This is a genomic window from Lentzea sp. NPDC003310 (assembly GCF_040610935.1).
Lineage (GTDB): Bacteria > Actinomycetota > Actinomycetes > Mycobacteriales > Pseudonocardiaceae > Lentzea.
The window spans coordinates 1-57,671 of sequence record NZ_JBEXNC010000004.1 but is presented as its reverse complement, the minus strand read 5'-3'; the positions used below and the strand labels follow the sequence as shown (position 1 = coordinate 57,671).

Below are 57,671 nucleotides of genomic sequence, written 5' to 3'. Positions count from 1 at the left end.
CGGCCGTCGAGGCCGCCGACCGGGTGATCGTCTCCGTTCCGGACGACCTCAACGCCTTCCTGATCACCAGGGCGGTGCGGCCGCTGAACCCCGACACCGTGATCGTGGCGATCATCCGCGAGGCCGAGAACCACACGATCTTCGAGTCCGACGGGACGGTCACCGTCCACATGGGACGACCCGGCGATCAGACGTGACAAACTCCGGGAACCGCCAGTACCGCGCGGTTCCCGGAGTCCCGGTACTGCTGCCCTGGAGATGTCAGGCGGGCATCAGGACCGAGTCGATGAGGTAGACGGTCGCGTTGGCGGTCTTCACGCCGCCGCAGATCACGTTGGCGTCGTTGACCTTGATGGCGTTGCCCGAGCCGGTGACCTTGACGGTGCCGGTCTGCACGGTCTTCTGGTCGCCGGCGATCTTGTCGGGCGCGATCTGGCCGGGGACGACGTGGTAGGTCAGGATCTTGGTCAGCAGCGCGTCGTCGGTCTTGAGCGTCTCGATCGTCGCCGGGTCGATCTTGGCGAACGCGGAGTCGACCGGCGCGAACACGGTGAACTCGGCGCCGTTGAGGGTCGAGACCAGGTTGACCTTCGGGTTGAGCTTGCCGGACACGGCGCTGACCAGCGTCGTGAGCAGCGGGTTGTTGCTCGCGGCGACGGCGACCGGGTCGGCGGCCATGCCCGCGACGGAACCGGCGCCGGACGGGACCTGCTTGGCGTAGTCGGCACAACCGGGGCCGACGAGGTTCGCGGCCGGGTCGGCCATCGCCGAGGACGAGGACGCGGTCGAGGTGGGGGCGGCGCTCGACGAGGTGCCGGTGCTGGCCATGTCACCCGAGCCGCACGCTGCGCCGAACAGGGCGAGCGAGGCGGCGCCGAGGGCGAGAACGGTGTTGCGGACGGTCTTGTTCATGACGAGACATCTCCAATGGGTGATCGAGCAGTTGCTACTCGTGATTCGCCGCCCCTCTGGAAGCGGATGGGTCTGGTTATCGACCCGTTACCAACAGATCCGCGAATCCCGCCTGACCAGCGGCGATACCTGGAGGTCCACAGTGGATGATCGAGAGCTCGGAGCAATCCGGGGTGTCCGCGGGTCCGAACACCGGGCATGAGACGAGGAGACCGCGCCCCCGACTTCACCCTGCCCGACGACAACGGCGATCCCCGCACCCTGTCCGAGTTCCTGGCCACCGGCCCGGTCGTGCTGTTCTTCTACCCGTCCGCGATGACCGGAGGCTGCACCGCCGAGAGCTGCCACTTCCGGGACCTGGCGGCGGAGTTCGGCGCGGTGGGCGCACACCGGATCGGGATCAGCCCCGACCGCGTGAGCAAGCAGCGCGCGTTCTCGGCCGCGAACGGCTTCGACTACCCGCTGCTGTCCGATGTGGAGGGTGAGGTCGCGAGGCAGTTCGGGGTCTGGCGGCGGTTCAGCCCGCTGCACGCGAAGCGGCGCACCTTCGTCATCGACACCGATCACGAGGTCATCTCCGTGATCAGGAGCGAGCTGAACTTCACCGTCCACGCCGACGAGGCCCTCGCGGTGCTGCGGGAACGCGCCGCCGCGTGACCGGCGCGCCCGGCCCGGGACGCCGGGCCGAGCGCGCCGGGGTTCCCCGCGCCTACTGCTGTCGTCGTGCGGTCCGCAGCGCGAACGCGCCCGTGCCCAGCAGGGCGGCCGCGCCCAGCCCCACCAGCGGCAGCACCGATCCGCTCTCGCCGGACTCCGGCCCGAAGCCCCCGGCCATGCCCTGCGCGGCGTACTCGGACCCGCCGCGCTTGTCCCCGTAGGCCTTCGCCACGGCCCGCTGGTAGTCGGCGACCGCGAGCCTCGACCCCGGCCCGCGCCCACTCGCACCGGGGTCGAGGACGGTCAACTGGGCGCCCTTGCTGGCGTACCAGGCGTTGACCTGCGGTTCGTGCAGCAGCACGGCACCGGCGGGCAGCGTCGCGGCCAGCCGCGTCTCCTGGTCGCCGGAGGCGAGGTTGCCCACCGTCCACCGGCCGTCCTCGCCGCGGACCGTCTGGATGGTCGAGGTCTGGCCGTCGCTGGACGAGGCCGGCACCGCGAGGTACGCGAGCCTGCCGGGCCGCGCGCCCCGCACGCCCGCCACGAACTCCGGCGACAGCGTGTAGACCGGCACCACGCCGTCCCGCACGGCGACCGTCGCCGCACCGAGCGAGTGGCCCTCGCGCAGGTCGCCCATGAAGTCCGTGACGGCGTCCACAGTGGACGGCGCGGTGGCGGCGGCACGCGCCTCCCGGAGGTCCGCCGCGGACACGGTGTCGTCGGCCAGCGCCGACGGCGTGGCGGCCAGGAGCACGACGGCCGACACCGCCGCGGCGGCCGTGAGGGTACGAGTGATCATGGCCGTCCTCATCGGTTGATGCCCGTCAGCGTGTGGGTCCAGCTGAACGAGGAGTTGGAGCGGTACGCGGTGTAGGTGGAGCGGTTGTAGCGGGTGTTGCTGCCCCACGGGTCGGCCCAGTTCACCCACTGCCGGTTCGCGCTGTCGACCTCGTAGCCGTAGATCGCGTGCATGTGACCGCCGCCCGAGGACCACAGGATGCGGGTCTCGATCGGCTGCTCGCGGTCGATCTGGTCGCGGATCGAGGTGAACGTGATCGTGCTCGACAGGTAGCTGCCCGGTGAGGAGTAGCCGAGGTCGTAGAACGCCTCGCGGACCTCGCCGAGGTGGCCCTGGTTGTTGCGGCAGCCCGTGCCCGACTCGTCGTGGGCGAGCTGGCAGAACCGCGTCTGCGTGACCGAAGTGCCGTGGTAGCGGGCGATGCTGGTGCCGGCGGCGGCCCAGCACCACTGGGTCTGCTCCTGGGCCTGCATGGTGAAGGCGAGGCGGCCGGTGGCGGAGACGTCGGGCGCGGCAGTGGCGGCCGGCTGCACGAGCAGCCATCCCGCCGCCACCACCGCGGCCGCGGCAAGAGCTCGTGAACGCAGGGTGCTCACGGGCCCTCCTTTCGTGGCGTCGAAGGCGTGTCCCGGTGAGTCCCGGGCACAGCCGAACGATGGCCACGCGAGAGCCGGCCGCACAAGATCGGCGCCGCGGGCTCGCGACCGTTCACAGCGGACACGTGCGGCGGAGGTGGCCGCCGGTGAACATTTCCGGCAACGGCCCGGGCGTTCGGCCGGCGAACCCCCTAGCACCACTCCAGTGCGATGCCGGCGATCCCGCGGTGGGTCACCGGGAAGAACGCGCTCGCGACGAGCGCGCGGTCGCAGATCAGGTCGGTGGCCTCCACCGGCGGCTGGTGCTCGCGCGTCCCGAGCACGCGGCAACACCTGCTGGGCAACGCGTCCGCGGTCATCGCCACCTGCAGCAGGTACGGCCCGGCGCCGTCGCGGAACATCCGCGTGTAGCCGGGGCAGGGCGTGCCCGAGCGGTCGTTGACCGTGTAGCTGAGCACGGCGGTCTCCCCCGCGTCGAGACTGCGGTCGAACAGCAGCTCGAACACCATCGAGCGGTCGGCCCGGCGCACCCGCCCCACCCGGCAGCCGTCGCCCGCGACCACGCTCGCGAGGTCGATGTCGCAGTCCTTGTCGCCGTGGTAGATCGCGAGGTACCGGGTGACGCCCGGCCGGTCGGCGGTGAGGACGATCCGCGTGGTCACGTCCTGCTGCTGGCCGAGTCCGCCGAGGACGACCCGCTCCTGGGTGAGCGCGACCTCCAGACCCGCGTTGCAGCGGGACGGGTCGTCGAGCAGGCTCGCGAGCAGCTCCGTCGTGGTGGGCCCGAGCGGCGACAGCTCGATGAACGAGGTCGTCGGCACCCTGCCGGGGTGCTCCCGAGGCCCCACCAGGGTCGTCAGCGAGTCGGGTGCGAGCTCCAGCACGGCCTCGAGCCCGCGGACCAGCGCGAGCGCGCGCGGTCCCTCCGGGCGGCGCAGTCCCCGCTGCCAGTAGCTCAGCGTCGACTCCGCGACGGCCAGGTCCCTGCGCGCGAGGTGCGCCCGCAGGCGGGACAACGACAGGCCCCGGCGGTCGATCGCCACCCGCAGCGCGCGGTGGAACGGTCCGTACCTCAGCGCGTCGCCGAGTTCGTCCACTCCCATCAGAACCCCCAGCCTGCGTGGAAGCCGATGGTCGGCCACCGTAGTGGCTGGTGGCGCCACTGGGAAGAGCGCAGCTGTGAACGTTCACAGCCGCGGGGTGTCAGGGCAGGGTGCCGTTGCGGCGCAGCAGCTCCCGGGCGTGCTCGATGGCTTCGGGGGTGCCGGCGAACGTCCGCACCCCGCGGGTCTCCAGCTGGCGGCGGTGCTCCTCGCGCACGCCGGACAGCAGCACGGTCACTCCCCTGCGCTCCAGCCGGTCCACGACGTCGCGCAGCACCAGCGCCCCGGTTCCGTCCATCGTGGACACCCGCGACATGCGCAGGACGACCACGGAGACGGCGGCGATCTCGGTGAGCTCCAGCAGGAACCGGTGGGCGGCCGCGAAGAAGAGCGGTCCGTCGAGGCGGTAGGCGACGATGTGCTGGGCGAGCAGCTCGTGTTCCTCGAGGGTGTGGTCACCGGGTTCGAGCGGTTCCTCGTCGATCCGCGCCGACCGGGCGACGGCGCGCAGGGCGAGCGCTCCCGCCACGACGAGTCCGATGATCACGGCGGTCACCAGGTCCAGCGCCAGCGTCGCGACCGCGGTGAGCGCGAGCACCAGTGCGTCGGACCGGTCGGCGCGCAGCAGGACCCGCACCGATCCCACCTCGACCATCCGGACCGCGGTGGCGAGCAGCACGCCGGCCAGCACGGCCAGCGGGACGCGGCCGACCACGGGGGCCGCGGCCAGCATGATCACGGCGAGCGTCGCGGCGTGCACCAGTGCGGCGAGCCGTGAGCCCGCGCCGGAGCGGACGTTGACCGCGGTCCTGGCGATCGCCGCGGTCGCGGGCACGCCACCGAACAGCGGGGTGACGACGTTCGCGACGCCCTGCCCGAAGAGTTCGCGGTCCGGGTCGTGCCGCTGGTTCACGCTCATGCCGTCGGCGACCGTTGCGGACAGCAGGCTCTCCAGTGCGGCGAGCGCGGCCACGGCGACCGCGGACGGCAGGAGCGACCCCAGCGCGTTCAGGTCCAGGAAGGACAACGACGGCGCGGGCAGCAACGCGGGCAACGAGCCGATGCGCGGCACCGGCAGCGACCAGAGCTCCGCCGCCACCGTGCCCGCCACGACGGCCAGCAGCGAGAACGGGACGGCGGGCCTCCACCGTGCGCCGAGCAGCATCACCACGGCGACGCCGCCCGCCAGCGCGACCGCCGGCAGAGCCGGTCCGGCACCGAACGCGCGCAGGGCGTTCATCACCACGTTGTGGCCGTCCGGAGTGGGCACGCCGAGCGCCGCCGGCACCTGCTGCAGCGCGATGACCGCCGCGATGCCGATGGTGAAGCCCTCGATCACCGGCGCGGGCACGTACCGCATGTACCGTCCCGCCCTCGCCACGGCGAGGACGAGCAGCAGCACGCCCGCGAGCAGTCCGACGGTCAGCACGCCGCCCGGCCCGAACGTCGCGACGATCGGCACCAGCACCACGGTCATCGCGCCGGTGGGCCCGGACACCTGCAGGCTCGACCCGCCGAAGACCGCCGCGAGCGCCCCGGCGACGATCGCGGTCGCGAGCCCCGCGGCGGCGCCGAGCCCGGACGCCACGCCGAACCCCAGCGCCAGCGGCAGCGCGACGACGGCGACCGTGAGACCCGCCAGCAGGTCCCGGGGTGTCGCGGTCGCCCAGTCCGCCTTGGCCGGCAGGAACGTTCTCACGCGGAGTCCTCGCGCAGCTGCGCGAGCAGCTCGTTCTGCCCGACCAGCAGCTCCGTGAGGATCTTCCGGGCGGCCTTGAGCAGGTCGGCCACGTCCGCCCCCGCGAGCGCGTAGACCACGGTCGACCCCTCGCGGGTCGCCGTCACGATGCCCGACCGGCGCAGCACCGCCAGCTGCGCGGAGAGGTTGGACGCCTCGACCTCGATCTCGGCCAGCAGCTCGCGCACCGCCTTCGGCCCGTCCTGCAACAGCTCCAGCACCCTGATCCGCACGGGGTGTCCGAGCATCCGGAAGAACTCGGCCTTGGCCTGGTAGAGCGGAACGGGCACCGCTCAGCCCTCCTCTTCGGGCGCGTCGACCACGACACCGTGCTCCGCGGCCAGCCGCCGCAGGTTGGCCAGGTCCGCGCCGTGCACCTCGACGGCGTAGTCGTCCTGCCGCTCGGCCGCCAGCCGCACGGCCTCCCGCGCCTCGCCGACCCGGCGGCGCAGGCTCACCTCGAACTCGTCCACGGAACCACAACCTGTCGAATTGAAGAATTCTTCAATTCAACACTCTACCCCGACCGGTCGTCACGGTCTGACGAACTCCAGCCGAACGGTGTTGTCGTCGCGCAGCGCGATGACGATCCCCCGCTCCCGCGTCCACTCGTCCGACACCAGGAAGAACTTCCCGCCGGTGCTCTCCAGCAGCCGCAGCCCGGCGTAGCGGTAGGCGGAGTCCTCCGGCGGCAACGCCTCCTCGCGCACACCGGGAACGTCGATGTGCAACCGCGCCTTGCCGTGCACCACGACCCCGACCGATCCCCCGCACGTTCTCAGCGAACCGGTCCGCGAGCTGGTAGCCCTCGACCGCGGCGAGGTTCATCGTGGTCCAGAACAGGTTCAGCACCGCGGCCCCGAACCCGAACACCCTGGTTCCACGAGTGCGTGCCGCGCAGCTTCAAGGCGTAGAGCGACAGCAGGATCCCGCCGCCGATCGACACCGGGAACAGGTAGAAGCTCGACGTGGGCCACAGGTAGCCGAGCACCGCCGTCAGCGCGGGCAGCAGCAACCAGGAGAACGTGGTTACCAGCAGTACACCACGCCACGCGGGTGTGCGCCGCCGCGCCCGGATCCGCGGGTCGAGCCACAAGCAGACGAGTCCGGCCAGGAACACGAACGCGAGCGGCTGGAACACCGACCCCGCACTGCGCAGCACGTAGTCCTTTGTGGACATGCCGAGGACGTTGCCGTCGATCCCGAGCTCCGCCGCCTGCGTGTCACTGCGCTTCCAGCCGGAGAAGAACAGCAGACCGGTGACGACGGAGACGTTCGCCAGCACCTCGCCGATCCGCCGCACCGTCTCGGACGGCGCCGCCGGCTCGGTCGGTCTCGGCTTCATGACGTGGGGACGGGCGTCGTCGTGCCTTCGACGACGTCGGTGCGAGGGTCGTCCCTGGCGTTCGGATCCTGGGTGGGCCACGGCGGTGGCGTACCCGGTTCGCAGGCGATCCTGTCTGTGGCGACCTGGTCCACGACGCTGCGCACGGCGCGGTAGGCGAAGCAGTCCGCGGCGTCGGGGTCCGTCATCGCGAACCCGAATCTCCTGGTGCGGTCGAACATCTGCCGGCCGCGCTGCTCCTCGCCCCACGCTCGGGGCACTGATCACGTCTCTCCTGCTCGAAGCAGCTCCGCGTCCGCCCGTAGCCGAAGAGCAGGACGAACGATGACCGCCTTGTCATCGACGGCGCGCAGCCGAGCCGTGTCCTGCCTCGCCCGGTTGTGGGACGATCCCGAGTGGCGATCTTCGCAGCACGCCAGCGAGATCTCCGGCGCCCTGATGGTCGCGCTGACCGACGACGACGCGGCTACCCGCTTCTTCGCCGCCGAGGCCGCACCGTTGCTGGGCGGCGAAGCCGAATCCTCCATCGAGCTGATCAAAGGCAGATTGCTCGCCGAACGGCAACCGGACGTCGCCGCCGTGCTCGCCCGTCAACTCTTCAGGTTCCGCAACTCCTATCACGCCAAGATCGACGACGTCCTCGGCGAGATCGTCGCGTCGAACCACTGGACGGCGCTCGTCCAGACGAAGTCGGACGGAACCCGCGCACACGCCGTCGCAGCAGTCGCGGAACTCGCGTTGTACATCGCGATTCGCTGGCGAACACCCGTCGCGACCGCCCTGGTCGCAGACTGGTTCCGCCATCCGATCGACTCGGATGCCGCCTCGCACGCGATCTCCGCGATACGGCCGTGGCTGGCTCTTCCTGACGAACGTGCGGATGAGCGAGCCCGTGCGTTCGCGTTGACCAGATTGGCGGCGCTGGTGCGGAACGAACTCCGCGCCACCGACCCGGAGCAGAGCTCGTTCCGCCACGTCCATCGGCGAACCGGTTCCATCGTGGCTGACATCTACTACGCGTCCGGCGCACACACGAGCACCACGAATCTCGCTCACGAAGCAACCTCCGGGTTCGCCGAGGAAGCATTCGAAACCCTCGCCCTGCTGACGGAGTTCAGAACCCCGCGATCGTTCACCACGCGGTGAGAGTCCTCGCTCATCTGTCACCCGTTGATCCGACCAGAGCATTCCTCCTCGTCCACGCCTTCATCAAAACCGGAGACGCCTACACCTACGACTCACTCGCAGCGAACGCGGTCATCGCGCTCGTCGAGCGATACCTCGCTGAGTTCCGCGAGTTCGTGGTGTCTAAAGCGAGTTGCTCACTGCGGTTCACTCGGTCCTGAACGCCTTCGTGGTCGCAGGATGGCCGGCGGGCGTCGCACTGTCCTACCGCCTCGGCGATGCCTTTCGTTGACGGGCGTAGGTGCCCGCCGTGGCGCCGTTTCTGCCCGCAGCGGCGATCGATGCCAGATCGGCAGGACACCGGACGGCAACGGACTCCGCCGGCGACCGCATCGACCAGTGCTAGCAGTTGTGCCCGCGGCGCCACACGCTCATGCGGTTGCTGGGAAACATCCGCGTTGTCCAAGACCACAGCACGTTTGGTCAACTCACGAGTTCGGCCAACGCTGCCATCAGAACGGCGCAAGCGCCTGGGTGCCGGATGCAGGTGTCCCACCATCACCGGGTACAACGACGCCACCGGCCGTACTCTGCTCTAGCGGGCTCGTACGTCAGTCAGGCGAAGTCCATGGGGTCGTCGCCAGTCGAGCACACGTCAGCGGTTCACCGTCCCGCACGAGCACACAGTCGGTTTGCCGCCGACCACGGGGGCGAGCGGAACGATGTCGAACACCCGGCCTATCAGCCGCTCCAGCTCGTTGCCCCTCAGGCCCGGCATCTCGCTGTAGCTCACGGCGACCTGGTCGGTGACCGCGTCGCAGGTGCGGCAGGGCCTGTCGAGGTGCTCGCCCTGGTCGAGATTGAACACGTACCGGACGAGTTTCTCCGGCAGATCCGGAAGGAACGACGACACAGCTGTCTCCTCACTTGACGCGGGCGGTCTTGCGCAGCAGTTCTCGCACCCGATGCGAGAAGAACACGAAGTACATGAGAATCCCGACGGTCGCGCTCGCGGCGAACAGCACCGTGAAGTTGCGCATGGGCGCGTCGTAGAAGTAGCCGAACAGCGCGGTCGAGCTCGTCGCGGTCAGGAACATCGTGATGAGTCCCTGGATGCCGGTCCGCAGCTGGGTCGCCCGTTCCACCGCGAGCAGCACGGTGAACCCGACGAGCAACCCCAGCACGATCGGCAGCCACGCGACGCTCAAGCTGGTCAGTCCGGCGCGCTGCAGGACTCCCATGTCACCGGACATCATGAAGTAGATGATGAACGTCATGATCCCGATGCCGACTCCGGCGTAGGCGGAGATGCGGTGCGCCGAGTCGGCCCAGATCGCGATCGCGACCCCGACCAGGAGCATCACCGCCATGACGCCGGGCACGACCGCGTAGGTGAGCAGCCCTCGTACGAATTCGAGCATGCCTAGTCTCCATTCCTGATGTGCGAGAAGTAGAGCCCTCCGAGAATCAACGACCCACCGCTGCGGCACCGCCCGACGACAGACGGCCGCGTTCCGGGGGACTTCGTATACGTGATCCTCATGCCGCCGCGCTCCTCCCATGGCAGCCGGTTCGAGGTGACGGTGCCCTCTCCCGGTAAGCCGCCGAGCACGGTCCGGTGGCCGTTCAGCACGAATCGACCGAGCTCCACAGGCTCAACCCCCCTGCTGACGATCAGCGTGCCGTCCAGCACGTCCCTCCGCCGTCCTCGCACGAACCAGCCCAGCGCGCCCAGCACGAGCAGGAGAATTCCGAGCAGGGGGAGGAACAACAACGAACCCGCGGTCCGCTGGAGCACGACCGGCGCTGACCGGATCGTGAGCTCCCGGTCGACGGCGAGGTCGATTTCTGGCTTCAGGGCCGCGGTCCAGCTCGACCGCACTGTGGCGCTCAAGTTGACCGTCGCCTGTTCAGCGACTGTGCGCCGGACGAACAGATCGTTCTTCGGCTCGAGCTCGATCGCACCCACGACGTCGACGGACTTGCCGGGATCGATCCGGTGGTGTCCCCCTTGCACCGTCACTCGCATCGCACCGGCGCTCAACCGGATGTCCGACACGTCGAGCGGCACGTGTTTCGTCGTCGAGGTCAACGTCACCACGACCTGCGCGCCGTTGTCGGTCGGCGTCACCTTCCACGTGGACTCGAGTGTTCTGCCGATGTCTCCGCTGAGGACCGTGCGCGCCTTTTCCACCTCCACGCGCGCCTTCGACCGGTTGAGGTACTCGCGCAGGTTCTGCACGTCGCCGGGCGCCAACACGATCGTGCCGTCGAACACCGACTTCACCGTGGCCGCACCGGATGAACCGTCACCGAGCGGTACCGCGTAGACGGACAGCAGCGTCGACTCGGCCTTCTGCTTCGCCTGCTGTCGCAACCCTTCCCATGCAGCATCACCGGTGTAGGGCGAGCCGGGCGCGGGATCGTGGGCACCATCGGTGACGACCACGACGTTCGCCACCTTCGCTGCACCATCTCGCTGCAGCTCCTGCAAAGCCACGGCAAGCGCCTTGCCAAGATCGGTCGCTCCGCCGAGATCGGGCGTGGCCGGCAACTTGCCGAGGATCTCCGCTGCGGGCCGGCTCGGCCCCTGGTACTCCGGATTCGGCGCACTGTCGAACGTGTAGAGAGCCACCCGGTCCTCCGCCGACAACGCCTCGAACAACCCGCCGAGAGCCGCAACCGCTGTGGCATAACGGTTCCCCTGTGCCATGGAACCCGAGGTGTCGAGCAGCACCACGTAGTCGGCAGGCACCACGCCCGAGCCGAGCGCAGCGAGGATCTCCACTCGACTCGGCTCGTCGGCCTGCGCCGCCGCAGGTGAGGACGACAGCGCCACGAACAGTGCCGCCACCGCTGTTGTCACGAGCCGAGTCATCGGTTCTCCTCCGAATCCGTTTCACCGCGGCTGAGCCACGTGTAGCGCGCGAGCTGTTCGTTCATGTGCCTGACGAAGGCTTCAGCGGCCGTGCCGGCGTCGGCGAGCAGGTGGTCGCGCACCTTCGACGCGACGTGCTCACCGTGCCGACCTTGGTGGCGAATTCTCCACAGCAAGTTCTCCGTGACCACGGGGGTGATACGTTCGGTGTACCCGCACAAGATCCTCACGACCTCGGTTGCCGCCGAGGGCTCGTGGAGGGCACCGGCGACGTGTTCGAACACGTCGCCGTTGTCGGCAGCGATCCGTTGCAGCTCCAGCAACGACAGGTACCACTCGAGTCCCGGCCGAGTCCCCAGATCCCGGCGCCACTCCGCAGGCAGGTCGAGTGCGTGCACCTTCTGCACTTCTCCCTCGTCCAGACGCCGAGCCAGTGTGTCGAGGTACTGGTCCGTGATCCCGATGCCCAGTTCCGCGTCGAGTCTCCGCACCACCTCGGGCCGCACTTCACCGAACCTGCTGTGCAGGTGATCCACGAGGTTCCTGGTCACCTCCGCCCTGAGGTCGCAGCTCAGCGTCGACAACGTGAGCCGCAGCTCGGCGAGGTAATCGGGGGACATCGTTTCCAGCAGTTCCTGCCGTGGCTGCACGCGGCACAACAGGCTGAGCACGTCCGCCCGTGCGTGTTGGGACGCGGACGGTTCGTCGCGCTTCCTGCTCGGCACGGACAACACCCTCCGCCCGAGCTCGCGTGCGTCCTCGGCTTTGGCGCCGCTGAGCAGGCAGACGACGGCGGGCCAGCAGAGTTCGATGACGTCGTGTGCGCCGAGCCTCGTGTCCAGCAGGTCGAGGAAGCAGGAGAGCGCCTGGCATCCCAGCTCCGCCAGCGCTTCCACCTCAGCCGGACGGATGCTGCCCACGCGTGCGTGCGGAGCGAACAGGACAGGCCTCAGCCACATGGGCGTTTCGCCCTCGCGCCTCAGCATGTTCAACCACGCGTTGAGGTTGGGTTTGAATCGAGCTGCGAGAGTCCTCGCCTTGCTCCGCGCGCCTGTCTTGCCGTCTGGCCCGAGCAGCGCGGACAACGCCTGGATCAACACGTGGGGCTGCTCGACGAGGACCCGGTGCGCTTTCGGGCCAACAGGTTTCGTCACCAACAGGAAGTGGGCGGTCAAGTTGACCAGAACCGATGAAGACCGCACGACAGGAGGTGCCAGCGCGTGTTCGATGAACGCCAGCGCAGCTCCCTCGTGCTTCTTGCCGGCTTCCCTGCTCAGCCGCAGCAACCTGATCTCCTGATCAGCGATGAGCCGGCCGTTCCTGCACTGCTCGCCCAGCACCGCTGCGAACATCGGGTCCCATTCGGCCACGATGGCCTTGCGCGCCGAGTCCGCCTCCGTGCGGTCCGCAGAACAGGCGCTGTTCGCGAGGAACTGCACGAAGGCTCTCGTCTGGTCTTCCTTGACACCCGGCTCGCGGAGCGCACGGCGGACGTCGGCCACGTTCCCGCCGCCACCCATGATCTCGTCGTACACCGCTGATGCGAACCGGATGTCCCGGAGTGAGTCGACGGACACCTCGTCGATGTGCCGCAAGGGTTGTGTCTTGGTTGCGAGGTGATCGACGACCTTCGTGATGGTGTGTCCCTCGCCTACGATCGTCCTGAGCTCGCTCAGGTAGTCCTGTCCGCGGACGCTCTGCGGTTCCGGCACGTGGCCGTCGTGCCAGGACGCGAGGAGCTGGCCGGGTTGTACGCCGTCGGAGAACGCGAGGACCGCGTGCTGGGCTGTTCGGTAGCTCGCCCAGGTCGCGGCCGTGACGCAGTTCCGCGCTCCGAACGGCAGGAGCGCGAGCACGGCGTCCAGAAAGCACACCCGTTCCAAGGTGGTCACCGAGTCGCTGCGCTGGAGGACGATCGCGACCCGACTGCCTTCGATCACGTGCGCAGCGATTCGTGCGGTGAAGTCGAAGTCGTTCCGGATGATCTCGGCAGCAGCCCGGTGCGGAGCCGGCCGCCGCACTGCTATCGGCGTGAGGAAGCCATCAGCGCCTGCTGGACCGCCGTCAACGTTCGGCCAGCGGAGAGACGAAGCCGCACTCCACATCGAGTGGTAGTCCGCTCCGGCCTCGGTGGCCTCCTTCCACGGCAACCAGATCGCGCGAGCGGGAAGGATCGGTTGTCTGGTGCCATCCCGTTCTTCCGACCACTCCATCGACGTGAGCGCGATCATGGCGTCGTTCAGCGAACCACCGCCGGTGAAGGTGAACCACGGCAGTTCGTCCGAGTACCCGGCGCGCTTTCCTTGCGGGGTGCCCATGCCTTCGGTCTTCGCGAACAGGCGGCCGGCGATCTGGGCGTGCTCAGGTGCGGACATCACCAGATTTCCCTGGGCCCGGCCCGGCGTCTTGCTCGAGATCGCCCAGGTCGCCTCAAGCCCACGTGAAGTGCTCATACGACGCCCGAGTTGCCGCGAACCCGGCGGTGCAAGGAGATGACCGGTTCGAGCACGTTGATCGGCTGGGCCGCGCTGCGGAAGTGCAGGCCGTCGGAGGTGACGTTCGAAAAGTCCTGGGGGTCGAACCGGCCGTTCTTCAGCCGAAAACCGACCGATGACGTGGCGAAGTACTGCACCCGACCAGGAACGAACTCCTGCTCGAGCAGGTCGCAGACGTAGTTGGAGCCGTCGTCGTGGCAGAGCTTGCGCAGGAACTCCCCAGCAATGCTCGCGGGCACCACGGGCATTGAGTCCTCATGCTCCTGGCTGACGATCCCTTCCTCCATCGCGGCGTGGAAGACCTTGGGGTCGTCGAACTTCGTCACGCAGACGGCGACGAAGTGCGGCAACCGGCTTCCTGACAACCGGCCCGACTCACGCATCCCCCGCTTGAGGCGCGACAAGGTCTCGAAGAAGAAGTCGAAGGTTTTCGTGTCGGCTTCCTCGTTCAGCAGCGGATCGAACACGTACACGATCGCATCGGCTTTCATGAGGTGCCTCATCACGCCCTCGTGGTACTCCTCAGCGGCACGCTCTCCGAAAATCTCACCGGCGGCGTCCTGCATCTCCAGCACGAACTCGAGATCGATGTCGCTGCTGTTGCCCGACAGAATTCGCCCGAGCTTGCCGAGCTTGCCGCTGTGGTCGCGGTGGCGAGTTCCCTCGAACTTCCAGGACAAGGTCCCGTACCCACGGGTGGGTTTGGGAAAGTCCTTGTCCCGCACAAACCTCTTGACGCTCTCGTCGAGGAAGACCGATGATGCCCGGTCAGTGCCGGAAATGCTCCACCGGTGACCCATCACCGGCTCCTTCGTCGCGATGCTCAGTGCGCTGAGATAGGTCGTCTTTCCCGAACGCGGCGCTCCCCAGAGCCCGATTCGCACATCGGGTTCGGGCGCGGCAGGCGTTGGCACCACCCCCAGCGCAGCCCGCGCAGGATCCGTTTTCGGCGCGCTCGGCCAGGTCGGCGCCGGAGGACTGGAGCCAGCCGGCACAGGCCTCGCTCGACCAGCCGGCAGTGGCGTTTCTTCTAGGTCATCATCTTCTGGCCAGTCCTCTTCCGCGGCCTCCGTTGCCCGCACAACGCCAGGGAGGTAGTCGATATCATCGTCTGGCGTGGCTGATTCTGACATCTACACCCTCCGCGCAGCCGCATTAGGGCGCGCTTCACCGCACCGCGACGCCATTTGCCGCGGAGCACGACTTCGGAGCGCACTCACCAATGCCTTGGCATTTCTACGGCGCTCATCGAACGCCATTGAAGGCGTGTTACCGACCGGTGCGACTTGAGGCCGTACGGGTGACGCACGAGCAACGTGCTGCTCACAGACGGACACACGCGGTCAATTCGTTACGGAAGTATTCCAAATCGTCCGGAAATTCCTGGTCGCAGCATATCGCGGCGAGTGATCGACAGGTCCGGTGCTCGTGGTGCCCCCAGTAGTCGTGCAGCACGAGCCGCAGGCAGGCGTGCCTCCAGACCAGGCCCTGCGATCCACATGAAGCGCAGAAGCAGCCGCAGAAGCCTGGGTGTGCGGTGACACCAGGGATGCGCACACGCCTGCTGGCTTTGACAGGAGTCGACCAGGTGGCGGTTCTGGGATGGGACCAGAACCGACGCCGGCGGCCTTGACGATCTCCCTCGATCGAGACGGCGATCGCGATGCCAGGAACGCGAGTTCACCCTGGCTGCGTCGACGTCCCCGCGAAGGGTTCTCGGTTGCCAGAAGCAGGACGGGGTGACGCTTCGAAGCACACGACCGCTGCCCGCTGGCGTGGACTTCCGCGCCTGAACTCGCCCAGCACCTGCGCGACGAGCCCGCCGTTGGGCAACCGTGGCCCCCAGCCGAGCGACCACTTCCGGCGCCCCGTAATCGACTGCCACGGCCATGTGACGAAAAGGTCCTGCACGAACGCATGCCGCTGTTCAAGCCGCTCGCCCTTCGCACCCCTCCAACCCGGGATGCAGGCCACCACGCACAAAGCGCCTGTCAACACGGTTTCTCGCGAGACTCAAGAAACTCCGCTTCCGCAATTTCACCGTCCACACAACAAGAAGCATTTAGGTACGCAAGAGGCCAGCGCACGAGCACCCGCTATCGAATCATTGCGCAATGATCGAACGAGCATCCCACGCAACCGCCGCCCGACAGCGAGGATGCCGCCGATACAACCCAGTGCCTCGAACAGCCCATCGCCGCCGGAGCATCGGCGACCGAGTCGAGCACTCCCTGCGCGCGGCAAGGTACGTTGCTGGCCACCAGCACATGGGCCGACGAATCCGCCGCATCGGTTCGCGACCAGCGGAGCCTTCCAGGTCGGGCCAGTTGATGATCAAGGAAGTCGGCTGGCGCGCACACATCTCGTGTCGCCCAGCTGGGAGTCCAGGTCGCGTGGCATGAATTCTCGTCACACCACAGGTAACGGCGCGCACGGGTACCGCGATGTGAACTGAACGGATTCAACTCTTCTGGATTTGGTGGATGGTGGCTGATCCATGCGCGAACTGCTCGCCAAGATGGTGCGGAGTCGCAGGACAACCGGTGTTGTTCTGGCCACCACACTGACCATCGTCTCGGGAGTGGTCATCTGGGGCGCGCATTCAGCGAAGAGCGAGAAGAATTTTCAGACGTTTGCTGGATGGGCGAACGTCCTCGCGCTTGCTGTGGCCGCAATCGCGGTCGCAGTCGTCGTGGCCTCGAACGGCCTGCCTCGAGAGCCCGGCAGAGGATGGACCGCTCAGCACGTCTCGAAAGTGCTCGCTGTTCTCGGCGCGCTGGCCGTGTCCTTCGTTCTCATCTGGAACGCCGCCTTCTCCGGAAGCGACACCGAGTTCAGCCGGACGGTCGGCTGGGCGAACGTCTTCGCCCTCGCAGTGAGTTCACTCGGCGTCGTGATCAGCGTCGTCGACAGCGCGCAGCAGAACGCACGATTCAGCACCCAACGTCTGATGGACGCTCGCCGCGAGGTGGCCGCAGTCGTCCTGGAACGGGGCCGACTTCAACGAGCACGACTGCTCGGAATCGACCGGCCGGACACCCGTTCGATCGACCTGGGCTATTTCCGCGACATGGTTCACTTCCGGCACGCAGGCGGCGATGACGTCGGCACTCTCGAATCCATCGAAAGGTACTACTCGGAGCTCAAGCCAGCGAGACTGGTGATCCAGGGCGAGGCCGGCTCAGGAAAGACGGTCCTTTCGACTCATCTCGCGGTGCAACTCCTGGAGCGCGCACTTGAGGTTCCCACCGCACCAGTTCCCGTGATGTTCAACTGCACGGCGATCAACTTCGACAAGCCGCTCGACGTGTGGATGGCAGAAGAACTGGTCAACCTCTGCTCCATCTCCGGGGAGGATGCGAAGCGCCTGGTTCGAGACCGAATGGTACTGCCGGTCCTGGACGGCCTCGACGAGCTGGACAACGCCAACACGAGTTCCGGACGCGGCGCGATCCTCATCGAGCGACTCAACTCGCTGATTGACGGCGGCGAACTCTCGGGCTGCGTCCTGACCTGCCGGGAAGAGAGGTACTCGATACTTCCGACGACACTGATCGACGCAACTCACGTGAAGATCAAACCTCTTGAGGCACCCCAGATTCACGCGTATCTGATGGCACAGCTGCACACCCAGCAAGATCGCGACGCCTGGCGACCCGTGCTCGACGCGTTGTCGACGTGGCGAGGAGCCGTGGTGTTCGACGCCATCGTCAGCGGGCTCAGCACGCCTTGGCGGCTCACCCTGGCCGTCACGGCCTGCAGGGACGGCGCCAATCCAGCAGAGCTCATGGGACGAGCGCTCGAGGACTGGAGACGTGGCTTCACGGCGAGCGACCCGAGAAGCTACCTGGGCGACCTGCTGCTCTCCCGATTCGTACTCGCCGCGACGCGCCTCCGCGGAGACTCCAGGTATTCCGAGCAGAACGCGAGGAAATGGCTCTCGGAAATCGCGGCCGAGCTGCACGAACTGCGCGACGAGGGCACGGAAACCGAAATCGACGTCCACCGGTGGTGGATTTTCAGCTCACGATTCAACCGATACTTCTTCGGAATATTTGCAGCGATTGCCACAACAGGTCTGATGGCGTCGAGCGGACTAATAGAAGGCTATCTCGGGACGCCGCTGTGGAGAATTGCGAGCAAAGAGGGAGATTCCCTCTACCTGCTGGCCCTGATCTTTCTTTCGATCGTGTTGGTCGGCGTGTTCACCATGGCCCTGTGGCCAGGAAGGCGTAGCAGGAAAGGAAAGCTCGGCAGTCAACTACCCATTGGCCTGTTCGTAGCATCGTTGACCACGCTGGGAGCAGTCCAAGTACTACCACAAGCCAGGCCAGAACTACTGGCGACGATTGGAATGTGCTTCGTCACCGCTGGCTTTCAGTGTGCCATGGCCGCCAACCTGCTGGCACGCGGATTCGGAGGACTTTTAGCCCTTCTACTGTTCTCCGAATCCATCGGATTATTCCTCTCGACAACATTCCCCGAGTTCACCTACGGATTCATCGCATTTGCCTTCGTTGCATTTCCTGTGACGTACGCGACACCGACCTGGCATCCCTTTCCCGCTATAATACCCACGGCGCTGATCGGAATCTTGGCTGGGTTCATCTTTTGTTCCGTCAGCATGGCCATTCGCGATCACATCGGATCAGACTATCTAATATTCACGAATTTCATCAACATTGCCACGCCTGTGATCGTCCTCTCGGCGTGGAGCGGGACGAGCATCTCCTGGTTGACCTCGCAAAGCCAGTCGAACTGGATTCCGAGAGTCACCAGGAACAGCATCGGAAAAGGCCTCTTCATCGCCGCATTCCTACTTCCTCTGCTGAACACGTGGCATCCCCTTCTCGTTTCCACATTCGCTGTGACGTTGTTCCTCTCTGCCTTCATCGCCGGCCACACCGCCGTGATTCGACATGCTGTCAGCGTGCTGGGCGCGTGGAGCTCAGGCAAGTCACCCTTGCGGGTCTACCGGTTTCTGAACTGGGCGGAGACCGCAGGCCTGCTCCGAAAATCCGGGCGCGTCTATCAATTCCGACACAAGGAGCTCGAAGACTACCTGGCCAGGGCTTTGACCCCGACACGCTGAGCAGGTCGATCCGACCGATGGCGATGATGCAGAGGCTGTGGCAACGAGAGGAATCACATGGATGAAACCGGATTCACCTCGGAACAGGTCGACGAAGCAATCGACTACGTGATCCAGAACGGCGCCTGCAACAACGGGTCGACCACTACTTACAGTCTGGTGTTCGCCGCCGCTGGTCTCGCTGCGCCGCAGGAGCTGCACAACGGCGGTGACTCCCACGTGGTCAGCAAGTTCATGGAGGCGTTCCACCACCGGTGTGTCGGGCGCGGTCTGCCGCCGCTGGACGCGCTGGTCGTGCACGTCGTAGGCGCTCGGAAGGGGCAACCCGGAGGCGGGTACTTCCGGATCAACGGCCTGCCGGACCCCTTCGCCCAGCGCACCCCACCTGAACAGGTCGTCAGAGCAGTGCACTTCTGGGAGAACCAGAAGCTGAGCTGCGCGAACTGGGGCACCTGACAACGGCGCGGCCGCCCGGGCGTCGGCGACGAGTGCGGCGGCGATCGACCGCCGTAGCCGATCCGCTCGTCAGCACTGTCGCTGACCTGGTCGAGCTGGTGCGGAGCTTGCTCGGGATGTCAGAGCCGGTCACAGGGTTCTCACTGACAACCAACCCTTCGTCGTGGCGATCGCACGGGCCCAGCGCACGCCGCCGCCTGAAAGATCATGGCCGCCTCCGCGAAGCAGCGAACGAACCCCTGCCGTGCTGATGGGGCCGGGCAGAGCCGGTTGAGCGACGGTCTGCTCGCTTCCGGCCTGGGCGACCGCGTGTCTTTCGCGATCATGGCACGGATCCCCTTTCCCACGGCGGGCCAGCCGGGACACCGCACCCGGCACGCCGTGGGATTACATCGCAGAATCCCCCGCCGGGCAGCCCAGGTCGCCGCCGACGCGCGGACCGGGTTTTCGCGTTACCCCCGTCACAACGGGTGGAAGTTGACACCGGTGTCATCGAATAGCTTCGAGCCCGGAACCGACGGCGGAAGAACGGACGATCATGGGCAAAGTGTTGGGGTACAAGGCGTTTGGCGGCGTCGAGGTGCAGGAGTTCTTCGAGCGGCCGGACCCCGTGCCCGGTCCGTCCGAGGTGCTCGTGCGCGTCGCGGCCGCCGGGGTCAACCCGCTCGACCACAAGCTGCGGTCCGGTCACGGCACCGCGTTGAACGGCCACCTGCCGTTCCCCCAGGTCCTCGGCATGGAGGCAGCCGGCACAGTGCTGGCCGTCGGCGCCGACGTCACCGGACTGGCCGTCGGCGACCGGGTCACCGGGTTCGCCCTGACCGGCGCGGGCACGTACGCGGAGACCACGCTGCTGCTCGGCGAGTCCACCGCGCGCATCCCGGACGCGCTGCCGGAGGTCTGGGCGGCGACCATCCCTGTCGCCGGGACGACCGCGCTGGACGTGCTCGACCAGCTCGACCTGCCGGCCGGCGCGTCGCTGCTGGTGAACGGCATCGGCGGCGGGGTGGGCATCGCGCTGGCCCAGCTGGCGCGGCACCGGGGGCTGGAGGTGACCGGCACGGCGGGTCCCGCCAAGCGGGAGCTGGTGACGGCGACCGGCGCGACGTTCGTCGACTACACGGGCGGCGACGTGGTGGGCCGGCTCCGCGCGCTCGCCCCGTCGGGCTTCGCGGCGGTGGCCGACACCGTCGGCGGGGAGTCGCTGCGAGCGGTCGCCGCGCTGGCCGCGACGCCGGGCGCGGTCGTCTCCGTCGGGGACCCGGACGTGACCGGGCTGGGTGGCGAGATGGTGCGGCGGCGGCTGGACCGGGCGAACCTCGCGCGCGTCGCCGAGCTGATGGCCGCCGGTCACCTGGACCCGCACGTCACGGCGACCTACCCGCTCGCACGGGCGGACGAGGCGCTGGCACTCGTCGAGTCCGGTCACGCCTCCGGCAAGGTCGTGCTCGACCTGGGCCTCTGAGAAACGGTCAGGCGGCGCCGATGCGGCGCCGGTACCGCGTGTTGATCTCGACCGGCTCGTCGAGGGAGGACCTGGCCTCGACGAGCCGGTCGATGTCGGCGGTCAGCCGGTCGCGTTCCCGGACCATCGTGGTGAACGCGTCCACCGCGACCTCGGTGTCGCCGTCGTCGACGCAGGGCAGCAGCCGGGCGATCACCTTGCTGCTCAGCCCGGCCTCGAACAGCCGCCGGATCATCTCGACCCGCGCGAGCTCCGCCGACCCGTAGTGGCGCTGCCCGCCGGTCGACCGCGTGCTGTGCAGCAGCCCCTGCTGCTCGTAGTACCGCAGCGAGCGGGCGCTGACCCCGGTGTGGCGGGCCAGCTCGCCGATCTTCATGGTCGCGGGGGCGGAGGTCGTGGTCACGACTCCAGCGTACGGAAGATCGTGCCCGGGCCGAGTCGTCGCCGTGACCGCGGCACCGCAGGCTGACCTGATGCGAGCTGGGGTTCTCCTGCGCTGGGTGGCGCATCCGCTGACCGTGGCGGCGACCGCCGTCCTGCTGCTCAACGACCACGTGTTCAAGCAGGCGTGGCCGGGCTTCGTCACCGGCAAGCTCAGCGACGTCGCCGGGCTGGTGGTGGCCCCGGCGCTGCTGGGGTTGCTGCTCGGCGTGGTCCGCGGCGGCGCCGCGGTGGCGGTGCTGCTGACGGGCGCCGGCTTCACGTGGGTGAAGCTCACCGCCACCGGAGCGGACGTGGCGTCGGCGGCGTGGTCCGTCGTCAACGGACCGTCGGTCGTCCTCGCCGACCCGACCGACCTGGTCGCGCTGCCCGCTCTGGGCCTCGCCTGGTTCGCCTGGCGGCGGGCGGCGGCCGCCCCGACCCCGCCGGACCACCTCGTCCACCGGGCGCGCGTGGTGCTCGCGGTGCCGTTCGCGGTGCTGGCCGTCGCCGCGACCTCCGCGCCCGGCGACACGATCCCGTCGGTGGACGCCATCGACATCTCGGGTGACCAGGTGGTCATCGCGGCTTACCGGCAGTACTACAGCTCCGGATCCGGTACCGGTGAGTGGACGCTGCTGCCGGAGGAGCCGCCCGGGAATCTGCGCGAACAACGGCAGGCCGAAGCCTGCGCGCCCGACGACGCCACGCACTGCTACCGGGTGCACGGCGTCGGCGAACTCGACTTCCAGGGACCGCTGCCCCACGGCGGCCGGCTGCTCGGCGTCGACGAGACGACCGACGGTGGACGGACCTGGCGCACCGCTTGGGAGGTGCCCGCCGCCCGGTGGCCGTTCGTCGCCCGGCAGCACCGCTCCGCCGTCAGTTCGGGCCGGTTGTCCGAGGTGGCGAGCGTGGACATCGCGGTCCGCGCCGTCCCCGGTGGGCACGAGGTGTTCGTGGCCAACAGCGCCGAGGGCCTCACCGTGCGCGACGCCGGGGGCACGTGGCGGCAGCTGCCGTTCGTCGTCCCGGCGACCAACCTGAACATCCGTCCCGCTCCGCTCACCGGGTTCGGCCAGGTGATCGGGGGCGACGTGCTCGACGCCGCGCTGGTCGCGCTGGCCGCCCTGCTGCTCGGGATGTCGGTCGCGGTCCGGCGCACCCGGCTCGAGCACATCCTCGTCGTGGTGCTGCCGCTCGGCTTCCTCCTCCTGGCGGCCTTCCCGATCATCGGCGTGGCGGGGTTGGTCATCTCCGAGCTCACCAACTCGACCGCCTCGGGGCTGGTGCTCGCGCTGCCCCTGACCGGCGCCGGGTTCGGTCTCGCGATGGCTCAGCGAGCGGTGCCGCGGTCCCGTGCGGCGGTGGTCGGTGCCGTCGCCGTGCTGACCGGACTCGCGTACCTCGTGCCCTTCCTCGGCTGGACGCTGGGCGTGCCGGCCGCCCGCGAGCCCGCGGGACCGATCGGCCTGGCCCTCGCGGGGGTGTCCGCGGTCCTGGTCGTCGCGACCGGCTGGTGGGCCGGCCGCGAGCCGAGGGACTCAGCTCTGCGGTAGCGCGGACGCGCGCAGGGCGTCGGCCAGCCACACGAACGGGAACCGGTCGAGCGCGGTGCCGTTCACGGCGGTGACGAGCTCCATGTACCGGTCGTACGGGCTCTCCGGGTTCGGCGGCGTGGCCTCCCACTCGGCGCCGGCCAGCATGTGGTCGGCCGTCTGGAGGCGGAACTCCCGCAGGTCCGGGATCGCCGGTCCGTCCACTGTGGAGAGCAGGCCGCTCAGCCAGCCGATCCACCGGTCGGCGATCTCCCGCGCCCGCGGCGAGTCGGGTGGCACCTGCTCGCGGGCCGCGTCCATCGCCGCCTGGCCGATGGGCTCGGCCTCCGCAAACGCGTCCAGCATCGGCGACGACGACATCATCGGACCGGCCCCGGTGGTGCACACCTCGTGCAGCTCCCGGCGCACGGCTTGGCGGACCTCGCCGTCGCTGAGCAGCTCGGCCAGTGCGATCCACGCCTCCAGTTGGGCCGCGCTCGGGTGGTCGGGCAGCACCGGGCGCGCGGCCCGCCACCACTCGACCATGCGTTCCGGCGCGTCCCAGCCGGTGGTGACCTCGGTCCAGAACTCGTCGATCAGCCGGTCGCGCTCGTCGTCCGACATGCCCACCAGCCTGTGCATCAACGTGACCTGCTCGGCCGTCGAGTCCTGCCGCAGGATGACCGACAGCACCGCGCGGCGCGTGCGCAGCCGTGCCTCCTGCTGCGCCAGCAGGGCCATGTGCGTGGTCGCCAGCTCGCGCAACGTCGCCTCGCCGGCCAGCACCCGCTTGATCTCCTCCAGGCCCGCGTCGAGCTCGCGCAGCGTCCTGACCAGCTCCAGCCGGGCGATCGCGGACACGTCGTAGAGGCGGTGGCCCGCCCCGGTGGTCGCGGCGGGCGTGACGACACCGGCGTCCGCGTAGTACCGGACGGCACTCACGCTCAGGCCGGTCCGCCTGGCCACGTCTCCGATGCCGTACAGCTCGTCCCTGTCCATGAGGTCCACTATGGGATCTCAAGTGGGTTGAGATGCAAACGCCGCTGTGGAGGCCGAGGCGAGCGCCGTGTCGGCGATCCGTTTTCTCATGGTCACCTCCCTTTTGGCCGTCTCCCGATCACCGGACCCACCGAAATCCGTCGACACGACGGACTGCGGATTCACGGTGATGAACCGAACCGAAATCCAATCCGTTCACGAGTGTGACCGAGCCGGTTTTTTCTGCTCACGACGCAGATCTGTTCGACGTGCGACGACCTGCTCATTCGATTGATTCGAACACCGAAAATCGACGCGGACCGCGAATTCTCGCCGTTGACCTCGCGTCGAGAACGCTCCTAGCATCCCGTCCGAAACCCGCCGCGCTCCCGACCGGGAAACCTTTTCTCTCAACGTCGAGTGGAGTCTCCATGGGCATTTCGGAACAGCCCGCGCACCTGGCGCGACGACGCCGCGTCCGCGCCGGAGTGGCATCGGGCGGTGCCGTCGTCGCACTGGTCACCGTGCTCGCGGCGTGGCCCGGCCTCGCCGCGACCGCCAACGCCGCGGGCACCTACGTGCTCAAGAACGCCGGCAGCGGCCAGTGCCTCGACGCGGGCACGAGCCCGGCGGCCGGGACGCAGCTGCGGCAGCAGGCCTGTGCCGGGCAGGAGTGGGTGCTGACCGACGTCAGCGGCGGGGTCCGGATCACCGCGGGCGGCCTGTGCGTCGGCGTGCGGGACGCGTCGACCAGCGCGGGCAAGCCGGTCCAGTTGGAGACGTGCACCGGTGCGACGAGCCAGGTGTGGGCCCTGACGGCCAGCGGCGGGAACCACCGCCTCGTCAACGCCAACGGCGGCAAGTGCCTCAACGTCAAGGACAACGCCACGACCGCCGGGGCGTTGATCCAGACGAACTCGTGCGACAGCGCCGCCACCAAGCAGTGGACGCTCACCCCGCCCGGCGGCGGCCCGACCAGCACGACGACCACCACCACGACGACCACGACCACCACCGACCCGACGACCACCACCAGCACGCCGCCCGCGAACGCGCTGTACGTGTCACCGTCCGGCCGCGACGGTGCGAGCGGGACGATCTCCGACCCCACCACGCTGACCTCGGCCCTGCCGCGCGTGGCCGCGGGCGGCACGATCTTCCTGCGCGGCGGCACCTACAGCTTCGCGCAGACGGTGACCATCCCGCCCACCAACAACGGCACGGCGTCGGCCCGCAAGAAGCTCGCCGCCTACCAGGGCGAGAAGCCGGTGCTGAACTTCTCGGCGCAGTCCGAGGACCCGGCCAACCGGGGTCTCGCCGTGACCGGTTCCTACTGGCACGTCCAGGGCGTCATCGTCGAACGGGCCGGGGACAACGGCATCTTCGTCGGCGGCAGCCACAACATCTTCGAGCGCACGGTCACGCGGTTCAACCGCGACACCGGCCTGCAGCTCTCCCGCACGCTGTCCAGCACGCCGAAGGACCAGTGGCCGTCGTACAACCTGATCCTCGGCGCCGAGTCGCACGACAACGCGGACTCCGACGGCGAGGACGCCGACGGGTTCGCCGCCAAGCTCACCTCCGGGCCCGGCAACGTGTTCCGCTACTCCGTGGCGCACAACAACATCGACGACGGCTGGGACCTCTACACCAAGTCGGACACCGGTGCGATCGGCGCCGTCGCCATCGAGGACTCGCTGGCCTACGAGAACGGCACCCTGAGCAACGGCGGCCAGGCGGGCAACGGCGACCGCAACGGGTTCAAGCTCGGCGGCGAGGACATCGGCGTCAACCACACGATCACCCGCACGATCGCCTACGACAACGGCAAGCACGGCTTCACCTACAACCGCAACCCCGGCTCCATGACCGTGTCGAGCAACCTGAGCATCGACAACGGCGAGCGCAACTTCACCTTCGACGCGGGCAGCTCGGTGTTCCGCAGCAACACGTCCTGCCGCAGCGGCAGCGGGAGCAACGACAAGGTCGTCGGCAACTCCGACTCCTCCAACCAGTTCTGGTCCGGCTCCAACGGGTCCCGGTGCGCGAACCACACCGGAGCCCTCGGCTGGTCGTTCGCCTCCGACGGCAGGCTCGTCGTCACCCTCGGCGGGAAGACCGTCACCTTCTGACCACCGTCGCCACCCGGACAGGCCGGGTCGGTGCGTCAGCCGCGCCGGCCCGGCCTGCGGCACGAGTTGTCGAACCGGGCGTCGAACACGACGTCGAACGCCTATTCGACCGCCACGGCCATGCATAGTGTTAACGCTCACATCCCGGAGCCTTCCCCTGCACGAGGAGCCGGTCCATGCGTCATCCCCTGCCGCGCGCCGTTCGTCCGGCGCGCAGGCTCGCGCTGCTCATCGCCACCCTGGCCGTCCTGTCCTCCAGTCCGGTGGCCTCCGCCGCCGGACCGGTGCCGCACTACGTGATGACCGCGTTCACGAACAGCAGCGAGTCCAACATGCACGTCTACGACTCGGCGAACGCGACGACGTTCAGCCAGGTGCGGGCCAACGCCTACACGCCGCCGTCGGGACTGATCCGCGATCCCAGCGTGCTGCGGCACACCGACGGCTACTACTACATCGTCCACACCACGAACTGGACGGGCGACACGATCGGCTTCGCCCGCAGCGCGGACTACGTGAACTGGACGTTCCTGCGCACCGTCCGGGTCGGGCTGAACGGTGCCACCGGCAGCACGTGGGCACCGGAGTGGTTCCGGGACAGCGACGGCAGCGTGCACGTGGTCTTCTCGGCGTCCACCACCGGCACGGCGGGCCAGTTCCGCCCGTACCGGATCACCGCGACCAGCGCGGACCTGTCGACGTGGAGCAGCCCGGTCGCGCTCGGCATCCCGGCCAACTTCATCGACAGCTTCCTGGTCAAGGTCGGCGGCACCTACCACAACTTCCTCAAGAACGAGACCACGAAGTACATCGAGCACGCGACCGCCACGTCGTTGAGCGGCCCGTGGACGTTCGTCGGCACGGGTGACTGGGCGGGCTGGGGTGCCGGGCTCGAAGGACCCGCGCTCGTGCGGCTGCCGGACGGCCGCTGGCGGATCTACTTCGACCAGTACGGGCAGCGGCGCTACTTCTACGCCGACAGCGCGAACCTGAGCAGCTTCGGCGCGAAGACCGAACTGAGCGGCCTTTCCGGCACCGCGCGGCACTTCACCGTGCTGCGCGAGGACTCCGGCGACGGCACGGCGGTGCCGACGGGTGCCCGGTCACTGCGGTCGGTGAACCTCCCCGACCGCCACGTTCGCCACCGCGACAACCTCGGGTACGTCGAGCCGGTCGGCGATCTGCAGGCGCGCCGGGACGCGACGTTCACGGTCGTGCCCGGTCTGGCGAACGCGGCGTGCGTCTCGCTGCGGTCGGTGAACTTCCCGGACCGCTACCTGCGGCACTACGCCTTCCGCGTGCGGCTGGACACCGGCACCGGTGACGCGGCCTTCGCCCGCGACGCCACGTTCTGCGCCAGGGCCGGGCTCGCCGGCGGCATGTCGTTCGAGTCCTACTCCCACCCCGGCCGGTTCCTGCGTCACCAGAACCACGAGCTGCGGGTCGACTGGCGCACCTCCGACGCGGTGTTCGCGGGCGACGCCTCGTTCACCGTCACCGCGCCACTGGCCTGAAAGGACAGTCGATGAAGACAACGTTCCTGCGCCTGGCCCTGCTGGTGCTCGTCGTCGCGGCGGGGCTCCCCGTGCCGCAGGCCGCTGCGGCACCGGCGGTGCGCTACACCAACCCGATCGCCGAACGGCGGGCCGACCCGCACATCTTCAAGCACACCGACGGCTTCTACTACTTCACGGCGACGGTGCCCGAGTACGACCGGATCGTCCTGCGCCGCGCGACCACGATCCAGGGCCTCGCGTCCGCACCGGAGACGGTCATCTGGCGCAAGCACTCCAGCGGCGAGATGGCCGCGCACATCTGGGCACCGGAGATCCACTTCGTCAACGGCAGGTGGTACGTCTACTTCGCCGCGGGCCGCAGCGACGACATCTGGCGCATCCGGATGTACGTGCTGGAGAGCTCCAGCGCCAACCCGCTGAGCGGGACGTGGACCGAACGCGGCCGCATCACGACCCCTTGGGACACCTTCTCCCTGGACGCGTCCACGTTCGTGCACAACGGCACCCGCTACCTGACCTGGGCCCAGCAGGAACCCGGCATCGCCACGAATTCCAACGTCTACCTGGCCCGCATGGGCTCGACGCCGTGGACGATCACCGGCGCGGTGACGCGGCTGACCGTGCCGACGCTCGCCTGGGAGACCCGCGGGTACAAGGTGGCCGAGGGGCCGTCGGTGTTGCAGCGCAACGGGAGGATCTTCCTCACCTACTCCGCCAGCGCCACGGACGCGAACTACTGCCTCGGGCTGCTGACCGCGTCCGCGTCGGCGGACCTGCTGAACCCGGCGTCGTGGAGCAAGAGCCCCAGCCCCGTGTTCGCCACCAACGCCGCCACCGGCCAGTACGGGCCGGGCCACAACTCGTTCACGGTGTCGGAGGACGGCACCAGCGACGTGCTGGTCTACCACGACCGCAACTACCGCGACATCAGCGGCGACCCGCTCAACGACCCGAACCGCCGCACCCGCGTGCAGAAGGTCTACTACCGCGTCGACGGCACACCGGACTTCGGCGTCCCCGTCCCCGACGGCCCCACCCCGGTGCGGCTCCGGACTTACTCCTCGCCCGACCGCTTCGTCCGGCACTGGGAGTACCGCGCCCGCGTGGAGGCGGGCGTGTCGCCGCTGGCCGACTCGCAGTTCAAGGTCGTCACGGGCCTCGCGGGGTCCGGCGCGGTGTCGCTCGAGTCGACGAACTTCCCCGGCTACTTCCTGCGTCACCGCAACAACGAGCTGTGGGTCGAGCGCAACGACGGCAGCACGTTGTTCCGCAACGACGCCAGCTTCACGCAGCGGGCGGGGCTCGCGGCGAGCTCGGCGGTGTCGTTCGAGTCGGTCAACTTCCCCGGCCTCTACCTGCGGAACACCGGCGGCCTGCTGAACCTCCAGGCCGCCGGCGACGCGCAGGCACGCACCGACGCGACGTTCGTGCTGGAGTGAGCGGAGATGAGGACAGCAGCGTTGCTCTCCACGATCGTCCTGATCTTCCTGGCGACCGCACCGCCGGCCTCGGCCTATCCCCTGCCAGGCCGGGTCACCGGTGACGTGAGCGTGCACGACCCGACCGCGGTCAGGCGCGCCGACGGCAGTTACCTGGTGGCCCACACGGGCGCGAACATCGCGCTCAAGACCTCGACCGACCGGATCGCGTTCCGCAACGTGGGGTCGGCGTTCCCCGGCGGCGCGCCGTGGACCACCGCGTACACCAACGGCGACCGCACGCTCTGGGCACCGGATCTGTCCTATCGCGACGGACGGTACTGGCTGTACTACTCGGCCTCGACGTTCGGCTCGAACCGGTCGGCGATCTTCCTCGCCACCAGCCCGAGCGGTGATCCCGGCACCTGGACGCACCGCGGCCTGGTCGTCGAGTCGCGGACGTCCGACGACTTCAACGCCATCGACCCCGACCTCGTCGTGGACGAGCAGGGCCGCTGGTGGCTGAGCTTCGGCTCGTTCTGGTCCGGCATCAAGATGATCGCGCTCGTCCCGTCCACGGGGTTGCGGGCGGATTCGACGCTGCGCTCGATCGCGGGCCGCGGCGGCGGTCCGATCGAGGCGCCGACCATCGTCAAGCGCGGCGCCTACTACTACCAGTTCGTCTCGTTCGACTACTGCTGCCGGGGCGCGGCCAGCACGTACCGGGTGGTGGCGGGCCGTTCCACCAGCGTCACCGGCCCGTACGTCGCCCGCGACGGCACCGCCCTCACCTCGGGTGGCGGCACGGAGATCCTCGCGGGCCAGGGCAGCGTGCACGGGCCGGGGCACCAGGACGTGCTCGCCGACGTCGACGGCGACGTCCTCGTCTACCACTACTACACCGACAGCGGCGCGTCGCGGCTCGGCATCAACCTGCTGGCCTACGACTCGGCCGGCTGGCCGTTCCTGCGCTGAGGAGAAGACCGTGACCTCGATCAGCAAGCTGGCCGCCGCGGCCCTCCTGGTGGTGGGCGGCCTCGCCGTGCCCGCAGTGGCGCACGCCGCCGTGGTGGACACCAGCGCGTCCTACGCGTTGGTCAACCGCCACAGCGGCAAGGCGTTGGACGTCTACGACCTGTCCACCGCCGACGGCGCCCGGATCTCGCAGTACGCCCGCAACGACGGTGCCTGGCAGCAGTGGCAGTTCGTCGACTCCGGCGGCGGCTACTACCGGCTGAGGTCCCGGCACAGTGGGAAGGTCCTCGACTTCCCGTCGACCGCGGACCGGGCCGGGCTCGTGCAGACGACCGACGCCGGCCGCACCGGCCAGCAGTTCCGGCTCGCCGACTCCCCGGACGGGCACGTGCGGCTGATCAGCCGGGCGAGCGGCAAGGCGGTCGACGTCCTCGACTTCTCCACCGCCAACGCCGCCCAGCTGATCCAGTGGCCCGACACCGGTGGCACGAACCAGCAGTGGCAGCTGGTGAAGCTCGGCGCGCCCGGCAACTTCAAGAACCCGGTCAAGAGCAACGGTCCCGACCCGTGGCTGCAGTTCCACAACGGCTACTACTACCTCGCCACCACGACGTGGAACTCGACGATCACCATGCGACGCTCCCGCACGCTGGCGGGCCTGTCGAGCGCGGCGGACACCGTGGTGTTCAGCCTGTCCGGCCGTCCCAACGGGTGCTGCAACATGTGGGCACCGGAGTTCCACCTCCTCAACGGCCGCTGGTACCTCTACTACGTGGCCGGCCAGAACGTGCCGGACTACAACCCCACCCAACGGCTGCACGTGCTGGAGAGCGCGGGCTCCGACCCCATGGGGCCGTACTCGTTCAAGGCGGACCTGGGCAGCACGTGGGAGCTCGACCCGAGCATCCTGCAGCACAACGGGAAGCTGTACCTGATGGGCAGCGCGATGGACGGCACGCAGAGCCTGACGATCACGCCGCTGGCCAACCCGTACACGATCAGCGGCGCGCGGCGCACCATCTCGCAGCCCACCCTGGCGTGGGAGAGGCAGACCGCGCCGGTCAACGAGGGCGCGGAACCGTTGTACCGCAACGGGCGCACCATGATCGTGTACTCGGCGAGCGCCTGCTGGGGCCCGGACTACAAGCTCGGCCTGCTCACCCTCACCGGCACCGACCCGCTGAACCGGGCGCACTGGACCAAGTCCGCGAACCCGGTGTTCCAGCGCAGCGACGAGCACGGCGTGTTCGGGCCGGGGCACAACGGGTTCTTCAAGTCGCCCGACGGCACCGAGGACTGGATCGTCTACCACGGCAACACCAGCGCCTCGGCCGGGTGCGGCATGGAACGGTCCACCCGCGCCCAGAAGTTCACCTGGAACGCCGACGGCACACCGAACTTCGGCACGCCCGCACCGCAGGGCGTCCAGCTCACCGCGCCCTCCGGCGAGCCCGCCGCGTGAGACCACACCGCCGCCGCCCCAACGGAAGGAGAACCAGCATGTTCCCGACCAGGATCGGCGCGGCCCTCGCGGCGGTGACCGTGCTCGGCGGGCTCGCCCCCGCGACCGCGGCGCCGCAGGCGATGGCCTGCGGCGACCGCACGTACAACGCCGAGGCGGTGCTCAGCGGCAGCACGTGGACCTCGCGCAACGCCGGGCGGACCGTCTACACCGGCACCGACCTGCGGGCCGCGGTCCAGGCCGCGGTCGGCAGCCTCACGAGCGGGCGCACCTCGAAGCAGTGGGTCGTCGTGCGCGGCAGCGGTGCGATCAGCGCGGGCGCGCGGATCTCGTTGCCCAGCTACACGGGCATTGACGTCTGCGGCACGATCAACGTCACCGGCAGCGGCTCCGGCGACCAGGCCCCGATCTACTCCCGGGGCACCCGCGACGTCGAGGTGGGCCACCTCAGCGTCACCGGGCGCCCGCTGTACGGGATCTTCCTGCGCAACGTCGACAACGTCGTGCTCGGCCAGATCGACCTGCGCCTGTCCGGAGGGCTCGGCGTCCGGATCGACAACCGCGGCGACACCAGCGTGCGCAGCCGGAACATCCGGATCGACAACGTCTACGCGTCCGGTGCGAGCAGCCACGCCGTCGAGACCTACGGCGTGGACGGCCTCACGATCGGCACGGTGACCGCCCGCAACGTCGGCGAGTCCGGCCTGCTGCTCAACGACACGATCAACGCGACCGTCGGCACGGTCGACGCGGAGAACGCGGGCACCGGCACCGGGTACGCCGCGTTCCGCACCGCCAACCGCAACGGCCGCATCGGCTCGTCCTACCCCACGAACATCCGGGTCGGCACGGTCCGGGCGCGCGGTGGCGGCCGGGGCGTGTTCTGCGTGTCGGAGAGCGGCGGGCTGAGCATCGACCGGATCGACCTCGCGAACACCGGCAACAACGCCGTGCTGATCGAGAACTGCACCAACGTGGTCCTCGCGACGCAGAGCGGCACGGTGAGCGGCGGCGGCGAGATCCGGCTGGCCGCGCGCTCGGAGTTCCCGAACAACCGCGACATCACCGTGCAGAACCTGACGGTGACGAACTCGGCCGTCCGGGAGAGCCCCTGCGGGACGAACACGACTTTCCGCAACCTCACGCTGAACAACAGCTCGTCGAACGTCTGCGCCTGACGGGGTCAGCCGAGCGGGTCGTACTCGAACCAGTCGAACCGCACGGTGCCCGTCGCGGCGTAGAGGCCGATCACCCGCCCGGTGAACCCGCCGGCGACCTCGGTCGACAGGTACTTCCCGTCGAGCGAGGCGAGTTCGATGGTCTCGACGCAGAACGTCAGCACGTCCGGACCGGACCGGGAGTCCTGGGGCGGCCGCGGTCGCACCCGCACCTCCAGGACGACCGGCCCGTCCGGCACGGCCAGCGTCGCGACGACGGCGTGCAGCGGGCCGATCCGGGCGAGCACCCGCACCTGCCCGGCCGCGGCCTCGACCTCGTAGTGGTGGTCCTCGTCCAGCCGGACCACAAGGCCACCGCTGCCGTCCGCGGCGTCCACGAGAGTCCGGGCCGCGCACGACAGGTGCCGCTGGCGCCGGCCCGCGAACACGACGGCGGGATCGTCCATTCCGGACCCGCGGGCGCGCAACGTGAGCCAGCCCGGCGTTTCACCGGTGGCGCAGTGCTGCTCGGAACGGTCGCGCAGCGAGATCCACGACGGGTCGAGTCGCGGGGAGTCGAACTCGTCCCGTTCGACGCTCAGGGACTCGGCGCCGGGCACGATCTCCCCGACGACGGGCCAGCCGTCGACCCAGGTCACCGGCGCCAGGAACGTCTCGCGGCCGAGCACGTGCCAGCCGGGGGTGCCGCCACCCGGCCGCACGCCGAGGAACACCATCCACCAGGCGCCGTCCGGTGCCTGCACCAGATCGGCGTGACCGGTGTTCTGCACGGGATCGTCGGTGCCTCGGTGCGACAGGACCGGGTTGTCCGGGCAGGGCTCGAACGGGCCGGTGGGCGCGGCGGAACGGGCGATCGAGACGGCGTGACCGCGTTCGGTACCACCCTCGGCGATCAGCAGGTACCAAAAGTCACCGATCTGGTACAGGTGCGGCGCTTCCGGGGCCTTCGAACCGGGCGTGCCCGACCAGAGCCGGGTGGGAGGGCCGGACGCCTCCCCCGTCGCGGGGTCGACGCGGTACTGCGCCACCCCCGCCACCGTGCACCAGCAGTTCCCGTCGGAGTCCCAGGCGAGGTCCGGGTCGATGCCCTCGACACCGGGCAACGGGACCGGGTCGGACCACGGCCCCGCCGGGTCGGTCGCGGTGAGGACCACGTTTCCGCCGCCGTCGCTCACGTTCGTGACGACCAGCCAGAACCGGCCGTCGTGATGGCGCAGCGTCGGCGCGTAGATCCCGGCCGACGACGGCGTGGCCGCGCTCAGGGCCAGCTGCGACGGCCGGTCCAACGCATTGCCGATCTGCTTCCACCGCACCAGGTCCGTGCTGTGGAACACCGGAACGCCCGGGAAGTACTCGAAGCTGGAGCACACCAGGTAGTAGTCGTCGCCGACGCGGCACACGCTCGGGTCGGGGTGCATGCCCGCGATGACCGGGATCACCGCCGCCCTCCTTCTCGCAGCACGGCACATCCACCGGCGGGCAGTTCCGCCACGAGGCCTCCGGCGAGCAGGTCGTGCACCGGTCCCGGCAGCGGCACGGAGTCCGCGCGGTGGTTCAGCACGACGTGCCAGCGCCGGTCGCCTGCCTCGCGCGTGACGGCCTCGACACCGGACGGCAGGCCCGGCAGCACCCGCGCGACGTCGGACAGGTCCAGCAGTTCGGCGACGAGCGCGGTGTAGTCGACGCGGTCGAGGCGGGTGGAGAGGTACCAGGCGGTGCGCCTGCGGGTCAGCGCGGGCGATCCGGCCAGCGCGCCGCTGGTGTGGGAGACGACGGACTCGGCGCCCTGCAGTCGGATCCACTCGCTCCAGGCCGTGGCGTGCGAACCGTCGGACAGCGTGATCCGCTCCCCCGCCGGCAACGGCCGGTGCTCCTCGACGCGGATGCCCAGCGCCTCCCGCAGCGGTGCGGCCGGGTAGCCGCCGAGGTGGGCGTGCAGCCGGCGGTCGACGACCCCGCAGAAGTGCTGCACCAGCAACGTTCCCCCGTCCGCGGCGTACCGGGCGAGGTTCTCCGCGCCTTCGTCGGAGAGCAGGTACAGCGCTGGGGCGAGCACGAACCGGTAGCGGGTCAGGTCCGCCTCCGGGTGCGCGAAGTCGGCCACGACCCCGTTGTCCCACAACGCCCGGTGGGCCGCGCGCAGGGCCTGGTGGTAGCCGAGGTCGGGGGACGGCAGGCCGTCGGAGTCCAGCGCCCACCACGCCTCGGAGTCGTGCATTACGGCGACCTGGGCCGTGACGGTGGACCCGGCCAGCGGGGCGAGCCGGGCGACGGCCGCCCCGGTCTCCCGGACCTCGCGGAAGATCCGGCTGTCCGGACCGGTGTGCGGCACCATCGCCGAGTGCCACTGCTCGGCACCCGCCTTCGACTGGCGCCACTGGAAGAACAGCACCCCGTCCGCTCCGCGCGCGACGTGCCCGAGCGAGTGCCGCAGGATCTCGCCCGGTTCCTTCGGCAGCACGCGATCGCCCTGGTACGCGGTGTTCGTGGACTGCTCCATCAGCAGCCACGGCTGGCCGGCCGCGAACGAGCGGGCGCGGTCTGCGGCGAACGCGACGTCGGCGGCCGCGTCGAGGCCCGGCGCGTCCGGGTAGTGGTCGATCGCCACGACGTCCACCTCCCGGCCGAGCGCCCACAGGTCGACGTTCTGGTAGCCCGGCAGCATCAGGTTCGTCGTCACCGGGCGGTCGCTGTGCGCGCGGATCGCGTCGCGCTGCTCGCGGTAGGCGCCGACCACCTCGTCGGAGAAGAACCGGCGGAAGTCCAGCGACTGCCCGGGGTTGCGGTGCCACTGGGTGGCGCGCGGCGGCAGCACCTGGTCCCAGTCGCCGTAGCGCTGGCTCCAGAACGCCGTCCCCCACGACTCGTTCAGGGCGTCCAGCGAGCCGTACCGGGCCTGCAACCAGGTGCGGAACGCCGCAGCGGTGTGGTCGCACCAGCACACCGTCCCGTACTCGTTGTGGACGTGCCACAGCGCGAGTGCCGGGTGGTCGCCGTAACGTTCCGCGAGCGCCGTGGCCACGCGCAGCGCCGCCGACCGGTACGCGGGTGCGGTGAGGCAGTAGGTGTCGCGGCTGCCGTGCACCAGCCTGGTTCCGTCGGCGGTCACGGGCAGGGCGTCCGGGTGCGCGAGGGAGAACCACGGCGGCGGTGACGCCGTCGGGGTGGCCAGGTCGACGCGCACCCCGTTGGCGTGCAGGCGGTCCAGGTGCGCGTCGAGCCACGCGAAGTCGAACCGGCCCTCCTCCGGTTCGAGCAGCGCCCAGGAGAAGACGCCGACCGTGACGAGGGTGACGCCCGCCTCCCGCATCAGCTGGTCGTCCTCCTTCCACACCTCCTCGTCCCACTGCTCGGGGTTGTAGTCGCCGCCGAACTCGATCATCTGTCCTCCCGCACGGGCAGCAGGGCGCCGTCGCGCAGGAACAGCGGGACGCGCTCCAGAGGAGCGGCGACCACGACGGTCCGGCCGCCGTCGTGCTCCTGTCCCGTCCACGCATCGGTCCACCTCGCACCGGCGGGCAGGTACACCTCGCGTTCGCGGGCACCCGCCTCGGTGACGGGTGCGACCAGGAGGTCCGGCCCCAGCAGGAACGCGTCGTCGACCCGCCACGCCGCCGGGTCGTCCGGGAACTCGAGGAACACCGGCCGCATCGGCGGCAGTCCGGTCTCGGCGGTCGTGCGCATCTGCTCCATCACGTACGGGCGCAGGCGTTCCCGCAGCCGCAGGTGGGCGGCGAGGATCTCGTAGGCCTCCTCGCCGTAGGACCAGACCTCGTTGGGCAGCCCGGTCATCCCGGGTTCCAGGCCGTGCCCGGCGCCGCGGTTGCCGTGCAGGCGGAACAGCGGGCAGAAGGTGCCGTACTGGAACCAGCGGACCAGCACCTCGCGGTAGGCCGGGTCGGCGGGGTCACCGCCGTGGAAGCCGCCGATGTCCGTGGTCCACCAGGGGATGCCGGACAGCATCACGTTCAGGCCCGCCTTGATCTGGGCGCGCAGGGTGGCGAAGTCCGTGCCGATGTCGCCGGACCACAGCGCGGCGCCGTAGCGCTGGGCGCCCGCCCACGACGAGCGGTTGAGCGAGATGATCTCGGTCTCGCCGAGGGCCGCGAGTCCGTCGTGGACGGTGCGGGCGTTCTCGCGCGGGTACAGGTTGCCGACCTCCAGGCCGGGTCCCGCGTGGTAGCGCAGGTTGTACTGGTGGCCGGGCTTCAGCTCGGGTTCGCAGGCGTCCAGCCAGAACACCGTGACGCCGAGGTCGTGGTAGCCGCGCCGGAGCCGCTCCCAGAGGAACTCGCGGGCGTCCGGGTTGGTGGCGTCGTAGAAGGCGACCTGGGCGGAGTACGCGCCGAGTCCCTTGTCCGGCCAGTCCGCGTGCGCCACGGGCCCGAACTCGGTGCCGACGAACAGCCCCCGGTTCAGCATCGGGTGGTAGTTCTCGCTGGCCGGGCTCACCGACGGCCAGACCGACACCATCAGCTTGACGCCCATTTCGTCCAGCTCGCGGACCATCGCGGCCGGGTCGGGCCACTCGGCGGGGTCGAAGCGCCACTCGCCGAGGTGCGTCCAGTGGAAGAAGTCGCACACGATCACGGACAGCGGCAGGCCGCGCCGCCGGTACTCGCGGGCGACCTCCAGCAGCTCGTCCTGGGTGCGGTAGCGCAGCTTGCACTGCCAGAACCCGGACGCCCACTCCGGGAGCACGGGCGCATGCCCCGTCACGTCGGCGTAGCGGCGCAGCACGTCGGCCGGTCGTCCCGCGGTGACCCAGTAGTCGATCTGGCGGGCGCTGTCGGCGACCCAGCGGGTGCCGGTCTCGGCCAGCTCGACCCGGCCGATCGCGGGCGAGTTCCACAGCAGGCCGTAGCCGCGGTCGGAGATCAGCAGCGGGATGGTGACCTCGGCGTTGCGCTGCACGAGGTCGATGACGGCGCCCTTCTGGTCGAACAGGCCGTGCGTGTGCTGGCCGAGACCGTGCAGCCGCTCGCCGGGGTAGGCGCGGAAGCGCTGTTCGAGGCGGTGGTAGCCGTTGCCGGTCGCGGTGGCGAGACGCGGACCCGGCCACCAGAAGTGCGCGGGCTCCTCGGCGAGCAGCTCCGCGCCGTCCTCGGTGCGGCGGAACGTGAGCAGGCCCGCCGACGACGACAGGTCGGGTTGCAGCTCGCCCGCGGGCCGCCCGTCGATCCGCACGGTCAGCGCGCCCACGACCAGCGTCGCGTGGTCGTCGGCGATCTTGATCTCCACCTCGGCGGGCGGAGGTGCGTCGAGCAGGGCGCCGGGCAGGTCGTCGAGCAACGGGCCGCCGGGCGTGGCGCGGACGCGGACCGAGTCGGGGCCCCACGCCTCGACGCGCAGGGTTTCGCCCCTGGCCCGCCACTCGAGGGCGGTGCCGAGGTCGCGGAAGTACGGGGACATGCGGGAGCTCCTCGCGTCAGGGGGTGCGGACGGGCGCGGGTCCCGTGCTCTCGCGCACGGTCAGGACGGGGGTGAGCAGGACCCGGTCGTCGGCGGGACGGCCGCCGTCGCGCACCGCGGCGAGCCTGCTCATGAGCTGCTCCACGGCGACGCGGCCCAGTTCGTGAGCCGAGCCGGTGACCGCGGTGAGTCTCGGGGCGAACTGCTCGGCGAGCTGGTCCTGGCACAGCGCCAGCACCGAGACGTCCTCGGGCACGGTCCGCCCGCTGGTGCGCAGCAGGCTGAGCAACGGCCCGATCGCGCCCTCGTTCTGCACGACGAACGCCGTGGTGCCGGGACGGTCGGCGAGCACGCGGGCGAGCGTCCCGGCCGTGCTCTCGTACGTACCCTCGCAGGTGCGGTGCACGAACCGCAGCCCGCGCCCGGCGGCCCGGTCGCGGAACCCGGCGAGCGTGCGCTCGGCGTAGCCCGCGTGCCGGTGGTAGACGCCGGACCCGTAGCCGACGAACGCGACCTCGCGGTGCCCGAGGTCCGCGAGGTGGTCCGCGCACAACGCCCCGGCGGCGGCGAAGTCGTGGTCCACGCAGGACAGTCCTCGCACGTCGTCCGCGAGCCCGATGAGCGACGCCTGGGTGTCGCGCTCGCGCAGCACCGGGATGCGCGCGTCGTCGAGCTCGACGTCCATCAGCAGCAGGCCGTCCGCCAGGCCGCTCGCGGCGATCCGGCGGACCCCGTCCGCGCCCTCGTCGTTGGTGATCAGCAGGACGTCGTAGCCGTGCCGGCGGGCCGTGGTGGTCACCGCGATGGCGATCTCCATCATGACCGGCACGTAGACGTCCGACCGCAACGGCACCATCAGCGCGATGACGTGCGACCGCCGGGCCGCGAGCGACCGCGCGCCCGCGTGCGGGTGGTAGCCGAGCTCGCGCACCGAGGTCTGCACCCGGCGCCGGGTCTCCTCCGAGATCGCGCGCTTGCCGCTCAGGACGTAGCTCACCGTGCTGGACGACACGCCCGCGTGCCGCGCGACGTCGGCGATGGTCACCACGCGCTCAGCCCTTGATCGCGCCGGTCAGCACGCCCGTGCGGAAGTGCTTCTGCACGAACGGGTACACGACGAGCAACGGCACGAGCGTCAGCACCACCACGGCCATCTGCAGCGACAGCGGCGCGGTCTGGGAGAACTGGTCGCCGAAGCCGCCGTTGAGCGAGCCCGGCATCCCGTTGCCCCGGTTGACGTAGGTGAAGAGCACGTACTGCAACGGCCACTTCTCGCTCTCCGTCGGCATGTAGAGCATCACGTTGAAGAAGGAGTTCCAGTAGCCGACGCCGTAGAACAGCGCCATCACCGCCGTCACCGCGCGCGAGGTCGGCAGCACGATCGACCACAGGATCCGCCAGTCCCCCGCGCCGTCGATCCGCGCGGCCTCGATCAGGTCCGCCGACGTGCTCGCGTAGAACGCCCGCAGGATCAGGATGTTGAACACCGACACCGCGCTCGGCAGGATCAGCGCCCACCACTGCCCGTACCCGCCGAGGCCCACGACGACGAGGAACGTCGGGATCAGGCCGCCGTTGACGAACATCGTGACGATCAGCAGCCCCAGCAGGAACCGGTGGCCGGGCGAGCGCGACCGCGACAGCCCGTAGGCACACATCACCGACACGGCCATCGACACCGCCGTGCCGACCGCGGTGATGCCGAAGCTCACCAGCAGTGCGCTGCGGACCGTCGAGTCCGACAGCATCACCCGGTACGCCTCGAACGTCAGCTCGTCCGGCCAGAGCACGAGCCCGCCCGCGCGGTTGACCGAGCCCCGCGTCGACAGGCTCGTCAGCACGACGATCCACAACGGCACCAGCATCGCGAGCAGCACGCCGCCGAGGGTGACGCCCTTGGCGGCCTCGCCGGCGGCGGTGGGCGGTTCCTCCCAGGCCGGGCGCCCGTTCCTCCTCTTCGGACGGACCGGTCGTGGCGGGGCGGTGTCCTCCGCACGGCGGCGGGTCGCGGTCAGCGTCATCGGCGGTACAACCCGTCCTGTCCGAAGGCGTGCGCCATCCTGTTGGCTCCCCAGATCAGCAGCAGCGAGATCACGCTCTTGAACAGTCCCGCCGCCGCGCCGTAGCTGTAGTCGCCGGTCGCGATGCCGAAGTAGAACGAGAACGTGTCGAGCACGTCCGCCGTGTCGTGGCCGACCGCGTACCGCTGGATCAGGAACTGCTCGAACCCGACGGTCAGCGCGTTCCCCAGGCGCAGCACCAGCATCAGCACGATGACGCCGCGCAGACCGGGCAGCGTGATGTGCCAGAGCCGGCGCCACCGCCCGGCGCCGTCGGCCGCCGCGGCCTCGTAGAGGTCGGTGTTGATGGTGGCGAGCGCGGCGAGGAACACGATGATCCCCCAGCCCGCCTCCTTCCAGATCACCTGCGCGGTCACCAGCAGCGCGAAGGTGTCCGGGTTCGTCATGACGTCCCACGTGCCCAGGTCGTGCGAGCGCAGGAACTGGTTGAGCGCGCCCGCGCCGCCGAGCATCTGCTGGAAGATCGTGATCGCGAGCACCCACGAGAAGAAGTGCGGCAGGTACACGACGGACTGGATGAAGTTGCGGATCCGCTGCGACAGCACGGAGTTGAGCAGCAGGGCCAGCGCGATCGGGATCGGGAAGAACAGCACCAGCTGGACGAAGCTGAGGTAGAGCGTGTTGCGCAGCGCGCCCCAGAACAGCGGGTCGCCGAAGAGCCGTTCGAACTGGTACAGGCCCGCCCACGGGCTCTGCCACACCCCGGCCAGCGGGTCGTACTCCTGGAACGCCGTGACGAGACCGAACAGCGGCACGTAGTTGAACACCAGCAGCAGCACGACGGCGGGCAGCGTCATCAGCAGCAGCGACCGGTCCCGCCGCAGCCGTGCCCGAAAGGAGAGCCCCGGGCGGACGGTGGTCACTGCCCGGTGCCGAACTTCTGCAGCACGTTGTCGTTCATCCACGCGATGAGCCGGTCACCGCCGCCGCTGGTCTTCCAGGAGGCGACGACCTCCTTCACCTCGGCGACCGACTTCTTGCCGTGGTAGCAGTCCTTCACCGTGTCGTAGACGGACTGCGCGGCCTCGGCGGTGGCCTGGGCCTGCGGCATGCTGATGTTCATGCTCCAGAAGACCGGCTTGGCGAGGGCCTTGGCGTTGGCGGCCTGCCAGGCGGCGACGTCGCGCGTGACGGACTGCGCGGTCTGGTTGCTGATCACGTTGGCGGGCGCGGCGAGGAACGGGTAGGTCTGCGCCTGCACCTCCTTGCGGCCCGCGTCGGTGGGCGTCGGCACGCCGCCCGCCATGGTGAAGTGCGTGCCCTCGGTGCCGAAGTTGACCATCGTGTACTCGGCGGAGCCGAACGGCGCGGCCAGGTAGTTGGCGACGGCCAGCAGCTCCTCGATCTGCTCGGGCTTCAGGTTCGCGTTGAGGTAGCTGACCATCGTCGTCGCCGGACCCATGTCGACGCGCGGCGCGCCCTTGCCGTCGGCGGCGAAGAAGTCGAACGCGCCCCGGCGGTAGGCCGGGTTCGCGGCCTTGCCCGACTGGTCGTCGGCGAGGTTCCACGCGCCCGTGCCGCCTCCGGTGATCACGACCTTGCCGCCGTAGAACCGGGTGGAGCCGCCGGCGTTGTCCCCGGCCAGCGCGTCCGGGTGGACGTACCCGGCGGCGGCGAGCTTGCGGTGCCACTCGAGTCCGTCGAGGAACTCCTGCGTCTCGTACAGGTGGACGAGCTTGCCGTTGTCCACCTTCCACTTCAGCGGCGCGCCGAACGCCGTGTAGAAGTAGGTGTAGATGTCGTCGAACGCCCAGACGCCCGCTTTGGCGTCGGTGAGCTCCTTGCCGAGGTTCATCAGGTCGTCGGCGGACTTCACCTCGCCGGCACTGATCCCCTTGGCGTCCAGCAGGTCCCGGCGGTGGAACAGCGCGCCCGCGATCTGGAAGCCGGACGCGAACGACGGGATGCCATACAGCTTGTCGCCCCAGGCACCCGCGCGCCACGCCGCGGTCGGGATGGCCGCGAGGTTCGGGTACTTCTTGACGTTGTCGCCGGACAGGAACGGGGTCAGGTCCGCGAGCTGGGTGCCGGCGAGGCCGCCGGTGTTGAAGTTGGGGTTCCACCAGGCGGGCAGCTGGATCCAGTCCGGCAGCCTCTTCGCGGCGGTCATCGTCGGGACGATGGTGTTGTAGTTGTTGCCGTCCGCGGGCCGCATCTCGAGCTCGACGCCCAGCGCCTTGTTCATCGCCTGGTAGAACCCGTTGCCCGCCGGGGGGATCGTCCCCCACAGCGGTGTGACCGACGAATACCGGCCGCCTCTGCCCGGTGTGCCGGAGACGGTGGCGACGCGGTTCGCGGGGTAGCTGAGGAAACCGGGGTCCGTCAGGACGTCCGGACCGCCCGCCACCGACGGGATGTCCGGCCTGAACGACGAGTGCGGCACGTGGGCCGGCAGGACGGCCCGCAGCGCCTCCCCGGAGTTGACCCCCGCGCGCTGCGCGCCACCACCCCCGCAGGCCGACAGCAGCGGGCCCACCGCGGCGAGACCGGCGGCCGCGACGGCGGCGTTGAGGAAGTTCCTGCGGTTCAGCTCGATGTTCATGGCGGACCCGATCCTTCGTCGTCGAAGTGTCGAAGCGCTTAAACAGATGACGGCGAGGCTAGTGACGCAGGTCGCGTGAAACAAGGCCATTGACAGCAGAATCCCCTGCATGCCAACGTCGAAACGCTTCGCCAACCACGTGACTGCGTTAGCTAAGGGGTTGCCCCGTGGTGTCCGAGCCCGTGCCCGGCCCGCTGCCGTTCCGCGACCGGGCGCTCTCCCGGCGCGAGCGCGTCGACGACCTGCTCCACCGGCTGACACCCGAGGAGCGGATCGCGATGCTGCACCAGTACTCGCCGGCCGTGCCCCGGCTCGGCCTCGGCGCGTTCCGCACCGGCACGGAGGCGCTGCACGGCGTCGCCTGGCTCGGCACCGCCACCGTCTTCCCGCAGGCAGTCGGACTGGGCGCGACCTGGGACCCCGAGCTCGTGCGGCGCGTCGCCGAGGCCACGTCCGTCGAGCTGCGCGCGTTCCACCACCACCGCACCCCCGCGTCCGGCACGGGACCGCACAGCCTGCAGGCGTGGGCACCGGTGCTGAACCTGCTGCGCGACCCGCGCTGGGGCCGCAACGAGGAGGGCTACTCCGAGGACCCGGTGCTCACCGCCCGGCTCGGCACCGCGTTCTGCCGGGGGCTCGCGGGCGAGCACCCCCGGTTCCTGCGCACGGCCCCGGTGCTCAAGCACTTCCTGGCCTACAACAACGAGGACGACCGCTGCGTCACGTCGTCCGGCGTGCGCCCGCGGGTGCTGCACGAGTACGACCTGGCCGCGTTCCGGCCCGTGATCGCCTCGGGCTTCGCGACCGGCGTGATGGCCGCCTACAACCTCGTCAACGGCCGCCCGTGCCACGTCAGCCCGCTGCTCGGCGTGCTGCGCGGCTGGAGCGGGCGCGAGCTGTTCGTCGTGAGCGACGCCGAGGCGCCGTCCAACCTGGTCGACCCGGAGCACTACTTCGACGACCACGCCGAAGCGCACGCGGCCGCGCTGCGGGCGGGCATCGACAGCTTCACCGACCACGGCGAGGACAGCGCGACGCCCGTGGGCCGGTTGCGGAAAGCGCTCGAGCGCGGCCTGATCGACCAGGCCGACGTCGACCGCGCGGTGCGGCGGCAGCTCGAGCTCCGGTTCCGCCTGGGCGAGTTCGACCCGGAGCACGACCCGTACGCCGGCACCGGCCCGGACGTCGTCGACTGCCCGGCGCACCGCGCGCTGGCCCTGCGCGCCGCCACCGAGTCGGTCGTCCTGCTGCGCAACACCGGCCTGCTGCCGCTCACCGCCCCGCGGATCGCGGTGATCGGGCCGCTGGCGGACGTGGTGTTCGAGGACTGGTACAGCGGCACGCTCCCCTACCGGATGACCGTCGCGAGTGGACTCGAAGCGGTGCACGACGGGCCGGTGGTCGTGGCGGAGGGCGCGGACCGGGTGGCGCTGCGCTCGCGCACGAGCGGCGAACTGCTGGGCAAGACCGCGTTCGACGTCGTCGACTGGGGCGACGGCGTGCTGACGCTGCGGTCCGCGGAGACCGGCCGCTACCTGGGGCTCACGGACTCGACGCCGGTCGCGGACCGCGACGAGATCAAGAGCTGGGAGGTCCGCGAGACGTTCCGGCTGGTGCCCGCGGAGGACTCGGTGCTGTTGCAGAACGTGCACACCGGGCTCTACGCGGTCGTGGACCCGCTCGACGGACGCGTGACGGTCACCGCTGCGAGCCGGGACGACGCCGAGTGGTGGGAGAAGGAGGTCCTGCACGACGGCACGACACGGGCGATCGAGGCGGCGATGTCCGCGAACGTCGCCGTGGTCGTGCTCGGCAACCACCCGCTGATCCACGGCCGCGAGACCGAGGACCGCGTCGGCATCGCGTTGCCCGCCGCGCAGGAAGCGTTGCTGCGCAGGGTCCGCGAGGTCCGCGAGGACACCGTGCTGGTCGTGATGAGCAGCTACCCGTACGCCCTCGACTGGGCCGACGAGAACGTCCCCGCGATCCTGTGGACGTCGCACGGCGGGCAGGAGGTCGGCCGCGCCGTGGCCGCCGTGCTGCTCGGCCACGCCGAACCGGCGGGACGGCTGCCGCAGACGTGGTACCGGGGAGGCGACCCGCTGCCGGACCCGCTCGACTACGACGTGATCAAGGCGGGCTGGACCTACCAGTACCACCGGGCGGCACCGCTCTACCCGTTCGGCTTCGGCCTGTCCTACACCGAGTTCGCCTGGCGCGACCTGTTCCTGTCGTCCGGCACGATCACGCCGAACGCGGCGGTCGACGTCTCGGTGGCGCTCGACAACACCGGGCGGCGGACCGGCGCCGAGGTCGTCCAGCTCTACGTCCGCGCGCTCGACGCCCGCTACGAAGCGCCCCGGCTGCGACTCGCGGACTTCCGGAAGGTCTCGCTCGACCCCGGCGAGAGCCGCGTGCTCACGTTCCGCCTGGGCGCGGGCGACCTCGCGCACTGGGACGTGGGCACCGGGGCGTTCGTCGTCGATCCCGGGCGCTACGAGGTGCTCGTCGGCCGGTCCGCCGAGGACGTCCTGCTCACCGCCCCGCTGACGGTGGTCGGCCCGCCGCCGCACCCCCGTGCCGGGCTCGGACCGCTGGCCGCGACCGACTTCGACGACCACGACGGCGTCACGATCGTCGACGCCACCCGTGCCAGTGGGGACGCCGTCACCGCCACCGATCCCGCCACGCCCGCGACGGTGTGGTTCCGCGCCGTCGACCTCTGCGGCGCGGTGGCGGTCGAGCTGGAGGTGGCGGGGACGGCCGGACGCGTGCGGCTCCGGGCCGGCGGGGAGCTGCTCGCCGACCTGTCCTTCGCCGGGACCGGTGACCGGTACTCGTGGGTGCGCGAGTCCGTGCCGCTCGTGTCGCGAGTGGACGGTGTGCACGACGTGGAAGTGGTGCTGCACGGCGGTGTCCGGCTCGCCGCGGTGCGCTTCAGCGCCTGAAGGACGACCGCGGCGACAGCTTCGGCGGCAGCAGCGTCAGCGCGGGCGGCTGCCGCCCGTCCAGCTTGGCCATCACCAGCTCGACCGCGCGCCGCGCGAGCACGTCGACCGGCAGCTGGATCGACGTGAGCCGCAACCGCCCGGCGAGCTCGTCCGGGCAGATCGCCATCACGGTGACGTCGTCGGGCACCCTGCGGCCCTCGGCGCGCAGGCACTCGACCACCCGCCCGAGCACCGCCTCGTTCTGCACGACCAGGGCCGACACCTCCGGCAGCTCGGCCAGCAACGCGCCGACGCCGGCGTCCGCCGCCCCACCGCCGGCCTCGGTGGGCAGCGCGGTGGAGGTGAGACCCCGGCGCACGGCCGCGGCGCGGAACCCCGCGAGGGTCCGGCGGGCGAACCCGGTGTTGCGCGCGTAGACGACGCTCGGCGCGCCGAGGAAGCCGATGGTGTGGTGGCCGAGGTCGGCGAGGTGGTCGACGCAGCGCGCGCCGGCCGCCTCGAAGTCGAGGTCGATGCAGGTCAGCCCGGTCACCGCGGCCGGGTGGCCGATCAGGACGGCGGGTCGCCCCATCTCGCGCAGCACCGGGACCCGTTCGTCGTCGAGCTCCACGTCCATCACGAGGAAGGCGTCGGCCCGGCCGCCGTTCGCGAGCCCGCGCAGCCCGGCCGCGCCGCCGTCGGCGGTCACGAGCCGCACGTCCATGCCGTGCTCGCGGGCGGCGGTGACCACGGCGGTGACGAACCGCATGACCACCGGCAGGTGCACGCCCTCGCGCAGGGGCAGCACCAGCGCCAGCACGTTCGTCCGGCTGTGCGCGGACGTGACGCACGGGCGGTAGCCGAGGAGCTCCATGCTCTGCCGGACGCGGACGCGGGTGCCGGCGGAGACCGCGCGCTTGCCCGTCAGCACGTACGACACGGTGCTGGGAGCGACCCCCGCGTGCTTCGCCACGTCCAGGATGGTGACCACGCGACCCCTCCGGCCCGGCGGCGAATCGAAACGCTTCGATTGGTCATCCGAATCTGACACAGCGGAAACACGCACGTCAAGGACGCGCCGCGCGTTCGACGCGTTCGACCGCGACCCGCCGCGCCGCGTTCGACGGGCACCCGGCACTACGATGATCGCCACCAGCGACCGGAGGACGGGCATGATCACTATCAAGGAGGTCGCCCGTCACGCCGGCGTGTCGATGAGCACCGTCTCCTACGTCCTGAGCGGCAAGCGCACGATCTCCGAGGAGACCCGGCGCCGCGTGGAGCGGAGCATCGCCGCCCTCGGGTACCACCCGAACGCCGGCGCGCGGGCGCTCGCGTCGAGCCGGTCGCAGGTGCTCGGGCTGATCGTGCCGCTGCACACCGACCAGAACGTGCCGGTCGTGATGCAGTTCGTCTCGTCCATCGTGGGCGCGGCCCGCGACCGGGACTACGACGTGCTGCTGCTGACCGACGAGGCCGGTCCGGGCGAGGCGCACCGGGTCGTCGCGAGATCGATGGCGGACGCGATCGTCGTGATGGACGTGGAGAGCGCCGACCCGCGCCTCGCCGGACTGCGCGACCTCGACGCGCCCGTCGTCCTGCTCGGGCTGCCCGACGACCACGAGGGCCTGAGCTGCGTCGACCTCGACTTCACCGCGGCGGGCAGGCGGATGGCGGGCCACCTCGCCGACCTGGGGCACCGGTCCGTCGCGCTGATCGGCTCCCCGCCGGCCGTGTACGAGCGCGGCACCAGCTACGCGGAGCGGCTGCTGGCCGGCTTCCGGGCCGAGACCGCGCGACGGGGGACCTCGGCCACCACCCACGCGTGCGCGCCCGGCTACGACGCGGTCTCCGCCTGCCTGGACGCCGTGCTGGAGGCCGGTGACGTCACCGGCCTCGTCGTGCACAACGAGGCCGTGCTCGGCCCGCTGCTGCTGGAGCTGCGGCGGCGCGGGCTCGACGTGCCGTCCGACCTGTCGGTGATCGCGCTGTGCCCGGACGACGTGGCGGCGGCGCTGCCGTTCCCGCTCACCTCGATCTCCGTGCCCGCGCGGGAGCTGGGCGCGATCGCGGTCGAGATGGTGCTGGCCCGCATCGCCGGGGATCTCCCGCCGGAGGTGCGCCTGCTCCAGCCGCGGCTCACCGACCGGGCCAGCACCGCCCCGCCTCAGAAGCCGTAGCGGCTCTTGAGGTGGCGCCACCAGTCGCGGAACATCCACTTGTCGAACTCGGTGATCACGCTGGCGCTGCCCGCCTTCATCAGGAAGCCGCCGACCCCGCTGGGCGTCCAGTCGTAGAAGTCGTCGAGGCCGAACGTGTGCCCGATCTCGTGCAGCAGGATGTGCACGTCGGACGAGTTCAGGTTGCCCATGAAGTACTCGCTGCCGATCCGCTGGCCCCAGTCGCCGCCCGCGCCGCCGCCCATGCCCGCCGTCAGCCAGAGCGACTGGTCGTAGTGCCGGGCCACACCACCGGGGCAGCGCGGGTAGGTGCCGTTGCGGTTGAAGAACCTCCCGCAGCCCTCGGAGCACTGCGGCGCGTTCTCGCGGATGTCGCCGACGTAGATGTCGACGGAGTTGTCCGTCCACTGGAGCTGGTTGCGGTCGCGCACCGCCCAGCCGACCACCTTGATCGGCACGGACGCGTACGGGAAGCCGTTGTGCCCCGCCATCACGCCCATCCACTTCCCGTACTGGCGCGCGAGTTGGGCGTGCACCGCGTCGCGCTGCTGCGCGGTCACCGGCTGCGGCGAGTCCCAGCGCACGCAGAAGTTCAGGTAGCCGCCGTTCGCGAACACCTGGTCCCAGCCGTAGTTGCGGAACCCGTACAGGTCGCCGTACGTGCTCTCCACGTGTTGCCACACCTGGTTGAGCGGGGTCACGAGGTTCGCGGGCGGGTTCCACGTGTCCGCTCTCGCCGGAGCCGCCGCGCCCGCCGCCATCACCGCCGCGAAGACGGTGCTCACGAATCCTTTCCAGAACCGGGTCATGCCGGCCTCCTCTGAGCTGCTGGACGTCAGGTCGTGCCGAGGCGGAAGTCGGCGACGCGGATCGGCGAGGGCGTGGTGCCGCTCGAGGTCTGCTGGTACTGCACCGAAAGAACCCCGTCGGCGGCGACGCGGGAGGTGTCCACGTTGACCTCCCCGAAGGCGCGCAGCGACGGGCGGTCGAACACCGTGGTCCAGTCGGTCCAGCCGGACGCCCTGCTCGCGGTCACGATCTTCCCGCGCGGCATGACGAGGTAGACGTTGTCGGCGCGGTCGAGCACGATCTTCGTGCGCTGCGTGTGGCCCGGCGGCACCGGAACCTCCACTTTGGACCAGCTGCCGTCCGCCTTCCGGAAGACGTGGAACGTGCGGCCGTACTGGGCTCGTTGCTGGGCGTAGTTCGAGACGCACTGGGTGAACCGGCCGGGCACGTAGCTGATCACCACGTGCGGGCGGCCGCCCGAGTCCACCGCCTGGCTCTCCTGGTTCATCAGGCCGTGGTTCGGGTCGAGCGGGTCGACCACCAGTCCGGGCGAGGTGACGGAGACTGGCGTGCCCCCGGTCGTGCCGACGACGGTTCCCGCGCCGTTGCGCCAGGTGCGGCCGCGGTCGTCGCTGTGGACGTAGCCGGTGTCGTGGTTGGTGAGGCCGCCCGCGTGGCACAGCACTCCGGGGTTGCCCTCGCGCCAGGTGAACGCGGCGTGCAACCGTCCACTTCGGTCGTACGTCAGGCCGTGCAGGTACAGGTTGCGGGTGGTGGAGACGACACCGTTCGGTCCGGTGTAGGACCCGGTCGCGGACGTCCACGCCCCCAGCCGGCGCCACGTGCCGCCGGAGTACTCGGCCAGTTCGGTGACGCCGTTGCCGGAACCTCCGGTGCGGTAGCTGAACTGCAGCCTGCCCTCCGGTGTCACCACGAACCGCGGGTAGGTCATCGCGCCCAGCTCGACGCCGCCGAGCGTCCGCCGCACGTCACCGAACGACGCGGCCGTCCACGGCTCGGCGCCGATCGCGAGGCCGGGCTTGGAACGCAGGTAGAACAGGCGTGTGTTGTGCGTGTCCAGCGCGACGTGGATCGTGTTGTCCTGCAGGGAGATCCCGAGCGAGATCACGTTGTGCGAGTCGTCTGCGGTGAGCCGGTGCGGCAGGACCACCGCTTCCCAGCGCGTACCGCCGGTGGCCCGCCGGGCGATCACCGCGTTGCGGCTCGCGGTGTACCAGGTGGCGTACTGGCGGCCCTGGTAGGTCAGGACCGCGTCCTGCTGGAACGAGTTGTTGTTCACCACGCCGTCGTAGGAGACGAAGTAGAGCGCCGACGCGTCGAGCAGCGTGTCCGCGACGAGGGTCACGCCGGGGGCCGCGTGCGCGGGGGCCGGTGCGAGCAGGCCCGACACGACCGCGATCGCGCTCAGGAGGTGGAGCAGGGTCCTGACCATGCCTTCGGAGCGTGCTGTCGAACAAAGGCGAACGCAAGGAGCGAACGCCTTCGACAGCGCCCAATCGAGATGCTTCACGCCCGTTTTCGATCGCTTTGGAGCAAATGACGGGCGGCATTCTGTGACGAGGTTCAAAGGGGGTGTGCGGTGATCGACCGCCGGGCATGCCTGCGACGAGAGAGCCACTGCCGACGTGCAAAGGAGTCCAGTGTGCGCACCTTCTCACTGATCGCCGCGGTCTCGGCCGCCGCCCTGCTCGGCGGATGTGCCGGCCAGAGCGGCAGTCCCGCACCGTCCCCCACGACCTCGCCCGCTCCGAGCGCGGCCGACCCCGGTTCCGCCGCGGCGCAACCGACCCAGCAGGCCGCGGCCGGCGGGCCGAGCGCGTGCAGGTCGGCCGATCTCGGTCTCGCGCTCACCGCGGACGAGGGCGGCGGGGGCATGAACAAGATGCAGTACAAGCTCGCGTTCACGAACAAGGGCGCTGCTCCCTGCACGCTGCAGGGATTTCCCGGGGTGTCCTTCGTGACCGGTGACAACGGCACGCAGGTCGGTGCCCCGGCGACCAGGAAGGACGAAGCCGCGCCGGCCGCCGTGACGCTGCAACCGGGTGTGGGCGCGGTCAGCGACGTGACGATCACCAACGTCGGCGTCTACGACCCGGCCGAGTGCGGGCCGGCGGACGTGCGGGGTCTGCGGATCTACCCGCCCGGCGAGACCGCCGCGATGTTCCTCCCCACCGAGCAGAAGGCGTGCTCGGCCGCGGACAAGTCCACCGCGTCCGTGGGTCCGGTCCACTCCTGACCCGAGCTCAGCGCACGGCCAGTCCGGCGATCAGAAGGGTGATCAGGCCGTCGGCCTCGGCTCGCCAGTTCGGGCGGTCGTGCGCCGCGCCGATCCCGTGCAGCGCCATCATGACGGCGCCACCGTCCACATCTCGACGGATGGCGCCGTCCTCCGTCGCGGTGTCCACCATCTCCAGGACGGCGCGCTCCAGTTCCTGACTGCCCTCGGCCAGCGTGCTCGCGCGCGTGGCCATCAGCGCGGCGAGCGTCTGGGCGAGACCGCGGTGGACGTCGAGGTAGTCGACCATGTCGCGCAGGAACGAGGCCAGCGCCTCCGCGGCGGGCAGCGTGTCCCGCAGTTCCCGGGCGCGGGCCAGCAGGGCGACGACCTCGCCGTGGAACACCGCCTCGGCCAACGCCTCGCGCGTCGGGAAGTGGCGGTACAGCGTCCCGACGCCCACGCCGGCCAGGCCCGCGAAGTCGTCGAACCGCAGGTCGGAGAACGTGCCCTCGGCGAACCTCTCGCGGGCGCAGGCCACGATCGCCTCCCGCTTGCGCCGGGCGTCCGCCCGCAGCGGCTTGGCCGCGTCCATCCAGCACCTCCGTTGACAAGTGGAGATTGTCTCCATATCGTCGAAGTGGAGACAATCTCCGGTTGAACCCTACCCCACGAGGTGCGGCGTGAAGATCCTCCTGTTCGGGCGCGGCGTGATCGCGACCCTGTACGGCTGGGCCCTGGAGCAGGCCGGGCACGAGGTCGAGTTCTACGTCCGGCCCGGCCGTGCGGCGGCGTACGGGGACGTGGTGGAGCTCGACGTGGTCGACGCGCGGCGGCGGGTGTGGGGGCGGCGGGTCGAGCAGCGGTGGCCGGTGCGCCTGCGCGAGGACCTGCCCGCCGACCACGACTTCGACCTGGTCCTGGTGAGCGTGTCGCACCACCGCGTCGCGGAGGCCGCGGCCTTCCTGGCGCCGCGGCTCGGCGACGCGACGGTGCTGGTGTTCGGCAACGTCTGGGCCGATCCGGCCGCGGCGGTGGCACCACTGCCCCTCGACCGGGTCGCGTGGGGGTTCCCGCAGGCCGGCGGCGGCTTCGGCGCGAACGGCGTGCTCCGGGGCGTGATCATGCCGTCGGCCGTCTTCGGGACGCTGGAACGGCCTCCGACCGAACGGGAACGGGCGGTGCGCGAGCTGTTCCGCCGGGCCGGGCTGCGGGTGCGCGAGCGGTCGGACTTCCGCGCCTGGCTGTGGATCCACGTCGTGTCCGACGCCGGGCTGTACTCGCAGGCGCTTCCGGCGGGCTCCATCGCCGCGTTGATCGGGAGGGCGCCCGCGCTGCGGGAGGCCCTGCTGGCCGGGCGGGAGTTGTTGCCACTGCTCGAAGCGCGCGGGCTGGACCTGCGGCGGCACCGCGGTTCCACGCGGCACCTGCGCCTGCCCGCCCGGCCGGTGGCCTCCGTGATGACCTGGCTGATCGCCCACTTCGCCCCGGCGAGGGCGTCCTTCGCGGCGCACGACGATCCGGGCGCCACCGAGCCCCGGGAGCTCTGCCGCGACGTCCTCGCCGAGGCGCGGCGGCTCGGTGTGCCCGCGCCGCGGCTGGAGGCGGCGGAACCCCACTTCGCCGCTGTGCTCTAGAGACCGAGGCGCTGCTGTTCGGCCAGCACGACCCGCTGTTCCACCGACACCGCGGAGTCCAGCGCGCTCGCGTGCGAGTGCTTCGTGTCGCTCTCCCGCGCGTAGTGGTCGAACAGCAGGGTCTTGTGGTCGCGGATCTCCCGCACCCGCGCGTCCACGCTGTCCTTGACCAGCAACCGGTGCACGTGGACCTTGCGGACCTGCCCCATCCGGTGGCAGCGGGCGATCGCCTGGTCCTCGGTGCTCGGCTTCCACTGCGGCTCGGCGATGATCACCACGGACGCGGCCTGGATGTTGAGCCCCACCCCGCCCGCCTCGATCTGGGCCACCAGCACCGCGTGCCCCTCGCGGGCCGTGAACTCGTCGACCAGTTGCTGACGGCCCTGCGCCGAGGTCGCGCCGGTCAGCGGGCCGAAGACGTCGACGTGCTGCGCCACCGCGTCCAGCACGTCGTGGAAGTACGAGAACACCACGACCTTCCAGCCGTTGTCCCGCGACTCCTCGACGATCTCCAGCAACCGCTCCAGCTTCGCCGAGCCGCGCGGTGTGCCGGGCGTGTAGGCGGCGCGGCGCATCGCCATCAGGTTCCCCTGACGCACCGCGTCGAGGTAGGCGCCCCGGTCCTGCCGGCCGAACTCGACCCAGTCCTCGACCTCCAGCAGTTCCGGCAGCTCCCCCAGCACGTCCTCCTGGTTGCGCCGCAGGTACACCGGCGCGACGACGCGGCGGAAGGCCTTGGCCCCCACCACGGCGTCGATCGAGCCGGTGCGGGCCGCGACGCCGGGCTGGAGGTAGGCGACGAGGTTGCGGAACTCCTCGACGCGGTTCTCCATCGGCGTGCCGGTGAGCAGCACCGCCCGTTCCGCGCGTTGTACGACCGCGTCGACCGCTCGAGACCGTTGCGTGTCGGGGTTCTTGACGTAGTGCGCCTCGTCGACCACGACCATCGTCGGCCGGAACTTCTTCGGCAGCACCAGTTTCGGCAACGTGCCGAACGTCGTGACGCCGACACCGCCCTGCGCCAGCCACTTCCCGAGCGCGGCGTCACGCCCCGCGCCGTGCACCCGGTGCGGCACCAGGTCGCTGTGCCGGCCGATCTCGGTGACCCAGTTGACGACGACGCTCGCCGGGCACACCACCAGGAACCCGCGCCGTCCCCCGGCGGCGAGGCTCGCCATCGCCGCGATGGCCTCGATCGTCTTGCCCAGTCCCATCTCGTCGCCGATGATCACGCGCTTGCGGGCCAGCGCGAACTTCGCCCCGAACACCTGGTACCCGCGCAGCGACACCTTCAGCAGGCTGGTGTCGAGCGGGGTCGCGTCGACCTCGTGCTCGATCTCGGTGGGGACGAAGCCCTTGGCGGCACTGCGATCCGGCGTCGGACCTTCACCGGCGAGATCGGCGAGCAAAGTGTTGTACGCGGCCGCGTCGAGCTCGTAGTCACGCCACAGCGAGCGGTGGTCCAGGTCCGGCACGCGCAGCTGAGCCCCGACCGCGCGCAACGCCGCCACGTCACGACTGGCCAGCAACGTCTCGAGCCGGCCGAGCGAGTCGAGGGCGGCCTGCCGCTTCTTGCGCGACGAGAAGAACATCCGCAGCCGGCTCCACGCGCGGGACGCGGCCCGCACGTCGGCGTCGACCCTGCCCAGCACGTCCCCGAGCGCCCCGCTCAGCGGGCCGACGAGCTGGTTCGCCCGGCGCAGCTTGGACAGCAGCTGCAGCAGCTCGGTCTGGGCACCGCCGGCCCGGTCGGGGTTCAGCCGGACGGTCGTGTCGCGCGTGACGCCCTCGACGACGGCGCGGACGACCCGTGCGATCTGCTCGGCGGACTGCCTGCCGACCCCGGCCACCCCGTCGAGCTGCTCCGGGCGTGCGCGGGCGACGTCGGCGACGGTCCGGTACCCGGCGTCCTTGAGCGTGCTGAGCCGCAGGTTCGGTTGCGTGTCCCGGAGTTTCTCCACCGGCATGGCCTGGAGCTTCTCGGCCACCAGCGCGTCGCGGACGGCCTCGTACCGCGCGGCGGCGAGCGCCAGCAGCCGGTCCGGTTCCGCGCGCACCCCGGCGACCTCCGCGCGGAACGCCTCCGCGGCGGCCAGCACCGCACGAGCCTGCCTACCGACCTTCGACGCGTCGCCCACCCGGTGTCCTCCCCCTCAGGCGGTCAGAGGGTACCGACCGGAGATCGGTGCCAAACTGGCGCGATGGCCGAGCCGGAGCACACGCCCGACGGGCACTTCGTCGTGATCGACGGGCGACGCTGGCGCGCCACCGACCCGGAGATCCCCTCCGAGCCCGCGGCACGGCTGCGCCGCCTGCTGATGGCGGCACGCCGGGACGTCGGCGCCGCCCGTCGTGCCGACGACGCCGACGCCGAGCGCGATGCCCGCTCCCGGGTCCACCTCGCCAAGGTCGCCCTCGGCGAGCGCGGCACCCCGTGGTGGGAGCAGACACCGGCCGAGCGGCGCCGGCGGTGGCACGACGGTCTGGACGCGCTGGAGCGGCGCGACGCCTGACCGGGTCAGCAGGTGACGGTGACCTTCGCGTTCGCCGCGAACGACACGTGCACGTGGTCCATGTGGTTGGCCGTGGGGCTGCCCCGGTCCTCCATCACCGACCAGCCGCTGCCGTCGTTGTAGCGCTGGCGCCAGATCACGTAGGTGACCCCGAACGCCTTTCGGTTGGCCAGCACGTACTCGGCCAGCGGGTTGCCGGTGGCGGTGTCGACCATGAAGTCGAGCGCCAGGCCGGTCGGGTGGTCGCCCGAGCCGCCGCGGCCGGCCGCGCCGCCGATGTCCTCGACGCCGAACTTGCCGGCGATGTGGTGGCCCACCTGCGCGACGTGCGGCTTGACGCCGTCCAGCGCGGTCGGGCACGGCGGCGGAGGGGGAGGCGGGGGTGGCGTGGTGGTCTGGGGCGTCGTCGTGGTCACCGGGGGCGCGGTGGTGGTCGTCGGGAGAGGAGAGGACGACGGTGCGCTCGTGGAGGCGGTGACGGACTCCTGGCTGACCGAGGTCGTGGGCGCGGCCAGGTTCGCGGCGGCGCCGGTGGGGTCGACCTGCTGGTCGGTGGCGCGGACCACCCAGAACGTCGCGACCAGGCCCACCGTGAGGGTGGAGGCGACCGCGATGGGCAGCTTCTTGCTGGGTTTCTCTTGCGTTCTATGTCGGCCCGGCATTCGGGAACACCTTGCGTCGGGGACAGGGGCATGCTCACACGGCGGGCCATATTACGAAATGAGCACGAGGACGTCACAGGCGGGTGTTCATGGTCACATCTCTGCTGGTGAGCGCTCTGCTACCCACCGTGACAACCCGCCGTCGTCCGAGGTCAGCAGCCTTCACTCCCACGGGTTGCTGCCGGAGACGGTGACGGGCGTCGCGTCGCTCACGGCGTGGGCGGTGGTGGCGGCGAGGGTGGTCAGGGCCGCGACGGCGAAGGCGACGGCGACGATCTTGGCGATGGCGGTGCGGATCATTTGGGGGCTCCTCGTTTTCGTTTGTTCCGGCGACGAGACAAACGTTATGAGGCCCGCTAATCCCGGCACTATCGCGCGGTTTATCCCGGCGCTATCACGATGGCGATAGCACGTTAGAACATGCCCTGAACTGCAGATATGCGGGATAGCGGCGCTGTTTTGCGGCGGGATATACGCGGGGATGGCCGCGTGATAGCGGGGGTGCTGACGATTGGTGGGACAAAATCGCCGCGTGAAAAGAGGATGCCGAGATGGCCACTCCGCCCGCCTTGGACCCCGGACTCCCGCCCTTCGCCCAGCTGCTGCGCCGGCACCGCAGCCGCGTCGGCCTGACGCAGCGGGAGCTCGCCGACCTGTCGACGGTGAGCGTGCGGGCCATCCGGGACCTGGAACAGGGGCGGGCGCTGCGGCCGCGGCCGGACACCGTGCGGCTGATCGCCGAGGGGTTGCGCCTGGGCAGCCGTGCGCGACACGACCTGGAGGTGGCAGCGGACCCGGACCGGCGCGCCGAGGTCGACTCGGCGGCCGCCGTACCGCCCACCGCCCTGACCGCGCAGGTGGGTCGTGACCTCGAGACCGGCTCGCTGGCCGCGGAACTGACCGGCGGGTGCCGTCTCGCGACCGTCGTGGGCCTGCCCGGCGTGGGCAAGACGCGGTTCGCGGCGGCCGTGGCCGGCGTGGTGCACGCCCGGATGCCCGTGCTGTGGGCCGGCCCGGACAGCACACCGTTGCGCGACCCGAGGCTCGCCGGCCTGGTGACGGCGTGGTCCGACGCCGTGCGGACGGGCGGGAGGGCCAGCGACGACCTCGCCGAGGTGATCGGCGCCCGTGCCGCGCTGGTCGTGCTCGACGGTGTGGATGGACCGCTCTGCGCGGACGCCGTGCTGCGCCTGCTGGCCGACTGCCCCGGCGTGCGGGTGCTGATCACCGCGCCCGCGCCGTGCGGCCTCGCCGGCGAACGGGTCTTCCTGCTCTCGGGCCTGGACCCCGCGGACGCGGCCCGCCTCCTGCTCGCCGACCACCCCGGCGAGGCGGACCCGGCCGAGGTGGACGGCCTGTGCCGCGCCCTCGACGGCGTGCCCGCCGCACTGGCCGCCGTCGGCTCGTGGCTGTCGGTCTACCCGCTGCCCGACCTGGTCGCGACCGACCCGGCCTGCCTGCTCGACGACACCCTGCTGCGCGCTTTGGCCGGTGCGGCCGCGCCGTACCGGCGGGTCTTGGAGAACCTGCCGTTGCGTTTCGGGCCGTCGGCTGAGACCGGGCGCCTGCTGCGTGATCTTCTGCAGCGGGGGCTGGTGCGGCCGGTGGAGACGGAGACCGGGCGCAGCTTCACGGTGTCCCCGCTGATCCGCTCGGTGCTGGCGGCCGCGCCGCCGACGCCGTGAGCCGGGGGGCCTGCTGGACCGGTCGGGGTCGGCTGGGGAGGCGTCGGGGTGTTCGGCGGGATGTCGTCTCGCCTCCTGGCTGCCGCTGCGACTGCCTAGGACGCGGTGCTCCGCGTGGTGGACTGGTCCGACGACGAGCCCTGGGAGCGTGACCGATGGCCGAGATGTCCGACACCGGTCCGATAGGCGCCGCCACGGCCTCCCCCGTGCACGCCTTCTTCGTCCCCGCCGGCCCGGAGGTCCTCAGCGTGTGGCCGCCGACCCCGCATGCGCGGCGGGCGGCGGCGTGGGCCCTGCGCACGCTCGGGTACGACCACCTGGGTGGTCTGGTCTGTCTGATCGCGTCCTCTCCTGATGCCCATGCTGAGTGTTTGGCCACCGCGTTGGCCGTGGTGGACGCGGCGGCTGGTGGGCATCGGGTGGCGGGGGCGTTGCCGGATCTGGCCGTTCGGCTGTTGGACGACCCTGTGCACCTGTGTGGGCTGCGGGCTGCGGCTGGGTTGGCCTGACGGCGCGGGCGGGTCGGCTTGCGTGGGCCGGTGCCTGTTCCAGCGGGGTGGGCGGCTGCCGTGCGTCCCATCGCCCTGCGAGGGTGGTCGCCTTTGGCCGTGCGACCTGTCGCCTTGCGTCGTGGTCACCTTGCGTCTGTACCGAGCCGGTGCCGGACATCGCCGCTTCGCGACGATCGCGATTGGGGCTTGACTTCGGGGCCCTTGCGAGGCCTT

The 57,671-nt window shown here is 70.3% G+C and carries 51 protein-coding genes (1 of these 51 running past the window's edge); 20 read left to right on the top strand and 31 right to left on the bottom strand.

The features are described 5' to 3' along the window. Nucleotides 1-197: the 3' portion of an NAD-binding protein gene (locus ABZX02_RS07880; protein ID WP_355295947.1), read on the top strand. Its footprint begins 190 nt before the window's first position; the window shows 197 of its 387 coding nt (coding positions 191-387); its start codon lies off the left edge, out of view; its stop codon occupies nt 195-197. Nucleotides 198-261: 64 nt separating this feature from the next. On the opposite strand, the gene ABZX02_RS07875 is transcribed toward ABZX02_RS07880, so the two are convergent. Next, complete coding sequence (locus tag ABZX02_RS07875) at nt 262-912, bottom strand: fasciclin domain-containing protein (RefSeq protein ID WP_355295945.1); 651 nt, start codon at nt 910-912, stop codon at nt 262-264. 198 nt (nt 913-1,110) lie between these two features. On the opposite strand from ABZX02_RS07875, the gene ABZX02_RS07870 reads away from it, so the two are divergent. Beyond that, a complete protein-coding gene (locus tag ABZX02_RS07870) occupies nt 1,111-1,569 on the top strand; it encodes a peroxiredoxin (protein WP_355295943.1) in 459 nt (152 codons plus the stop codon). 52 nt (nt 1,570-1,621) lie between these two features. On the opposite strand, the gene ABZX02_RS07865 is transcribed toward ABZX02_RS07870, so the two are convergent. The 9 genes from ABZX02_RS07865 to ABZX02_RS07825 form a co-directional block, all read right to left on the bottom strand. Next, nucleotides 1,622-2,368, bottom strand: coding sequence for a hypothetical protein (locus ABZX02_RS07865; protein ID WP_355295941.1), 747 nt, complete (start codon nt 2,366-2,368; stop codon nt 1,622-1,624). Nucleotides 2,369-2,376: 8 nt separating this feature from the next. Continuing rightward, nucleotides 2,377-2,964: a papain-like cysteine protease family protein gene (locus ABZX02_RS07860; protein ID WP_355295939.1), complete on the bottom strand. Its 588-nt coding sequence runs from the start codon at nt 2,962-2,964 to the stop codon at nt 2,377-2,379. Nucleotides 2,965-3,155: 191 nt separating this feature from the next. Further along, nucleotides 3,156-4,067: a hypothetical protein gene (locus ABZX02_RS07855; RefSeq protein ID WP_355295937.1), complete on the bottom strand. Its 912-nt coding sequence runs from the start codon at nt 4,065-4,067 to the stop codon at nt 3,156-3,158. Nucleotides 4,068-4,167: 100 nt separating this feature from the next. Next, on the bottom strand, nt 4,168-5,766 hold the full coding sequence (locus ABZX02_RS07850; RefSeq protein WP_355295935.1) for a SulP family inorganic anion transporter: 1,599 nt from the start codon (nt 5,764-5,766) through the stop codon (nt 4,168-4,170). Beyond that, a complete protein-coding gene (locus tag ABZX02_RS07845; RefSeq protein WP_355295933.1) occupies nt 5,763-6,095 on the bottom strand; it encodes a metalloregulator ArsR/SmtB family transcription factor in 333 nt (110 codons plus the stop codon). Before ABZX02_RS07845 ends, ABZX02_RS07850 begins: the two co-directional genes overlap by 4 nt. Before the next feature lie 3 nt (nt 6,096-6,098). Beyond that, nucleotides 6,099-6,278 (bottom strand): hypothetical protein, encoded by a 180-nt coding sequence (locus ABZX02_RS07840; protein WP_355295932.1) that lies wholly within the window; start codon nt 6,276-6,278, stop codon nt 6,099-6,101. Nucleotides 6,279-6,338: 60 nt separating this feature from the next. Further along, entirely contained in the window at nt 6,339-6,557 is a 219-nt protein-coding gene (locus ABZX02_RS07835) for a hypothetical protein (protein ID WP_355295930.1), read from the bottom strand. Nucleotides 6,558-6,583: 26 nt separating this feature from the next. After that, nucleotides 6,584-7,150 (bottom strand): hypothetical protein, encoded by a 567-nt coding sequence (locus tag ABZX02_RS07830; protein ID WP_355295929.1) that lies wholly within the window; start codon nt 7,148-7,150, stop codon nt 6,584-6,586. Then, nucleotides 7,147-7,410 (bottom strand): hypothetical protein, encoded by a 264-nt coding sequence (locus ABZX02_RS07825; RefSeq protein ID WP_355295927.1) that lies wholly within the window; start codon nt 7,408-7,410, stop codon nt 7,147-7,149. Before ABZX02_RS07825 ends, ABZX02_RS07830 begins: the two co-directional genes overlap by 4 nt. 100 nt (nt 7,411-7,510) lie before the next feature. Between ABZX02_RS07825 and ABZX02_RS07820 the strand changes: the two genes are divergently transcribed. Continuing rightward, on the top strand, nt 7,511-8,296 hold the full coding sequence (locus ABZX02_RS07820) for a hypothetical protein (RefSeq protein ID WP_355295926.1): 786 nt from the start codon (nt 7,511-7,513) through the stop codon (nt 8,294-8,296). A gap of 634 nt (nt 8,297-8,930) precedes the next feature. Here the strand turns inward: ABZX02_RS07820 and ABZX02_RS07815 are convergent. The 5 genes from ABZX02_RS07815 to ABZX02_RS07795 form a co-directional block, all read right to left on the bottom strand. After that, complete coding sequence (locus ABZX02_RS07815) at nt 8,931-9,188, bottom strand: hypothetical protein (protein WP_355295924.1); 258 nt, start codon at nt 9,186-9,188, stop codon at nt 8,931-8,933. A 10-nt stretch (nt 9,189-9,198) separates the two neighbouring features. Continuing rightward, nucleotides 9,199-9,696, bottom strand: a complete 498-nt coding sequence (locus ABZX02_RS07810; RefSeq protein WP_355295922.1) for a hypothetical protein — start codon at nt 9,694-9,696, stop codon at nt 9,199-9,201. 2 nt (nt 9,697-9,698) lie between these two features. After that, the gene (locus ABZX02_RS07805; RefSeq protein ID WP_355295920.1) at nt 9,699-11,153 is read right to left on the bottom strand and encodes a VWA domain-containing protein; all 1,455 of its coding nucleotides are present in this window, start codon (nt 11,151-11,153) and stop codon (nt 9,699-9,701) included. Continuing rightward, on the bottom strand, nt 11,150-13,528 hold the full coding sequence (locus ABZX02_RS07800) for a hypothetical protein (protein ID WP_355295918.1): 2,379 nt from the start codon (nt 13,526-13,528) through the stop codon (nt 11,150-11,152). The genes ABZX02_RS07805 and ABZX02_RS07800 overlap by 4 nt, the downstream gene beginning before the upstream one ends. Nucleotides 13,529-13,602: 74 nt before the next feature. Beyond that, nucleotides 13,603-14,781, bottom strand: a complete 1,179-nt coding sequence (locus ABZX02_RS07795; protein WP_355295916.1) for a hypothetical protein — start codon at nt 14,779-14,781, stop codon at nt 13,603-13,605. Nucleotides 14,782-16,145: 1,364 nt separating this feature from the next. Here ABZX02_RS07795 and ABZX02_RS07790 point away from each other — a divergent pair. The 3 genes from ABZX02_RS07790 (at nt 16,146) to ABZX02_RS07780 (ending at nt 20,661) form a co-directional block, all read left to right on the top strand. Then, nucleotides 16,146-18,740, top strand: coding sequence for an NACHT domain-containing protein (locus ABZX02_RS07790; protein WP_355295915.1), 2,595 nt, complete (start codon nt 16,146-16,148; stop codon nt 18,738-18,740). Nucleotides 18,741-18,797: 57 nt separating this feature from the next. Then, nucleotides 18,798-19,196 (top strand): hypothetical protein, encoded by a 399-nt coding sequence (locus tag ABZX02_RS07785; RefSeq protein ID WP_355295914.1) that lies wholly within the window; start codon nt 18,798-18,800, stop codon nt 19,194-19,196. A 538-nt stretch (nt 19,197-19,734) separates the two neighbouring features. Further along, entirely contained in the window at nt 19,735-20,661 is a 927-nt protein-coding gene (locus ABZX02_RS07780) for an NADP-dependent oxidoreductase (RefSeq protein ID WP_355295912.1), read from the top strand. A gap of 7 nt (nt 20,662-20,668) precedes the next feature. Here the strand turns inward: ABZX02_RS07780 and ABZX02_RS07775 are convergent, their stop codons facing one another. Next, a complete protein-coding gene (locus tag ABZX02_RS07775; protein ID WP_355295910.1) occupies nt 20,669-21,064 on the bottom strand; it encodes a MerR family transcriptional regulator in 396 nt (131 codons plus the stop codon). Nucleotides 21,065-21,134: 70 nt separating this feature from the next. On the opposite strand from ABZX02_RS07775, the gene ABZX02_RS07770 reads away from it, so the two are divergent. After that, nucleotides 21,135-22,640 (top strand): hypothetical protein, encoded by a 1,506-nt coding sequence (locus ABZX02_RS07770; RefSeq protein WP_355295908.1) that lies wholly within the window; start codon nt 21,135-21,137, stop codon nt 22,638-22,640. On the opposite strand, the gene ABZX02_RS07765 is transcribed toward ABZX02_RS07770, so the two are convergent. Beyond that, on the bottom strand, nt 22,626-23,618 hold the full coding sequence (locus tag ABZX02_RS07765; protein ID WP_355295906.1) for a MerR family transcriptional regulator: 993 nt from the start codon (nt 23,616-23,618) through the stop codon (nt 22,626-22,628). The genes ABZX02_RS07770 and ABZX02_RS07765 overlap by 15 nt on opposite strands. A 410-nt stretch (nt 23,619-24,028) precedes the next feature. Here ABZX02_RS07765 and ABZX02_RS07760 point away from each other — a divergent pair, with 410 nt between their 5' ends. From ABZX02_RS07760 to ABZX02_RS07735, 6 genes are all read left to right on the top strand, one after another. Beyond that, nucleotides 24,029-25,729, top strand: a complete 1,701-nt coding sequence (locus tag ABZX02_RS07760; protein ID WP_355295904.1) for an RICIN domain-containing protein — start codon at nt 24,029-24,031, stop codon at nt 25,727-25,729. A 176-nt stretch (nt 25,730-25,905) separates the two neighbouring features. Beyond that, nucleotides 25,906-27,243 carry a glycoside hydrolase family 43 protein gene (locus ABZX02_RS07755; protein ID WP_355295903.1) on the top strand — a complete coding sequence of 446 codons (1,338 nt, stop codon included), beginning with the start codon at nt 25,906-25,908 and terminating at the stop codon, nt 27,241-27,243. Nucleotides 27,244-27,254: 11 nt separating this feature from the next. Beyond that, nucleotides 27,255-28,685: a family 43 glycosylhydrolase gene (locus ABZX02_RS07750; protein ID WP_355295901.1), complete on the top strand. Its 1,431-nt coding sequence runs from the start codon at nt 27,255-27,257 to the stop codon at nt 28,683-28,685. 6 nt (nt 28,686-28,691) lie between these two features. Further along, nucleotides 28,692-29,639: an arabinan endo-1,5-alpha-L-arabinosidase gene (locus ABZX02_RS07745; protein ID WP_355295900.1), complete on the top strand. Its 948-nt coding sequence runs from the start codon at nt 28,692-28,694 to the stop codon at nt 29,637-29,639. Between the two features lie 10 nt (nt 29,640-29,649). Beyond that, on the top strand, nt 29,650-31,101 hold the full coding sequence (locus ABZX02_RS07740; RefSeq protein ID WP_355295898.1) for a family 43 glycosylhydrolase: 1,452 nt from the start codon (nt 29,650-29,652) through the stop codon (nt 31,099-31,101). 38 nt (nt 31,102-31,139) lie between these two features. Next, on the top strand, nt 31,140-32,279 hold the full coding sequence (locus ABZX02_RS07735; protein WP_355295896.1) for a hypothetical protein: 1,140 nt from the start codon (nt 31,140-31,142) through the stop codon (nt 32,277-32,279). Between the two features lie 5 nt (nt 32,280-32,284). Here ABZX02_RS07735 and ABZX02_RS07730 read toward each other — a convergent pair whose 3' ends face one another. Genes ABZX02_RS07730 through ABZX02_RS07700 form a run of 7 tightly spaced genes read right to left on the bottom strand, consistent with a single transcriptional unit; the run spans nt 32,285 to nt 42,314 of the window. After that, a complete protein-coding gene (locus tag ABZX02_RS07730; RefSeq protein ID WP_355295894.1) occupies nt 32,285-33,718 on the bottom strand; it encodes a glycoside hydrolase family 43 protein in 1,434 nt (477 codons plus the stop codon). Next, nucleotides 33,715-35,661: a beta-galactosidase gene (locus ABZX02_RS07725; protein WP_355295892.1), complete on the bottom strand. Its 1,947-nt coding sequence runs from the start codon at nt 35,659-35,661 to the stop codon at nt 33,715-33,717. Before ABZX02_RS07725 ends, ABZX02_RS07730 begins: the two co-directional genes overlap by 4 nt. Continuing rightward, on the bottom strand, nt 35,658-37,691 hold the full coding sequence (locus ABZX02_RS07720) for a glycoside hydrolase family 31 protein (RefSeq protein WP_355295890.1): 2,034 nt from the start codon (nt 37,689-37,691) through the stop codon (nt 35,658-35,660). The genes ABZX02_RS07725 and ABZX02_RS07720 overlap by 4 nt, the downstream gene beginning before the upstream one ends. Before the next feature lie 16 nt (nt 37,692-37,707). Then, nucleotides 37,708-38,739 carry a LacI family DNA-binding transcriptional regulator gene (locus tag ABZX02_RS07715; RefSeq protein WP_355295888.1) on the bottom strand — a complete coding sequence of 344 codons (1,032 nt, stop codon included), beginning with the start codon at nt 38,737-38,739 and terminating at the stop codon, nt 37,708-37,710. A gap of 4 nt (nt 38,740-38,743) precedes the next feature. Then, the gene (locus tag ABZX02_RS07710; RefSeq protein WP_355295886.1) at nt 38,744-39,712 is read right to left on the bottom strand and encodes a carbohydrate ABC transporter permease; all 969 of its coding nucleotides are present in this window, start codon (nt 39,710-39,712) and stop codon (nt 38,744-38,746) included. Next, the gene (locus tag ABZX02_RS07705) at nt 39,709-40,635 is read right to left on the bottom strand and encodes an ABC transporter permease subunit (RefSeq protein WP_355295885.1); all 927 of its coding nucleotides are present in this window, start codon (nt 40,633-40,635) and stop codon (nt 39,709-39,711) included. The genes ABZX02_RS07710 and ABZX02_RS07705 overlap by 4 nt, the downstream gene beginning before the upstream one ends. Then, on the bottom strand, nt 40,632-42,314 hold the full coding sequence (locus tag ABZX02_RS07700) for a hypothetical protein (protein ID WP_355295883.1): 1,683 nt from the start codon (nt 42,312-42,314) through the stop codon (nt 40,632-40,634). The genes ABZX02_RS07705 and ABZX02_RS07700 overlap by 4 nt, the downstream gene beginning before the upstream one ends. Before the next feature lie 170 nt (nt 42,315-42,484). Between ABZX02_RS07700 and ABZX02_RS07695 the strand changes: the two genes are divergently transcribed. Beyond that, a complete protein-coding gene (locus ABZX02_RS07695; protein WP_355295881.1) occupies nt 42,485-45,262 on the top strand; it encodes a glycoside hydrolase family 3 C-terminal domain-containing protein in 2,778 nt (925 codons plus the stop codon). Here the strand turns inward: ABZX02_RS07695 and ABZX02_RS07690 are convergent. Next, on the bottom strand, nt 45,252-46,235 hold the full coding sequence (locus ABZX02_RS07690; protein WP_355295880.1) for a LacI family DNA-binding transcriptional regulator: 984 nt from the start codon (nt 46,233-46,235) through the stop codon (nt 45,252-45,254). The two genes, ABZX02_RS07695 and ABZX02_RS07690, sit on opposite strands and share 11 nt — an antisense overlap. A 181-nt stretch (nt 46,236-46,416) precedes the next feature. Between ABZX02_RS07690 and ABZX02_RS07685 the strand changes: the two genes are divergently transcribed. Further along, on the top strand, nt 46,417-47,424 hold the full coding sequence (locus ABZX02_RS07685) for a LacI family DNA-binding transcriptional regulator (RefSeq protein ID WP_355295878.1): 1,008 nt from the start codon (nt 46,417-46,419) through the stop codon (nt 47,422-47,424). Here ABZX02_RS07685 and ABZX02_RS07680 read toward each other — a convergent pair. Then, nucleotides 47,412-48,233, bottom strand: a complete 822-nt coding sequence (locus tag ABZX02_RS07680) for a hypothetical protein (RefSeq protein WP_355295876.1) — start codon at nt 48,231-48,233, stop codon at nt 47,412-47,414. The two genes, ABZX02_RS07685 and ABZX02_RS07680, sit on opposite strands and share 13 nt — an antisense overlap. Nucleotides 48,234-48,259: 26 nt before the next feature. After that, nucleotides 48,260-49,666, bottom strand: a complete 1,407-nt coding sequence (locus ABZX02_RS07675) for a BNR repeat-containing protein (RefSeq protein WP_355295874.1) — start codon at nt 49,664-49,666, stop codon at nt 48,260-48,262. Nucleotides 49,667-49,876: 210 nt separating this feature from the next. On the opposite strand from ABZX02_RS07675, the gene ABZX02_RS07670 reads away from it, so the two are divergent. Continuing rightward, on the top strand, nt 49,877-50,470 hold the full coding sequence (locus ABZX02_RS07670; RefSeq protein WP_355295873.1) for a DUF4232 domain-containing protein: 594 nt from the start codon (nt 49,877-49,879) through the stop codon (nt 50,468-50,470). Nucleotides 50,471-50,477: 7 nt separating this feature from the next. On the opposite strand, the gene ABZX02_RS07665 is transcribed toward ABZX02_RS07670, so the two are convergent. Next, on the bottom strand, nt 50,478-51,044 hold the full coding sequence (locus ABZX02_RS07665) for a TetR/AcrR family transcriptional regulator (protein WP_355295871.1): 567 nt from the start codon (nt 51,042-51,044) through the stop codon (nt 50,478-50,480). A gap of 88 nt (nt 51,045-51,132) precedes the next feature. Between ABZX02_RS07665 and ABZX02_RS07660 the strand changes: the two genes are divergently transcribed. Beyond that, nucleotides 51,133-52,086 (top strand): 2-dehydropantoate 2-reductase N-terminal domain-containing protein, encoded by a 954-nt coding sequence (locus ABZX02_RS07660; protein WP_355295870.1) that lies wholly within the window; start codon nt 51,133-51,135, stop codon nt 52,084-52,086. Here ABZX02_RS07660 and ABZX02_RS07655 read toward each other — a convergent pair. Then, nucleotides 52,083-54,224 carry a DEAD/DEAH box helicase gene (locus tag ABZX02_RS07655; RefSeq protein ID WP_355295868.1) on the bottom strand — a complete coding sequence of 714 codons (2,142 nt, stop codon included), beginning with the start codon at nt 54,222-54,224 and terminating at the stop codon, nt 52,083-52,085. The two genes, ABZX02_RS07660 and ABZX02_RS07655, sit on opposite strands and share 4 nt — an antisense overlap. Before the next feature lie 63 nt (nt 54,225-54,287). On the opposite strand from ABZX02_RS07655, the gene ABZX02_RS07650 reads away from it, so the two are divergent. Further along, nucleotides 54,288-54,599, top strand: a complete 312-nt coding sequence (locus ABZX02_RS07650) for a hypothetical protein (protein ID WP_355295866.1) — start codon at nt 54,288-54,290, stop codon at nt 54,597-54,599. A gap of 5 nt (nt 54,600-54,604) precedes the next feature. Here the strand turns inward: ABZX02_RS07650 and ABZX02_RS07645 are convergent, their stop codons facing one another. Both ABZX02_RS07645 and ABZX02_RS07640 read right to left on the bottom strand, forming a co-directional pair. Beyond that, entirely contained in the window at nt 54,605-55,261 is a 657-nt protein-coding gene (locus ABZX02_RS07645) for a hypothetical protein (RefSeq protein WP_355295864.1), read from the bottom strand. Nucleotides 55,262-55,423: 162 nt separating this feature from the next. Further along, entirely contained in the window at nt 55,424-55,561 is a 138-nt protein-coding gene (locus ABZX02_RS07640; protein ID WP_355295863.1) for a hypothetical protein, read from the bottom strand. A gap of 251 nt (nt 55,562-55,812) precedes the next feature. Here ABZX02_RS07640 and ABZX02_RS07635 point away from each other — a divergent pair, with 251 nt between their 5' ends. Then, nucleotides 55,813-56,946, top strand: coding sequence for a helix-turn-helix domain-containing protein (locus ABZX02_RS07635; protein WP_355295861.1), 1,134 nt, complete (start codon nt 55,813-55,815; stop codon nt 56,944-56,946). Nucleotides 56,947-57,101: 155 nt separating this feature from the next. Continuing rightward, a complete protein-coding gene (locus ABZX02_RS07630) occupies nt 57,102-57,455 on the top strand; it encodes a hypothetical protein (RefSeq protein ID WP_355295859.1) in 354 nt (117 codons plus the stop codon). Nucleotides 57,456-57,671: the final 216 nt, after the last annotated feature.

Coding starts and splice junctions, on each gene's coding strand:
- ABZX02_RS07865 (WP_355295941.1), bottom strand. CDS start 2,368: ATGATCACTCGTACCCTCACGGCCGCCGCGGCGGTGTCGGCCGTCGTG.
- ABZX02_RS07760 (WP_355295904.1), top strand. CDS start 24,029: ATGGGCATTTCGGAACAGCCCGCGCACCTGGCGCGACGACGCCGCGTC.
- ABZX02_RS07800 (WP_355295918.1), bottom strand. CDS start 13,528: ATGTCCGCACCTGAGCACGCCCAGATCGCCGGCCGCCTGTTCGCGAAG.
- ABZX02_RS07675 (WP_355295874.1), bottom strand. CDS start 49,666: ATGGTCAGGACCCTGCTCCACCTCCTGAGCGCGATCGCGGTCGTGTCG.
- ABZX02_RS07720 (WP_355295890.1), bottom strand. CDS start 37,691: ATGTCCCCGTACTTCCGCGACCTCGGCACCGCCCTCGAGTGGCGGGCC.
- ABZX02_RS07870 (WP_355295943.1), top strand. CDS start 1,111: ATGAGACGAGGAGACCGCGCCCCCGACTTCACCCTGCCCGACGACAAC.
- ABZX02_RS07765 (WP_355295906.1), bottom strand. CDS start 23,618: ATGGACAGGGACGAGCTGTACGGCATCGGAGACGTGGCCAGGCGGACC.
- ABZX02_RS07725 (WP_355295892.1), bottom strand. CDS start 35,661: ATGATCGAGTTCGGCGGCGACTACAACCCCGAGCAGTGGGACGAGGAG.
- ABZX02_RS07665 (WP_355295871.1), bottom strand. CDS start 51,044: ATGGACGCGGCCAAGCCGCTGCGGGCGGACGCCCGGCGCAAGCGGGAG.
- ABZX02_RS07805 (WP_355295920.1), bottom strand. CDS start 11,153: ATGACTCGGCTCGTGACAACAGCGGTGGCGGCACTGTTCGTGGCGCTG.
- ABZX02_RS07635 (WP_355295861.1), top strand. CDS start 55,813: ATGGCCACTCCGCCCGCCTTGGACCCCGGACTCCCGCCCTTCGCCCAG.
- ABZX02_RS07875 (WP_355295945.1), bottom strand. CDS start 912: ATGAACAAGACCGTCCGCAACACCGTTCTCGCCCTCGGCGCCGCCTCG.
- ABZX02_RS07645 (WP_355295864.1), bottom strand. CDS start 55,261: ATGCCGGGCCGACATAGAACGCAAGAGAAACCCAGCAAGAAGCTGCCC.
- ABZX02_RS07830 (WP_355295929.1), bottom strand. CDS start 7,150: ATGAAGCCGAGACCGACCGAGCCGGCGGCGCCGTCCGAGACGGTGCGG.
- ABZX02_RS07750 (WP_355295901.1), top strand. CDS start 27,255: ATGAAGACAACGTTCCTGCGCCTGGCCCTGCTGGTGCTCGTCGTCGCG.
- ABZX02_RS07770 (WP_355295908.1), top strand. CDS start 21,135: ATGCGAGCTGGGGTTCTCCTGCGCTGGGTGGCGCATCCGCTGACCGTG.
- ABZX02_RS07630 (WP_355295859.1), top strand. CDS start 57,102: ATGGCCGAGATGTCCGACACCGGTCCGATAGGCGCCGCCACGGCCTCC.
- ABZX02_RS07735 (WP_355295896.1), top strand. CDS start 31,140: ATGTTCCCGACCAGGATCGGCGCGGCCCTCGCGGCGGTGACCGTGCTC.
- ABZX02_RS07795 (WP_355295916.1), bottom strand. CDS start 14,781: ATGTCAGAATCAGCCACGCCAGACGATGATATCGACTACCTCCCTGGC.
- ABZX02_RS07745 (WP_355295900.1), top strand. CDS start 28,692: ATGAGGACAGCAGCGTTGCTCTCCACGATCGTCCTGATCTTCCTGGCG.
- ABZX02_RS07650 (WP_355295866.1), top strand. CDS start 54,288: ATGGCCGAGCCGGAGCACACGCCCGACGGGCACTTCGTCGTGATCGAC.
- ABZX02_RS07790 (WP_355295915.1), top strand. CDS start 16,146: ATGCGCGAACTGCTCGCCAAGATGGTGCGGAGTCGCAGGACAACCGGT.
- ABZX02_RS07680 (WP_355295876.1), bottom strand. CDS start 48,233: ATGACCCGGTTCTGGAAAGGATTCGTGAGCACCGTCTTCGCGGCGGTG.
- ABZX02_RS07640 (WP_355295863.1), bottom strand. CDS start 55,561: ATGATCCGCACCGCCATCGCCAAGATCGTCGCCGTCGCCTTCGCCGTC.
- ABZX02_RS07755 (WP_355295903.1), top strand. CDS start 25,906: ATGCGTCATCCCCTGCCGCGCGCCGTTCGTCCGGCGCGCAGGCTCGCG.
- ABZX02_RS07855 (WP_355295937.1), bottom strand. CDS start 4,067: ATGGGAGTGGACGAACTCGGCGACGCGCTGAGGTACGGACCGTTCCAC.
- ABZX02_RS07810 (WP_355295922.1), bottom strand. CDS start 9,696: ATGCTCGAATTCGTACGAGGGCTGCTCACCTACGCGGTCGTGCCCGGC.
- ABZX02_RS07780 (WP_355295912.1), top strand. CDS start 19,735: ATGGGCAAAGTGTTGGGGTACAAGGCGTTTGGCGGCGTCGAGGTGCAG.
- ABZX02_RS07685 (WP_355295878.1), top strand. CDS start 46,417: ATGATCACTATCAAGGAGGTCGCCCGTCACGCCGGCGTGTCGATGAGC.
- ABZX02_RS07700 (WP_355295883.1), bottom strand. CDS start 42,314: ATGAACATCGAGCTGAACCGCAGGAACTTCCTCAACGCCGCCGTCGCG.
- ABZX02_RS07785 (WP_355295914.1), top strand. CDS start 18,798: ATGGATGAAACCGGATTCACCTCGGAACAGGTCGACGAAGCAATCGAC.
- ABZX02_RS07710 (WP_355295886.1), bottom strand. CDS start 39,712: ATGACGCTGACCGCGACCCGCCGCCGTGCGGAGGACACCGCCCCGCCA.